Origin of the sequence: Exiguobacterium sp. s35 (assembly GCF_018617535.1) — a bacterium.
GTDB classification, from domain to species: domain Bacteria; phylum Bacillota; class Bacilli; order Exiguobacteriales; family Exiguobacteriaceae; genus Exiguobacterium; species Exiguobacterium aestuarii.
Genome location: NZ_JACSKI010000001.1, coordinates 115,226 through 172,896 on the forward strand (window position 1 = coordinate 115,226; position 57,671 = coordinate 172,896).

A 57,671-nucleotide genomic window follows, 5' to 3' on the forward strand; every position below is an offset into this window, starting at 1 on the left:
GGCTCATCAAGGATGAGTACTTTTGGATTATGCAACAAAGCACGGGCAATCCCGAGGCGTTGTTTCATCCCGAGCGAATACTGTTTCACTTTCATATCGAGCTTTCCATCGAGTCCGACGAGCGCACCAAGTGCGTTCAAATCGACTTTCTTTAAGTTCGGGATCAAGTTCATGGCATGAATCAAGTTCTCACGACCGGTCATGTACGGATAGAACGCCGGATTTTCGACGATGGCTCCGATTCGGCTGAGTGCCTCTTGGCGGTTGTTCGCGACGTCATACCCATCGACCGTCACGGTTCCATGTGTTGCAGGCATAAGGCCCGTGATGATTCGAATGGTCGTCGTCTTCCCAGCACCGTTTGGCCCGAGGAAACCGAAAATTTCACCTGGGACGACATCAAAGCTGACATTCGTCAATACCGTTGCTTTTCCCATCTTCTTATGGACATTTTGTACGGATAACATGTGGTCACCTAGCTTTCTTTTTTGAGTGATAGTGTTCTTCCTACACCCCCTTCTACGGGCTTGTTTGAAATAAGGTTTCATCTTTTTTTGAAATGTTTGAAACAAACCCGCTGAGACACAATTTATCGATAAGCAAAACTTATCGAAATAGTATGGACGAATTGTGAATTTGTAAGGGTCTTTCTAGCATGAAAGGTGTAGTATGAAGTTGAGCGTAAGAGGCAAGATTTGGTTTTGTTCACTAGGGTAAGAGAAGAGTGAACTGCTTCGGGCTACATGTTAAAATGAAAGCGTTCACAGATTGGACGTTTAGGAATGGATAAGGGGGATTTATTCAATGGGAGAGTCGTCGAATGTTCACGAGAAATCGCAAGCATTTTATGGTCCTAACTTAGGCTACATCATTGAACTGTACGAGCAATATTTGGAAGACCCGTCATCGGTCGATGAGGAGACACGTCGTTACTTCGACGAGAACGGAGCACCAGAATCATCACCGACAGAAGTACCGGTCTCGGGTCCGTCGTTTGACTTAGAGAAAGTCGTTTCGGCGACACGTCTCGTCAACGATATCCGTGCGTTCGGTCATAAGGCGGCGGATATTTATCCGTTGAAAGACCATCCGCGTGAACAGGAATTGTTCGAACTGTCTCGTTATGATTTGACAGAAGAAGATTTAAAACAAATTCCGGCCCGTCTTCTTTCGGACGATGCACCAAAACCAAATGCGAGTGCCCTTGAGTTATTCCGTCACTTGCTTGACGTCTATACAGGAACGGTTGCAATCGAACTCCGTCACTTAGATGATATGGAAGAGAAGAAGTGGATTCGCCGTCAAGTCGAACAAGGCGCATTGAAACAAACCTTCTCAAAAGAAGAAAAAATCGAATTGTTCAAACGTCTAGCTGAGACAGAACTGTTTGAATCATTCCTGCATAAAACGTATGTCGGACAGAAACGCTTCTCCATCGAAGGATTGGATGCGATGGTGCCGTTACTCGACGCCATGGTCGGGGGACTCATCTCGAGCGGATCTGAACACATCAATATCGGGATGGCACACCGTGGACGTCTGAACGTACTCGCTCACGTACTCGGCAAGCCATACGAGATGATTTTTGCGGAGTTCCAGCATGCACCGAACAAAGAATTGATTCCGTCTGAAGGGTCAATCGGCATCAACTTTGGTTGGTCAGGCGACGTGAAATATCACCTTGGACTTGATCGTAAAGTCGTCGAACAACAAAAAGAAGTACGTCTCAACTTGGCGAACAACCCGAGTCACCTTGAATTCGTCGGATCTGTCGTCGAAGGGTACACACGTGCCGCACAAGATGATCGTTCTGAAAAAGGATCGGCTGTCCAGCAGGATGATTTGGCAGCTTCAATCTTGATTCATGGAGATGCGGCGTTCCCGGGACAAGGAATTGTAGCGGAGACGCTCAACATGACGAACTTGACGGGGTATCGTACGGGTGGAACGGTTCACGTCATTGCCAACAACACCATCGGTTTCACGACGGACCCGAATGATTCACGTTCGACGCGTTACGCGAGTGATATCGCCAAAGGTTATGAGATTCCAGTCTTCCACGTGAATGCAGACGACCCGGAAGCATGTGTCGCCGTCGCAAAATTGATCAGTGAGTATCGTGCCAAGTTCCATAAAGACATCTTGGTCGATTTGATTGGGTATCGTCGTTACGGTCACAACGAAATGGACGAACCGATGAATACGAACCCGGTTCTTTATAAAGCGATCAAAGGACATCAATCTGTCCGTCACGTATATGCCGAGCAACTCGAGGCAGAAGGCGTCATGACAAAAGATGAGAAAGCACAAATCGAGCAAAAGATTGAAGAAGAACTTAAAGCAGCGCGTGACCTCGTTCCTTCTGAAGAAGAGGATGCTGACATCGTCTTGCCGGACGCGGTTTATAAAGGATTCCCGAAAGTCGATACGAGCGTGGAACTCGAACTCCTCACGCAATTGAATGAAGAGTTGCTTGACTGGCCAGAAGGATTCGGTGTTTTCCACAAACTTCAAAAAGTACTCGACCGTCGCCGTGACGCTTTTGGTGAAGGTGGGAAGATTGACTGGGGTCATGCGGAAACGCTCGCCTTCGCTTCGATTCTTTCAGACGGTACGCCGGTTCGCTTGAGCGGTCAAGATTCGGAGCGCGGAACGTTCGCCCAACGGAACATCATGTTGAACGATGTCGAGTCAGGGAAGAAGTTCTCGCCACTCCATCAGCTGTCGACGGCAAAAGCTTCGTTCTCTGTCTACAACAGCCCGCTTTCAGAAGGATCAGTTCTTGGATTTGAATACGGGTATAACGTATTCGCCCAAGACACGCTCGTATTGTGGGAAGCCCAATACGGTGACTTTGCGAACTCGGCGCAAGTCATGTTCGACCAGTTCATCTCGGCAGGTCGTGCGAAATGGGGTCAAAAATCAGGGCTTGTCATGCTCTTGCCACACGGTTACGAAGGACAAGGACCAGAGCACTCGAGTGCACGGATGGAGCGTTACTTGACGCTTGCCGGTGAGAAAAACTGGACAGTCGCAAACCTTTCATCTGCGGCACAATACTTCCATATTCTCCGTCGCCAAGCTGAGATGCTCGGCAAAGAAGAGATTCGTCCGATGATCATCATGACACCGAAGAGTCTACTTCGTCATCCGCTTGCGACGTCACCAATCGAGGCGTTCACGGAAGAGAGCTTCAAACCAATCGTTGAACAGCCAGGTCTCGGTGAGAACGCAGAGAAAGTCGAACGTCTCGTCTTCTGCACAGGGAAGATGGCGATCGACCTCGCGGAAGCGGTCGGCAAGTCAGAAGAGTCACTCGACTTCTTACACATCATCCGGGTCGAAGAAATCTATCCATTCCCGGTACGTGAGATTCGTGACGTCATCAGCCGTTATCCGAACGCACGCGAAATCGTCTGGGTACAAGAAGAACCGAAAAACATGGGAGCTTGGACATACATCGAGCCTCGTCTTGAAGCGGTCACAACGAACCGACTCGACGTTCGTTACATCGGTCGTCGCCGTCGTTCGAGCCCGGCTGAAGGAAATCCGACAGCGCATAAACAAGAACAAGCACGCATCATCCGTGAAGCACTTTCTCGCGACGTCGTCTCGAGCGGTGCAGGCACGAGCACATACCAAAAAGATCGTAAATAAGTTAAGGGGGAACTCATTGTGGTCGAAATTAAAGTACCTGAATTAGCAGAATCCATTACGGAAGGAACGGTCGCGACATGGCTCAAACAGCCAGGCGACCAAGTCGAAAAAGGGGAAGCCATCGTCGAGCTCGAGACGGATAAAGTCAATATCGAAGTCCCAGCTGACGAAGCGGGTGTGTTAGAAGAACAACTTGCCGGAGAAGGGGATACGGTTCAAGTTGGCGACGTCATCGCACGTCTCGGTTCAGGTTCTGGTGGCGGAACGGCTGTCGCGACGAAGACGAAGACAGAAAACGCGACAGAAACAAAGACAGAAGCGCCGACTGAGAAGAAAACGGAGTCTGTTGAAGAAGGCAAGAAAGTAGAGAAACGCGAAGAGCACGTTGCGAGCCCAGGTAAAGGACCAATCGCAACACCTGCTGCACGCAAGCTCGCTCGTGAGAAAGGGATCGACCTCTCAGCTGTTCAAACGAACGATCCGATGGGGCGTATCAATGTTCATGACGTTTCAAAACATGAAGACAAACCAGCTGTGAAAGAGCAAAAACCAGCTGCTGCAGCACCTGCACCACAACCAGCTCCAAGTGGGAAAGAAGAAGAGCGCATCAAGATGACACGTCGTCGTCAAACGATTGCCAACCGTCTCGTAGAAGTGCAACAGACGGCAGCAATGCTCACGACGTTTAACGAAATCGATATGTCTGCGGTCATGGCACTTCGTAAACGTCGCCAAGAGAAGTTCGTGAAAGACAATGATGTCAAACTCGGCTTCATGTCATTCTTCACGAAAGCAGCGGTCGCGGCTCTTAAGCGCATGCCTTACTTGAACGCTGAAATCCAAGGAAATGAAATCGTCTTGAAGAAGTACTACGATATCGGGATTGCCGTATCGGCGCCAGACGGTCTCGTCGTCCCTGTCGTCCGTGAAGCGGATCGTAAAAACTTTGGTGAAATCGAGAAAGACATCCTTCACCTTGCGGATAAAGCACGTAACAATAAGCTTGGTTTGAGTGACCTCACTGGTGGTACGTTCACGATCACAAACGGTGGCGTGTTCGGTTCACTTCTTTCAACACCAATCTTGAATGGACCACAAGTTGCTATCCTTGGAATGCACTCGATTCAACTCCGCCCAGTCGCAATCGACGCGGACACGATGGAAAACCGTCCGATGATGTATGTCGCACTCTCATATGACCACCGAATCGTAGATGGTCGTGAGGCTGTAACATTCCTCAAGCACATCAAAGAGATGATTGAAGATCCAGAACAATTGTTGTTCGAAGCATAAGATGTAGAGAAAGTACCCGCTCCGATATCAGGAGGCGGGTACTTTTTTGTTTAAGGTCATGACGAAAAACCTTTTATTGGGATTTTTAGTAAGGTATATATGTTATCCTTGATGGAGAGAATCACTAAAAGGGCGTGAATGGTAAATGAAATGGAAAAAATGGTTTCCTTGGATGGGACTTGTCTTAGTTATAGTAATCGTTGCTACATATGCATTCTATCAGTATTGGATGGGACCGAATCAAAGTGAGCTTGACCGGGACAATTTGACGGAAGAAGAGTATGAACGAGCGCTTGAATTGATTGCCATCATTAAAGAAGAAGACCCGCTCGGCCGACGTCAAAACGTGACGCGCCGGATTGACCCGCAGGAGACGACGGGACTCGTCTTTGACGACGCGAAAAAATTGAATAAAGGGAATCTTGTCGACGTGATGCATCTGATGACACACCAAAAGATTTTGGCAACGGAAAAAGCGGGCGCAATCCCGATGACGCATGACAATCTGAAAGAGGTCCGCGACTATTTAGAGTTGCTGCGCGATAAAAATAAAATTAAAAGCGAAGACTACCTACAACTCGGTCGAATCATCGAACGATGGGAACAAGCCATCTTTGATGAGATTGACAAAGAGCAAGATTTTCTTCTAGAGGAGATGTACGCCGTCATCGGATTCTCGAACGGACTCGCAACACGTGCAGAAGAAGAGTTGTTCATTTTAAACAACTTCGGTGAGGAATACGTGTATACGATGGACCTGGAGCCGATGCCCGAAGAGGAAGAACAGAAGGAAGACGTGAATACGGAAACCGAAGAGTAAACAAAAAGGAGTTCATGATGAACTCCTTTTTGTATGGGTGCCAGTAATCATTCAAACGACTCATGGAATGAAAGCTGTTGCTTCCCGTTCGCCTTGGACCGATATAAGGCGTCGTCCGCTCGTTCGATGGCGACATGTGGAGGTTCTGTTGGCGACCAAATCGATGCGCCGATGCTTGCCCCGACCTTCACTGAAACGAGGTCGAGCATCACAGGTTGTGAGAGCGTAGCAATAATGGATGTACCGATTTCATGAATACCCTGAATCGAACGCCCATGTCTCGGGAACATCAGGAAAAATTCGTCTCCGCTCAAGCGGACCGGATACACCTCATCAATCGTAAGTGTTCGTAGCCGCTGTGCGACTTCGACTAACAATTCATCCCCGACCGCGTGACCGTATGTATCGTTTACCGCCTTGAACCCATCGAGGTCGATATAAAAGAAAACGTACGGTTCTTTCGAAGCGTGCAATTGATTCAACTGTTCACGTAAGGCGACACGGTTAGAGAGACCGGTCAGCGCGTCACGGTTCGCAAGGAGCTCAAAGTGCACCCGTTCCGATTCTGATTCTGTGAGGGATGTGACGAGCGATTCCAGTGCGAATGCGAGGGACTCAATCTCTTCGATTCCGGATTGATGCGGGAATGTATTGGCTTTTCCTTGCTCCATGAGCGAAGCCGTTTCAGTAATTCGTTTCAACGGTCTCGTCACGACGGAAGCGAGTAACCAACCGAGGACGGCCGTCACAAGTGATGCGAAGAGACCAATCCATAGAATCCTCGTTTCTAGCGCTTCGACCGGTGCGAACGCAACGGATGCCGGTTGACGGACGACGACGCGCCAACCTAGTCCAGGATATTCATCATACCCTTCCCCAATCGACATCCCCGTCAGATAGTCCTGTCCATCCTCCCATTCTTTCACGGAAGCTCCTTCCGTAAACGACACAGGGAGTGGTTTTCCGACTAGATCGTTTGGGCCGAGGAGCACCACGTTGTCTCGTTCACTAACGACGAACAAATCCGTATCATCGACTTGTTCATGGAGCGTCCGATTGAAATGTCCGAGTACTTCTTTTCCCCATGCCCAACTCAAGTGAGTGGCAAGCACCCCTTGAAATGTCCCGTCTTGAAATAAAGGGACACTGATATCGACGAATTGGAGCGGTTCTCCCGTCGGATTCGGTAACAGTTCAGCTAATAGGACCGCCTCGTGGACGTCACCAATAAAAGGAGCTTCTTTCGCTTCGAGATACACGGGGCGCTCGGCGATGGATGCCTCTTCGAGTATGCCGTTCGTGGAAGCAACGACAGTCCCTTCCGCATCCGTGACACCCATCCAAGAGAATGCCGGAATGTTCGATTGGACTTGATCGAGCAGTCGTCGTGTCGCGTCCGGGTCCCCTAAATCGAGACCTTGCAAGAGTTGGACTTCTTGATAGCGTGACCACATATAAAAGTCGAGTTTGTCCGCCAATTGATGTGATGTTGTCGAAAGACGTTCCCCGATTTCTTGTTCGAGTGAATCAGATGCCCGATGACTGATCAGGGATGTGAGTGCAATTGTCAGTAAAAAGACGAGTGTGGCAATGCTGAGCGCCAAAATGAGTCCGAGGCGCATCGTAAAAGACTTGATCATGCGAGTAAAACCTCCTAAAGCTTGAAATGAAGACAATTATGAAAAACGAGTCGAACACATGATAGGTGAAAGAGCTTCCGCTATAATGAAAGACGAGTCGAAAAATAAATAGAGGTGAAGAAAATGAAAAAGAATCAATGGTTGGTCATCACAACCGTCGTTGCGGTCGCATTGATTGCATTGGTGTTCGTCTTGCTCAATCAAGATGAGCCGACAACGGCCGACCGAGGCGATCACGTGTCAATCGAGGGACAACCGACACTCGGAGACTCGGACGCGAAAGTATCGGTTGTCGAGTTCGGAGATTATAAATGTCCATCATGTAAACAGTGGGGCGAAACGATCTATCCGCAACTGAAAGCGGATTATCTCGACAAGGAAGATGTCAGCTTCAGCTATATTAACGTCTTGTTCCACGGACAAGAATCGATTTTGGCATCCCTCGCTTCCGAGTCGGTGTACGAGCAAGACCCTGAATCGTTCTGGAAGTTCCATAAAGCGCTCTATGACGCGCAACCGGCTTCACAACAACACGACAACGCATGGGTGACAGTCGAGAAGTTGAAAGAAATCGCAGGTGAGACGACATCGGTCGACTTGGCACAACTTGAACAAGACCTTGGCGAAAACTCGACCGTGCTCGAAAAAGTCAGTACGGACGACGGGCTTGTGAAAGAGAACGGTGTTCAATTCACACCTTCGATCATGATCAACGGTGTGATGCTCGAGGACCCGTTCGACTACGAACAAATCCAACAGTTGATCGAGCAGGATTTATAAGATGAAATCATTTTTCGAAAAATATGGATTGTATCTCTCTTGGCTCGTCGCGTTGATGGCGACACTCGGGAGTCTCTATTTCAGTGAGATTCGAGAGTTTGTGCCATGTGAGCTTTGCTGGATTCAACGCATCTTTATGTATCCGCTGACGATTATCCTAGGGATTGCCGTCTTCACGGAAGATCGGGCGGTACGAAAATATGTGTTACCGCTTACTATCATAGGCGGTATTGTTTCACTTTACCATTACTTGGTACAAAAAGTGCCAGGATTTGCTGAAATTCAGCCTTGTGCACAAGGTGTTCCGTGCAGCGGTCAATACATCAACTGGTTCGGATTCATCACGATTCCGTTCCTCGCATTGACGGCTTTCACGCTCATCACCATCCTCATGTGGAATGTCAAAAAGCGATAAGGAGTTGGAACGTGTGAAGAAATGGTGGATCGGTAGTTTGATGACGATGCTCATCGTCCTAGCAGGATGCGGACAAGAAATCGAGGACCCGCTCAACTGGGAAGTCGAATCGTTCGAATACATGAACCAAGAAGAAGAGATGGTCAGTCTCGACGATTTAAAAGGGAAAGTGTGGATGGCAGACTTCGTCTTCACAAGCTGTGAGACGGTCTGCCCGCCGATGACGTACAACATGACGAAGCTGAATGAAGCGCTCGAAGAAGAGGGCGTCGAAGACGTGCAATTCGTCTCGTTCAGTGTCGACCCGACCGTGGACACTCCGGAGAAGATGAAAGAATTCATGAGCGGTTATGACCTTGCGAAAGCGGATTGGCAATTCTTGTCGGGCTACTCACAAGACGAAATCGAAACGTTCGCGCAAGAGAACTTTAAAGCGCTCGTCCGGAAGCCTGAAGAAGGTACACAAGTCGACCATGCTACGTACTTCTATTTGGTCGACCAGGAAGGCAAAATCATCAAAGCGTATCCTGGTTTCCAAGACGTCCCGACAGAAGACATCATCAACGACATTAAAATCTTACAAAAGTCTTAACAGAAGACCTGTCCCACCAAAGCAGTGGGGCAGGTCTTTTTGAATGATGAAACCTGCTATACTTGAGGGACTAGATCGATTTTCCTTGAAAAGGAGTGAACGGGATGAAAGACGTCTTGATTCAATACATGAAACGTTTTAAGGATTTGAGTGACGACGAGTGTGAGCGGTTAGTAGCGGATGTGCCGATTGCCACGTTTCCGAAAGGGACAACTCTATTGCATCAAGGAGACGTCCCGACTAAATGCTATTTCGTACTGAGTGGTTGCATTCGTCAATATAAAGTCGACGAAGACGGGAACGAGCACACTGTCGATTTCATCACGGAAGAACAGAGTATCACCATATTGACGAAACATCATACAGATGGACGATCACCGTATTCGTTAGCGTGTATAGAGGAATGTTGTCTCGTCGTTGGAGACCTTGCGACAGAGCAGGAGCAATACGAGATGAATCCTGTCCTTGAAGCGATGACGCGTGACATGATGCAAGAAGACATGGGGACGATGCGCGATGAGTTCGCCTCGTTCATGTCGTCCACACCGGAAGAAAGGTATCAGGCCATGATGGAGAAGAGACCCGACTTGGTTCATCGGGTCCCACAGTATCAATTGGCGAGCTATCTCGGCATTACACCGGAGTCACTCAGTCGGATCAAGAAGCGGGCGACGCGTCACCTGCGGATTGTCGAGTGATATCATGTGTAGGAAGTATTCTTCCTTTCACGATCAACCATACGGCAAAGGCCAATTCGCCGACGAACATCGGGAGCATGAGAGTGAGCTCAAGTAAAGTCGTCATGCTTTCAAGCGTGGGGAATTGGTAAAGGGCATGAACAATCGTATAACTGAAACCGGCGACGACGAGTAAGATGCCAATCGTTCTTGGAATGAAATGGGTCCGCATCGCAACCCATCCGACTGCGATGAGGTGAAGACCGAACACGATCAAGCCAAGCGACCAAAAGGTTTCAAATGACGTGACCGTTTCGTACACTTGTCTAGCTGAAGCAGATGTGTGGAGAAGACGCTCGGCTTCAACGAGGCGTAAAACAGCGAAGGCGAGAATGAGCGTATAAATAAAGCGAAGTGTCCCGACGAGTAAGGCGAATGTGGCACGGAACGGTTTGAAGAAACGGTATAATCCGTAGGCGACAATCAGGTCTAGCACGACAATGATACCCCAGCCGATGATGCCGAAACGGAACAGTGTCGGATGACTAAGTAAGTGTTCATACGTCGTTATCGCCTGATTTTCAATGACGAGTGATTGGTAGACGTACCCTTGCGCGAAAAAGGCAACGAGTGCCATGAGGACGAGAGCGATCCCGGACCAAAGCGCGGCACGTCGTTGTGAACGGACAGATGAATGGTTCATGAGAAAAACTCCTTTCGAATGATCTTTTCTCCATCATAAAAGGGTGAGAGCGGGTTCACATTGACTTAAGTCAAGAGCACGGCATTTTTTTGAAAGATAAGTGAATCTGCATACTAACCGATATAAGATTTGGAAATGCACGATATAATCAATGCAACGAACTTGTAGAAAAGAGGATCTAGATGAAAAAGACGATGTTGCTCTCATTAGTCGGAATGGCGGCCGTCACCGGAACGATTCTGACGCAGTACAAACCACTCGGACGAAAACCGAAATCAATTCAATCCCCGAACCAGGTCAACGGGAAATTCCGTAATCAATATGAGACACCGATGAACTTTTCCGCAGAGGACATGGTATCGATGGCTCGTGACTATCGTGATGTGACGTCGCTTCGTAAGCCGAGTGAACGGCTACCAATCGTGCCTATCGATTTCGAGGAGAAGACGGGTTCGAGTTTCACGAGAATTTACTGGCTCGGTCATTCGGCGCTCATGGTACAAATGGACGGGAAGACGATGCTCGTCGACCCGATGTTCGGACGCAGCCCATCGCCGCTCCCATTTGCTAAAAATGAGCGTTTCAGTGAAGATTTACCGTTCGACCTCGAAGACTTGCCTGAGATTGATGTCGTCTTGTTGACGCATGACCATTACGATCACCTCGATTATGGGACAATCCTTGCGATTAAAGACAAGGTCGCCATGTTCATCGTGCCGCTAGGGGTAGGGAGTCATTTGAAACGATGGGGTGTCGGCGCAGAGCGAATCGTGGAACGAGATTGGAACGAGTCATATACGTTCGGGAATTGGACGTTTGTATGTACGCCGGCACGTCACTTCTCCGGCCGCTCGTTGACGGACCGCAACAGCACGTTATGGGCGTCATGGGTCGTCCTCGGCGAGACAGACCGGCTCTTCTTCAGCGGGGACAGCGGCTACGCGCCGCACTTTAAGATGATTGGCGAACAGTACGGACCGTTCGATTTCGCCGCACTCGAATGCGGACAATATGACGTGCGCTGGCCAGACGTCCACATGCAGCCGGAAGAGACGGCACAGGCGTTTCACGATTTACGCGCCGATCAAATGATGCCGATTCATTGGGGTGCGTTCACCCTGTCGTTCCACGATTGGTTTGACCCGGCGGAACAGATGACGTCTCTCTTACCGAAAGAAGTCGTCCTCACTCCAAAGATCGGAGAGCGCATTACGCTCGACGGTCGGAATGATACGACGACGTGGTGGCGAGAGCTTCAAGACGCAAACAAGCGATGACCGATGTCATCGCTTGTTTTTATTAAGAAGAAATCTTCTCAGTAGCGTCTTCTTCGATATGCAGTTTATGTTTACGTGTATAGACGAGGAACGCTGCGGTCATCGCAATCGAACTGATTCCGAACAAGACGACCATGAGCTGAAGTCCGATCAAATCAAGGAAGAACCCTGTCACGAGTAAGACGATTTGGAAGATGATCCGGTCGAGCATGTTACGGAATGAGAAGAAGCGCCCGTGATATTCTTTTGGCATCCGTGTCTGGAAAATCGTGACCGCCGTCGGGAAGAAGCAACCAACCGAGAAGCCGAATACGACGAACGCCGCGATCGACATGAACGGGATGTCTGCGAAATACAGCATCAGTTGCGCGACACCGATCAAAAACGAGAACGAGAATAAAATCGAGAACGCCGAGAATTTTTCGCCGATCCGTTTGATCATGAAGGCACCTGTCATGAAGGCGAGTCCTTCGGCCGTATAAATCCATCCTTTGATTGCCGTCGAATCCTGCAACTCACTGATGTTGATGACGAGCAAGTTGAATCCCCCGATAAAGAGTAACGGGATGAGCGTCATGACGAGTGTCATGAAGATGACCGGGATTGATTTGATGATTGGAAAGACATCTTTGAAGCCACTCGACGCCTTCGCATCGATCTTTTTCGCCGACGGTGTCTTCGATTCATCTAGCTTTAAGAAGAGCGTCGCAACCGCAAGCAACAGATAGGCGACGAGCGAGAGCGCATAGACGTTACGGAGCGAAATCAGTGTCAACAAGACACCGGCAATCGCCGTCCCGATGACGCGTGATAACGTCGAAACGTTCATATGGACACCGTTCAAGGCGAGAAGTTCCCGTTCCTTTACGATGAGCGGAATCGCTGCTTGTAGGGCAGGGAAGTAAAAAGCCGCCGACCCTTGTAAAATGATCAAAAAGACGACCATCCACACGACCGAATTCGTCTCGATGGCAACGAACATGAAGAGCACGCTGAGCGCTCGGACGATGCTTGAGATGAGCATGATGTTTTTCTTAGAGCCTTGGTCGGTGAGGCGTCCTGCGAGCGGACCGATGGCGACCCCGGCGAGTAAGCCGATAGCGAGAATGACCGCCTTCACAAAGTCAGAGGGGACGCGGTCTTGCATGAATTCCAAATTGCCAATGATGCCGAGCCATAAACCAAGACCGGCGACGAATTCGCCCGTCAAGATGATCCAGACGTTCCGATTTTTCCACATAGATGTAGTCCTCGATTCTTATATGCTAATCACTATTATCAAGTAGTAGGGTGGAGAATACCACAAAAAAGAAGCCGAATGTCGGCTTCTTCATCAATCAAATATCACAGTTGTCGTCGGTGCACGTCGCACCGTTCGAAAGGACTTGGATCGTCGGGTTGTTCTCAGACCAGACTTTTTCGAGCACTTGCGTGAACGCTTCCGTCGGTTGAGCACCAGACACTCCGTATTTGTTATCGAATACGAAGAACGGTACACCTGTGATGCCGAGGTCGCTTGCGCGCTTCTCTTCGGCACGAACGTCTTCCGTATACACGTCAGTCGTCAAGACGTCACGGACAGCGTCATGGTCAAGACCGACACTTGTTGCGATCTCGAGCAGGACATCGTGGTTCCCGATGTGCTTAGCATCGACGAAGTAAGCCTGAAGCAACGCTTCCGACAATTCTTTTTCTTTCCCGACCGTCTTCGCATAATGCGTCAAACGATGCGAGTCGAGTGTACCTGTGACGACCATGTTCTCAAAGTCGTAATCGAGTCCGACTTCGCGGGCTTGTGCCGCGACTTGAGCCGTCGTCCCTTTTGCCTGCTCGATCGGCATACGGTATTTCGTTGCGAGTGCCTCATAAATGGTACGTGAATCGTTCGTTGGCGCGTTCGGGTCGAGCTCGAAACTCTTGAATTCGACTTCCACTTGGTCCGCTTGTGAGAACTGTTCGAGCGCCTCTTCTAAGCGACGCTTCCCGATATAGCAAAACGGGCAGACATAATCTGACCATACTTCAATTTTCATCATGAATCCCTCCTGTCCCTAGTGTAGGAAATCTTGAATTCAAAGTACAGGAAACGGCTCACAAAAAAAGTCCCCCGATAGGAGGACTTAAAAGACATACCAAAAGACACAGACGAAGTGGGCAAAGCTTCCGAACAAGATGAACAAATGGAACACTTCATGGAATCCCCATCCCCGCCAGTTGACGAATTTTGGCTTGAACCCGTAGATGAGCCCACCAATCGTATACATGACGCCCCCGAGGACGAGCCAGAAGATGCCGGCGTTACCAATTACGTCATGGAGCGGTCCGATAAAGAAGACGGACAGCCAGCCCATCCCGATGTAGAGCGCGGTCGATAAGAAACGTGGGGCATGGAACCAGACGAGTTTGAAGACGATGCCGAACAAGGCGAGTGCGTGTACGGTACCGAAGAGGACCCAGCGTGTCGGTCCCTCGAGCGCGAGTAGCGTGAGCGGCGCGTATGTACCCGCAATCAATGCGTATATCATCGCATGGTCGATTCTCCGGAAGAAGGCGATGACGTTCGGTGAGGCGATGATGCTATGGTAAAGACCTGACGATAAGTAAAGAAAGACGAGGCTGATCCCGAATAAAATCGCAGCCATAATCGCAAGCGGCGAGCCAAGTAATGAAGCTTTGACGACCATCGCAATCAGCGCAATAAAAGCGAGTACCGCACCAGCGAGATGCGTTAGCGCGTTGATTGGTTCACGGAAAATTGAATTCATGTAAAACACTCCTTATCACATCATGTAGTATCGATAACTACATGATATACTGAAGAGGAACAAACAGCAAGGTGTACCTTTCGACAAATAAGAGTTTTCTATATACTTGAAGGTGAGGTGAGACGGATGAAAGCGAAGAATATTACTGAAACGGAAGGGACGCTCCCGAGGGACGTATTGCCGACTGTCGATTTATACATGGACCAGGTCATCCAATTGTTCGAGCAGCATTATGGGAAGATGAAGCGTGACGAGGATGAGACGATTTTGACGAAGACGATGATCAATAACTATGCCAAGGGCAAGTTGTTCCATCCTGTCAAAAATAAAAAGTATACGAATGAACATCTGATGTTACTCAGTTTGATCTATGAGATGAAAGGTCTCTTGTCGATCAATGACATCAAAGAGACGCTCCGTCCGTTGAACGAGTCGGACGAGACGTTCTCACTCGAGGACTTCTATGAAGCGTATCAAACGCAAAAAGTGAAGAATCTAGAAGCGTTTGAAGCCCAGGCTGACACGCTGTTACATGCATCGCTCGAAAAAGAGAACGGTGTGCAGCGAACGCTCGCCATTGCGTCTGCCGTGCACATGAGCCACTTGTATCAACGATTGGCCGAGCAGTTGATTGATGAGAAATGAAACAACTCCTCCAAGGGCGAATGTCCCACGGAGGAGTTGTTGTTTAATTATTGATGTACTTCTCGTATACCGCACCAAAGTCTTTTCGGTTCCACTCATGATAGTGACGTTGTAGCCAATCGAACGATTGCTCGTTCAATTCCTTGAACGTGTTCGGTACGTTCATGTCGCCTTCGCGAAGCCCGCTCAAAATCGACACCGAGTGTGTGAGCGACGTATTCGCATACTCCATCATGCGACGACCTTCCCGTTGGATTTCTTCGATCGCGAGGAGTGCCTTATACAAATCTTTCACATGCTCGATTTGCTTTTTGTTGATGTCGATCGAGTACGCTTTGTCGCCGATTGAGAATTTGACTTCGACATCGAGGTCGACCGTACCCGCCGTCTCAAACATGACGTGCTTGATTGGATAATGTGAATACGGATAACGATAGAGGACGCGCTTCGAACTGATGGCGCTCGTTCCATCGAGGTGAATCATCGACAAGTTGGTGAAACAATACTCATCTGATTTCGACTTGATCAAGAAATAAATCTTTTCATTGTCTTCGTGAAGGACGTAATCATCCGCATCCGCCTTATCGAAGTCGGACGGGTCAATCACCTCACCGATGTCGCTGAAGCCAGTCAAATCAGAAGCCAGTTTTTTGAACATGTCATTCACTCCTCAATAATGGATTTTATGCATCTCTTTCGGGTCAGAGCCGGTCCGCTCATTACGGTTGAGCGTATCGATGGCCGCCATCTCTTCTTTCGTCAACGTAAAGTCGAATACCTGTATATTCTCTTTGATTCGACTTGGTGTCACCGATTTCGGGATGACGGCGACCCCGTTTTGTAAGTGCCAGCGCAAGATCACTTGAGCCGGTGATTTGCCGTGACGGTTCGCAATCTCGACAATCGTGTCATCTTCGAGCGCTTCGCGTCCTTTCATGAGTGGACTCCACGCTTGAATTTGAATGTCATATCGTTTGCAGAAAGCAATCAATTCCTTTTGAGACAAATACGGATGGATCTCGACCTGGTTCACGGCCGGGACGATCGAGCACGACTGAATAATTTGTTCTAAATGCTCGACTTCAAAGTTCGAGACGCCGATCGCACGGACACGTCCTTCTTCATATAACTGTTCGAGTGCCTTATACGTTTCGACGAACTTCCCAAAACGGGGCATCGGCCAGTGGATGAGGAACAAGTCGACATACTCGAGACCGAGTCGGTCGAGACTATCCTGAAACGCTTGGAGCGCCTCATCGAACCCGTGGAACTCATTCCAAAGCTTCGTCGTCACAAACACTTCTTCCCGAGGAATCCCTGCTTCACGAAGCGCTTGTCCGACACTTTCTTCGTTTTGATAAATCGCAGCCGTATCAATCAAACGATAATCCGAATCAAGCGCAGCTTTGACCGTATCGACCGTCACCGCGCCGTCTTCGACCTTGTACACACCGAGCCCGAGCATCGGCATCTTGACGTTATTATTCAACGTCGTCCATTCCATAACAAATCCCTCCCTCTCGTCTCTAACGTTACCGAAATTTTGGGTGAAGGGAAAGTAAAAACTACAGACGGATGCTTTCCCCGTGCGACTTGATCACAATTTGGTCACGGTCCAGTTTTGCGGCCGCGACGAGCCGATGATAAGGCTCCTCGACCGGCTCATAAGAGAGGACGAACGTGTCCCAATGCATCGGGAAGAAGCGCTTCGCCCCGCTCTCTTTGTACATCATCCAAGCCTGTTCGGGGGTACAGTGCGCCTCTTGGAACGAGTCCGGTTGATAAGCGCCGATCGGGAAGAACGCGAGGTCAATCGGTTCACGGTCGGCGAGCCCTTTGAAAGAGTCGGTATACGCCGTGTCTCCCGCAAACAGCATCCGAATCCCTTTGTATTTGAGGAGATAGCCGTTATAGCCCATATGTTTGTCCCATGGGAAACGGTTGCCCCAATGTTTAACGGGGATGGCCCGGACATCGAGTCCGTTCGCCAAGGTCACTTTGTCATGCGGATGCAGTTCGAGCGTCTGCAGACTCGGGTATCGACGGAGCAGGCGACTCGTCCCTGGAGCGGAGACGACAATCGTCTCGCGGGTGATGAGTCGTTTTAAACTTTTATGGTCAAAGTGGTCCATATGGGCGTGACTGAGCAAGATGACGTCAACCGGTCCGATATCCTCGATGGAGAGGGCGGGAGCCGTGTGACGTTTCATGCCGATTGTCAGCGGTCCTAAATGGACACCGATTCGCTTAGAGAAGACGGGGTCCGTCAAAATTTTGAGTCCATACCAATGGATGAGGACGGTCGAATGCCCGATCCACGTCGCTTGCACATGCGTCTCATCAATGGTTGTCAGTTCTGGACGTTCCGGCCATTTAAAACGTGGGCGGGGGAGCCGTCGTTTGAATCGTGTATAAAGAAAAGTTCCGACGCTCGCCAAGACGGCACTCGGAACGAGGATGCGTCGACGCATCATGCATCACCTCACTGTTCGAATATACTGTCATCATAACGCGGGGAAGAGTGCATCGCATCCGCCTAAAGGAGTAGAAAAAATGGGAGATTGTGGGGTACACTCTTGCGAATCCGCTTTCAATTTGATACGGTGGCAGTAACTTAGGAAAGAGAGGTACACCGTGCCATGAAAAAAACACGTTCACTCCAACGATGAGACGAATCATCACTGTTCGCTTGAACAGTCACGGGTGAAGTGTGTCCATTTTTCAAGTGCGGGAAACGCTCTCTTTCCTCTTTGAACGGATTCCTTCACACCACCGCACTTTGAGCGGATGGTGTTTTTTGTTTCATCGCGTATCGGAAAAATGAGCGAGGTGAAACAGATGTTAGCAATCAAACAAGTTCGGTTCGACTATGACCGAAAACCATTATTTGAAGCGGTCTCTTTTGAGGTCGCAGCCGGAGAACGCGCTGTGTTATTCGGACTGAACGGGAGTGGGAAGACGACACTCTTCCGACTCGTAACAGGGGAATTAACACCACAAGCCGGAATGATTGACTGTCACGGTGAGGTAGGGCTCGTCCGGCAGACGATTGAATCGGAAGACATGTCACTCCTGGAGTGGGTGATGCGGAGCGATCCTGAACGGTATGCGCTCTATAAAGAAGTGTCCTCTGGTGATGAGGTGCGAGTCATGAGCTCCTATGAACAGGCGCTATCACTCGATGTGTACGCGTTAGAACAAGAGGCGACGCAAGCGTTGACCCGTCTCGGGTTGGACGGTCAACTCGACCAAAACATCAACGATTTGAGCGGGGGAGAGAAGACGCGGGCACAACTCTCGACGTTGACGATGAAGCAGGTCGACGTCGTCCTACTCGACGAGCCGACGAACCATCTGGATGTCGAGTCGATTGACTGGCTCACGAAATGGCTGAACCGATTCGACGGAACGGTGCTGATCATCTCCCACGACCGTCAACTGATGGATGATGTCGCAACGGTCATCCTCGAACTGTCGGATGGTGAAGTCACCAGATACTCGGGGAATTATACGGCGTATCGTCGTCAAAAAGAGGAAGAACGCCTGCGTGACGAGCGAGCTCATGCCCGCTACGTGAGCCGCAAGGCAGAACTGCTCGATATGATTGCCCAGTACAAAGGGTGGCACTTGAAGGCGAAAGCGACAGCCAGTGTCCGCAGTCCGGGTGCGCAAAAAGGAGCGGCCAATCTCGCCGTCAAGATGAAGGCGAGAGAACAGAAGTTAAAACAGCTCGAAGACAATCGTCCACGAAAGCCAAAAGAAGAGAAGACCATCTCCGTCCAATTTGCGGCCGATGAGCTCGAAGCGAAGACATGGCTGACGTGTGAAGAGGTGACGTTTGGTTATGACGAACCGTTCTATGAACCGATTTCCTTCTCGATTCAAAAAGGAGAGCGCCTCTCGATCATCGGACCAAACGGAAGCGGCAAGACGACGTTATTGAACGTCCTGATCGGGGAACGAGCACCGCTTTCTGGTGTGATCAAGCGGCATCCTCGTCTGAAGATTGGGTATTTCTCGCAAACGCTCGAACGTTTACCGGAGACGGGGACATTGCTCGAGGCGTTGCTCGCCCATAGTGACATCGGGGAGACGGAAGCTCGGACGCTACTTGCGCACTTCTTGTTTCGTCGGGATGAAGTGCATCGGCCCATCGACGAGGCGAGTATGGGGGAGAAGTGTCGAATCGCCTTTTTGATTCTCTATTTCTCCGACGCGCATCTGTTGGCACTCGATGAACCGACGAACTATTTAGATGTGGCGACACGGGAACAAATCGAGACGGCCTTGTCTGTTTATCCAGGTGGATTATTGCTTATCACGCACGATCGCTACTTTCATCGCTTGACCTCGAGGACGATCGAGCTCGGTAAAACGATTCGTATTCGTGAGAATATGGAGAACGATGAACCGGTCGATGTCGAGCAGATGATGCAAACGATGGACGAATTGACAAAACACGACTTGAAATTTTTTGACGAGGCAGGAAACCTCCTACCATTTGACGAAACGAGTGGAATGAATCGAATCGAGTAGGAGTGAAGAACATGAATGGAGGAAGATTGTCGCGCGCGACGACACGAAAGCGTAAACGAGTGTTCCGGGTGACGACTACGGTAGCCTTGGTCCTCGCTTTGGTCGGGATCATCGCGTTCGCGGCATTGATCGACAAAAAAGAAAAGTCTGCTTTACCGAAATCAGATGAGATTGCGACCGAGATGGTCGATTCCGAGTCGGAACAACCGAACGATACCAAAACCGAGTCCGCAGATACAATCTATATCGGGAAACCGTATACGAAAGTCTATGCAGATGACCGTGTCGCAGTCGTCTATGAGGCCGACCTCGGTGATCGTTTCGAACGTTTGGAGACGGTCAGTGGCTTCGTGAAAGTACAGTTGAATGAGCGTATGACGGGGTGGGTCACGGAAGAGAGTGTGACGACGGAAGCTCCGGCATTGTCGGACGATGACGTGATCGCCGCATGGCAACAAGTCGTCCCGAGCGCTTCGGAGACCGTCCTTGACTGGATCGGCAAAGATGTGGCGACCGTGCGCGCCGAACTTGGTAGCCCGACTGCCGTTCAGCGTGACCAAGTGAACGAATACCATTTCTATGATGGGTTCTTCTTGATGGTACGGGACCAAAAAGTGCGAGCCATCGATTGGGATCGTCAGGCAGTCGCAACACCTGACGTGACACCGACGAACGAACAAGCAACTGGGATTTGGTACGAAGGGGAGACGGTTCAGTTGAAGCTGTTCCCATACAGCGGTGTGATGCGTGTGCGTCTCGAGCACAAGTAAGACAAGACGGGAGAGGAATCTCCCGTTTTTTTTATGATGTTTCATTCAAATGAACGTTTGAATGTTTCGTAAAAATGGAATAAGATAAGAAGTAGAAGGAGGCGTCAGTTATGGGACATCATCATGATCACGACCATCACCATCATCATTCCACGAATCAACGTGCGCTGTTCCTCGCTTTTCTTTTGATTGCGACGTTCATGGTCGTCGAGGTCATCGGCGGACTTTGGACGAACAGTTTGGCACTCTTATCCGATGCGGGGCATATGCTCGGGGATGCGGCGGCTTTAGGACTCAGTTTCCTAGCTGTTCGATTCGGGGCGAAGGCGGCGACACCGAACCGTACGTTTGGATATCGACGCTTTGAAATTTTAGCGGCATTCATTAACGGGTTGACCTTACTCGTCATCTCGATCTATATCTTATTTGAGGCATATCAGCGATTGAGTGCTCCACCAGAAATTTTGAGTGGGGGAATGCTCGTGGTCGCCATCATCGGACTACTCGTCAATATCCTCGCCGCTTGGATTTTGATGCGCGGAGAAAAAGACAATTTGAACGTGAAGAGTGCGTTGCTTCATGTGTTCGGAGACTTGCTGGGGTCAGTCGGTGCCATTACGGCAGCACTTTTGATCATGTCGTTCGGATGGACGTGGGCGGACCCGGTCGCGAGTGCGTTTGTCGCTATCCTCATCTTGATTAGCGGCTATCGCGTGACGCGCGATGCGATTCACATCCTGATGGAAGGGTCACCGGAACAAATCGATGTCCGGGCGATGCAAGCAGAGATTGCCACAGTCGAAGGGGTGAAAGAGGTACACGACCTGCATGTCTGGTCAATCTCTTCGAGTGAGCATGCGGCGACGTGCCATGTGTTAATTGGAGAAGATACGGACGACCAGGCCGTGTTACGTCAAGTGACCGAACGGATTCGTAAATATGGGACGTTCGAGCGCTCGACGGTGCAAGTCGAACGTGAACGACAATGTTGCGAGGAGCGAATCATTTGGTAAGCAAAACGGACACTCACCCGAGTGTCCGTTATTTGCCGTGCACGTCAATCACCACAATCTCTGGTGGGTTGTAGATGCGAGGCACGTTAAAGCTATAATTGAATCCCCGTCCGATCACGTGGGTGAACGACTCGTGTTCATAAAGACCGCCTGCATATTTCGGGAAAAATCCTTGATCAGGGGCGAACAACCCGTTCAATAAATATGGAATCCTCACTTGTCCGCCGTGGGCATGACCGGACAAGACGAGGTCGAAAGGTAAGTCGGAATACGTGTCAACTTCCTCGGCGCGGTGGGAAAGTAATAAGTTAAACGTCTCGTCCGGATCAATGTCTTGCATTGCCGTCGCGACATCAGTTTCCCAACTCCCATAAATATTTTCGTTATATGTTCGTAACGGATCTTCTAATCCACCGATGACGAGATTGACCCCATTGATGGTGATTGGCTCCCATTCGTTTTCGAGAACGGTCACCCCGTGAGAACGAAATACATTCTTGGCATCATGACGAATGTAGTCGGCGGAGTTGTCAATCTCATGATTCCCAGTTACGAAATACATCGGCGCAATGCCGGCGAGTCCCTCGACGAGCTCGAAAGCAGGTTCAGGAGAACGATAGCGGTCGAGCAGGTCCCCCGGCAGGGCAATCAAATCTGGCTTTTGCGCACGGACTTGATCGATCAAAATCGATTGCTTATAACCGTACGAGGCACTATGTAAGTCGGAGAGAAGCACGATGCGAAGCGATTCATCCGCTGACAGCTTGTCAGACGGCACGTCGTACGTCTGAACGGTCAGCGCATTATACGTCGCCGTGAACAGCAAAATGCCGAGCGCGACAAACACGAACGTCGATTTATGTTTCTTCATCACGGCTCCCTCCCTTCATTGTGCCTCTATCTTACCCCGACACGTAGGGGGAAGCAAAAAAATCCCGCTCCTACGAGCGGGATGGATGATTATGCTGCTTTGGCTGTCAATTTCACATCGACATTGCCGCGCGTCGCTTTTGAATAAGGGCACACTTGGTGTGCTTCTTCAACGAGGCGTTCTGCTGTCGCTTGGTCGACACCTTTGATTTCGACTTCAAGCTCGACTGAAATGAAGAACCCTTCATCGTTTTGGTTCAATGTGACATGACCTGTGACGCTCGATCCGTCTGTCTTCACACGTTCTTTCCCGATGATGAGGTTGAGGGCACTACCGAAGCAAGCCGCATATCCTGCTGCGAAAAGTTGTTCCGGATTTGTCGCACCGTCGACGTGTTTCGCGCCTGGCATTGAGACGTCCATGTCGATGACGCCGTCTGTTGATTTCACATGACCTTCGCGGCCACCGATTGCAGTTGCTGATGCTGTGAATAGTGATTTCATGATTCAATTCCTCCATTTCGTTTTAAACAATTAAGTTGTGCACAATTTAAATTATAAAGCAGTCAAAAAGTTTCGCAAGTGATATGCTTGGCTAAAGAAGAGTACGGAGGATTACGTATGGAACAAACATTAAAACTCGAACACCAAATATGCTTTCAATTGTATACCGCTTCAAAAGAGCTTACCCGTTTATATCGCCCAATTTTAGAACCGTTAAACCTGACATATAGTCAGTATCTGGTCATGCTCGTCTTATGGGAAGAGGATGGCATCGATTTGCGTCAACTCGGAATGAGACTGACGCTCGACTCGGGCACATTGTCGCCGCTCGTGAAACGATTGATTCAAATCGGGTATGTCGAAAAGAGTCGTGCGACAGACGACGAGCGAAAAGTCGTCGTTCGTTTGACCGATCGTGGTAGCGCGTTGCGTGAGCAGGCAGCCGATGTGCCGTTACAAGTCAGTGGTATGCTAAATATAGACGAAGCGACATATGTCGCATACATGGGGATGCTCACCGATATCAAGGAGAGACTTCACGATTTCGGGGAGCGTCAGCGCGAGCAGTAAGGAAGGAGGAGCCATGTTTCGAAAATTGATCATCCTCTTGATGGGGATTGGATTGTATATGGCTTGGCAATATGAGATGCCGAACGTCTCTGCCCCGACGAGCATTCAAGTGGAGTCTGAGGTGGCGACGGAACGTGCGACGGATGCACCGAAGTTTACGAGCCAATATGCCGGGCATGATTGGTACCTTGTCGAACGTGGCGGAGATCGTGGCCTTGAACTCATTGAGGAGGACGGCGCCAAAAAAGGATTTTATCAGTTCGAGACAGGAAGCACGTATCGCGGTCTCGTGCTTGATGAGACGACACGTGACCAAGTCGAGGAAATCGGCTTTGAGAAAGTGACGTCTTACAACAAAGGGTTGAATCGCTACCTGATCCCGGATGATCCATCCTTTTCGGTGTTTGCGATTGATGGACAATATGTCACGCTCTTCTTCGACCAACATGACGACGACCGTTTGAAAGGAGTCTTGTCGGTTGATCGCCGAGTGGAAGAGGCGAGTGACGGTTACTACGGTGACATTTCCGCGGAAGGGACCGTCGCGAACGAACAGTTGATGCGAATCTTGATGAACTGGGACCGTGAAAAATATGACTTGAGTGCGCTCGCCGATTATCAGCCACTCTATCCGGTCGTTCGGGCGCACAGTCAGAACATGGCGGAGAACGACTTCTTCAGTCATACGGACCCGGAAGGACGCGACCCGTTTGACCGGATGGATGAAGCGGGACTGTCGTACTCGATGGCCGGAGAGAACTTGGCGATGGGGCAGATGAGCGTGTTCCATGCGCATTGGGGGCTGATGAATTCGAAGGGGCATCGTGAGAACATCATGCAACCTCGATTCAGTCATGCTGCCGTCGGACTCGCCTACAACGATGAGAACAGTCCGTTCTATACGATTAACTTTATTACCCCTAGATAAAAGGATGACTCCTTCTCGGAGCCATCCTTTTTGAGTTAGATGAGCTTTTTAACCGCATCCTCAATCTCGGCCGGTGTCGTCTGTGGCGAGAAGCGTTCGACGACGTTCCCGTCACGGTCGACTAAGAACTTCGTGAAGTTCCATTTGATCGCTTTCGAGCCAAGTAGTCCCGGTGCTTCTTTTGAGAGATACGTAAAGAGTGGGTGCGCGTCTTTTCCGTTCACATCGACTTTCGCAAACATCGGGAACGATACGCCATAGTTAAGCTGACAGAACTCCTGGATCTCTTCGTTTGAGCCCGGGTCTTGATGTCCGAACTGGTTGCATGGGAAACCAAGAATCTGGAGGCCTTGTCCTTTGTACGAGTTGTATAGCGACTCGAGACCTTCGAGCTGTGGCGTGAATCCACACTTACTTGCCGTATTGACGATGAGTAAGACGTCTCCCTTATATGTAGCTAACGGTTGTAGCTGTCCTTTCATGTCCAATGCTTCAAAATCATAGATCATGTCTATTCCCCCTTTTTCTTTAGTATACCAAGAGAGTAACGAGGTCACGACTTTGAACGCGTTGCGTGCAATCAAATTGTTATGAAATCATGATGTCGCTGTTACATATTTCGTGGTGTACAATCCGTATAATGAAACTCGTTGTAGAAAGGAACGGTGTTATGCGACTTTTAAAAAATGAATTTATATGGATCGCGCTCATTTTAATTGGATTATTCTTCTCGAGTGCGACACCTTACTCAGACCAATCGATTGTTTCGCCACTCGAGCGATTCGATTGGAGCTGGATCGAGCCGACGCTAGCGAACGTCGAGTTTGACTATGCAGGCAAAGAAGTGTCACTCGACACGTTAGGGACAGTCGGACTCATCGAGTTCTTGATGCGGAAAACGGCACATTTCGTCACATTCTTCGCTCTCGGTGCTTTGTTCGTCAAGGCGATTTCGAGAACGAACCTTCATGCCGGACTGATCCTTTTGTTTGCCTGGACGCTTGCCAATACGGTCGCCATCTTTGATGAGTATCATCAGAGTTTGACGCCGGAGCGGACGCCGTTACTGCAAGATGTCCTATTGGACAGCAGTGGGGCGATTGCAGGAGTCGTGCTGATTGGTGGCTTCTTATTACTTCGTTCAAAACGAAAACGAGGGAAACGAGCTGGGTATGTCGCATTAAGGTAGTAAAAAAATGATATAGGTTGTTATGTGAAAAGCGCTTTCTTAAAGTGCTTTTCTTATTTTAAAAACTATTTTGTGACAACGAACCAAATAAAATATTGTCTATACCCACGTTTTTTAAGGGATAAAACCTAAATTAGGTCAATGTCATACGAATGAAATATAAGTGTAAAATAACTTTTGGTTTAGATTGATATAATGAGTCACAGAGCGAATGAAATATCGCAACTTATCTTATAGAAAATACTTGAACGATTATAGATAAAAAATACACGGGAATCAGCGGAGGGAAGCACATTGGGTAACTTGAAGAAATTTGCAGCCACAGTCACTCTAGGCGCACTCTTGATCGGCGGAACGTCACCGACTTATGCAGCCTCACTTACAGAGAAGCAGAAGAAAGTACAAGAACAACGACAAAAGAATAGCAGCGAGCAGTCGAAAGCAAACTCTTCGATTCAATCACGTGAGCAAGCCATCAGCAAAGAGCAACAAGAGATCAACAAGTTAGATGCTGAACTCCAAGACGTCATCAACGATGTCGCTCAGAAAAAAGCTGAGATCCGTGCAACTGAAGAAAAAATCAAACAGCTTCAAGAGCAAATCAAAAAATACGAAGCAAAAATGAAAGCACAAGAAGAACTCATGAAAGACCGTATGGCGACGATGCAAAAGAACGGTGGCTCGTCAGTCAACTGGGCTGAGTTCATCTTCGGTTCAAAAGACTTCGGTGACTTGATCACACGTATGATCACAGCTGGTACGATCCAAGAGAACGACCAACAGATCTTCGAAGAATATGAAGCAACGAAAGAAAAACTTGCAAAAGCGCAAGCTGAATTAAAAGCAGAACGCGATTCACTCGTGAAGCAAAAAGAAGAACTTGAAAAACGCCAAAAAGAGCTCGATCAAAAAATGAAAGAGCGCGCAGCGAAAATCAAGAAACTCGAAGCTGAAAAAGTGAAATTCGAATCAAAACTCATGAGCCTACAAGAGATGGAAGATACGCTCAAAGCTCAAGAGAAAGCGATCCAAGCAGAAATCGAAGCACAACGTCGTGCTGAAGAAGAAGCACGTCGCGCAGCGGCAGAAGCAGCAGCTGCTAAGAAGCAACAAAGTGCAAGCTCAAGCAACAGTGGTTCTAGCGCTTCAGTGTCAACACCTGTAGCATCAGCACCAGCGAGCGGCGGGATGTTCCAACGTCCGGCAAGCGGTAGCCTCACACAAGGATGGGGACCAGCGAGCGGCGTAAACGGCTACACATTCCACAACGGTCTTGATATCGCTGCAGGAGTTGGTACGCCAATCTATGCAGCAGCTACTGGTACAGTCACACGAGCTGGATGGGGTGGAGCATACGGAAACCACGTCATGATCACACACGTCATCAACGGACAAGTGTGGACGACAGTATACGCACACATGAGCTCAGTCTCAGTTAAAGCAGGTCAACGCGTGTCACAAGGTCAAAACCTTGGCGGCATGGGTAGCACTGGGAACTCGACAGGTTCACACCTTCACTTCGAGATTCACCGTGGTGGTTACTCATGGTCATCATCGAGTGCAGGAAACACAGTCAACCCAGCATCATTCTTCTAATCAACACAAAGACAGTGATCGACGAACGCGTCGATCACTTTTTTGTTGTTTGATACACGATAAACGTCAGGAGTGCGGCACCAATCACACTGAGCCACAACGTGTCGATGTTCGGGTCATCGAGGATGCTCTGTCCACCGACGATTAACATATAAAGAAGGAGTGCCACGCCAAGTGCACGTAAAATAATTCGGAATCTAGCCATGAAAAATCGCCTCCACCTAATAGTATAGGGGAGGCGATTCGTTTCATCTAGCGAGTCGGACCCAAGCAGAGTCCATAATCTGTTCGTACCCGACTTCTCGATAGATTTTGTTTGATGTCGGGTTCGTCAAGTCCGTATAGAGGACACAGAACGATTTCGTCTCAAGTAATTGGCGGCTAAGGTCTGCAACGAGACTTCGTGCGTAACCTCTTCCACGTGCGTCAGGTGACGTATAGACGAAGGAGACGGTGATGCCGTTCTCGGTCGGACGTGAGCGTTTCGCACACGAGACAAGCTGTCCATCGACTTCCCAGAATACGGCGTCATCATTATTGAGCATCGTGTCGATTGCTTTCGTCACTTTTTCAGGTGGCGACGAACGAAGTCCCGACTCAGCTTCAAAGGCGCTATACCAAGTTTCGAGCTGTGCTTGGTCGGCTGTTGTCGCTTTTCGCATGTGGCCTTTCGCCATCTCGATGTCTTCCACTTCGTCGAGTCGATAAAGCCCTTGGGACATGAACATCTCACTCGTTCCAGATGTGATCTCTTGCCACGCTTTCCCGAATCGTTCGGCTTGAGCACGTTCTGAGACCACCTCGATGAACGAGATCTCGTTTTCGAGAAGGTGCGGGATGATGAAAGCGGGGAGTTTTTCCTCTTGTTCCGAGTCCACGACGATGTAATGGAGCGGATGGGGCGGTGTCACTTGAAGGATGGCGAGGAGTTTACCATTCTCTTCGACGGTAAATTGATGAAACGCCTCATAAACGCCTTGAATCACGTTATTCAATACGCCGATCATTAAGCTGTTCTTGGCTTCTTCTTTTAACAATGCGTCCATGACGCGGTCAGCGAAGTGATTCGGGTCTTTCCATTCAATCCATTCCATATGTATCTCTCCTATTCGATGTAGACAAAAACGGACAAACCTGATGGCTTGCCCGTTTATGCGTTGTACGTTATGCGATATCTTCTTGTTTCGACGCTGTGTTGTCGAGAAGTTTCGTGTTGTGTTTGAAGTAGTGGATAATTTTTGCGATGGCACCGTCACCTGTGACGTTTGTAGCTGTCCCGAAGCTATCTTGCGCCAAGTAGAGTGCGATGACCAAGCTTTGCATCGTCGCGTCGAACCCGAGAATCGAGCCGAACAATCCGAGCGATGCCATAACGGCTCCACCTGGAACACCAGGTGCTGCAATCATCGTCACACCGAGTGCGAGGATGAATGGAAGGACGATCGCGTATGACATCGGCATGCCGTTCAAGTACATGAGTGCGACACCGACCGATGTGAGTGTGATCGTCGAGCCTGACAAGTGAATCGTTGCCGAGAGCGGGATGACGAAGTTCGCGACACCCTCATCCGTGTTGTTCAATTTCGCTTGGCGAAGCGTGACTGGAATTGTCGCAGCCGATGATTGCGTCCCGATAGCTGTGAAGTAAGCCGGCATCATCGTCTTGAGCAACTTGAACGGATTCTCTTTGTTGAGACCACCTGCGATTGAGTATTGAATCATAAGCATCGTCAAATGAAGGACGATGATTGTGACGAAGACGAGTGAGAACACCGAGAGGATCTCAGCGACCTGACCAGCGTACGTCATGTTCATGAAAATTCCGGCGATGTGGAATGGGAGTAATGGAATAATGACTTTACTGATTAAGAGCTCGATGATATCGCGGAAATCCATGGCGAGGTCGAGTGACCGTTTGCTTTCAATCGCGGCAATCCCGATCCCGATGACGAAAGCTAAAATGAGTGCGGTCATGACACCGAATACCGGTGGAATCTCAAATTCCATGAACCCTTTCAATAAGGCTTCTTCTGGGTTTTCGGCTCCTTCCGTCGACCGTGACAAAATTTGAGGGAACAAGTTGCTCGTTGCAAAGTATGCGAGCGTCCCTGCGACAACTGTTGAAGCATAAGCGATGAGTGCTGTAAGTCCGACTAACTTTCCTGCTCCTTTACCAAGTTCCCCGATTCCTGGGATGATGAAAGCAAGAATGATCAGTGGGATGGCGAAGCCTAAGAACTGCCCGAAGACCGTGTTGAACGTCACAAACGTCCGAACGATCCAGTTCTGACTTTCTGGTACGATGCTCCCGAGCAGAATCCCGAAAGCGATCGCGATGATGATGCGACCTAAGAGGCCAATGCGTAATTTCAAATCAATCACCCTTTCTGTTTGTTTGAATAGTTGATATTTTCGCACATTTTACGAAATGATGCCACCATCTCTTGCAATTTTACTGAAGAAAGACGTTTGACAACTTCATAGAAGGGTAATAGAAAATGTTGTACATATCAAGGGAAGGGGCTTCTCCTTTTCCTAATATAAAAACGATGTTATGATTAATGCTGACAGACGTAAAGGAGGGGTGCGCGTGCAGTTACAACGAACAACGATTCACATTGCGGGTCAAGACTATACGATCGTGAGCGAAGAACCCGCTGATCATGTGAGGGAAGTAGGCTTTTTGGTCGACAGTAAGATCCGCGAGATTCGTGAACAATCCCCTCATTTAGATGCTCGTCAGGCAGCGGTCTTGGCTGCGATTCAAATCGCGAGCGACCACGTCAAAACTAAACGAAATATGGGAGAATAAATCAATCCATGGTTACGCTACTTATACTGTTTTTCTTGTTTATTGGAATCGTCAACGGCTTCCGTCGTGGCGCGATTCTACAGCTCGGCCATTGGGTCGCGCTCATCATCAGTTTTCTCGTCGCCAACACGTACTATAAAGATTTAGCCGAAGCGTTCAAGCTCTGGATCCCGTATCCGTCTCAGCTTGATGGAACGCTCCCTGGCGGCGTCTTGGACCTCAACTCGCTTTCAGGGATTGAGATGACGTTTTACAATGTCTTTTGGTTCGTCGTCTTGTTCCTCATCACGAAACTTGTCTTGCATCTCATCTTGGCGATGCTCGACTTCTTGACAGACTTGCCGATTTTGCGCCAATTAAAAGGGTTGATTGGAGCAGTCCTCGGATTCTTCGAGGCGTATGTCATCACATTCTTCATCCTTTGGGTGATTGCGTTCGTGCCGATGGCAGGCGTTCAAAATGCTGTCGACAATTCGTCGCTTGCGACATTTATCATTCAAGACACGCCATATCTATCAGATTGGTTTTCAAATAAGATGTTGTGACACGACAGGCCGGAATGCAAGCTAGTGCTTGTATCTCGGTCTTTTCTGTGTGAAGAGGGGGAAGCATATGAATAAAGTAGAAGCGATGATGTTGCTCGAGAAGATTGCGCAATATATGGAAATCAAAGGGGAGAACCCGTTTAAAATCAATGCGTTCCGTAAGGCCGCAACGGCTCTAGAGAATACGGACCTCGAACTCGAGGACATCGACGACTTGACGTCCATCTCAGGGATTGGCAAAGGGACGGCGGCCGTCCTTGAAGAGTATCGCGATACAGGTCGCAGTGAGGTGCTCGAAGCGTTGCAAGAAGAAATCCCGTTCGGTTTGATGAAGCTCTTGAAAATTCAAGGGCTCGGCGGGAAGAAACTCGCCAAACTCCGTGAAGTCGGGGTCGTCGACTTAGAGTCCCTCATTCGTGTGCTTGAAGACGGGACGGCGGCATCGCTCCCGGGATTCGGGGCGAAGAGTGTCGAGAAGCTACTCGCCGCAGCGAAGAACCTCGAGTCGCGTCCGGAACGATTGGCATATGCGGTCATGCGACCGATTGTCGAAGAGATTAACGATGTGTTGGAAAAGGAAGAACTCGTCTTGCGTCATTCAGTCGGGGGAAGCTTCCGTCGAGCAGAAGAGACATGTAAAGACCTCGACTTTATCATTGCGACCGAGGAGCCGATTGCCCTTCGAGAGAAGTTGCTCGCCTTGCCGTTCATCAATGAAGTGATCGCGGCAGGGGAGACGAAAGTATCGCTCGTCCTCGAACGTGAGGAAATGGTGTCGGTCGACTTCCGTATGGTCGAACCGGGCGCATTCGCCGCGACACTCCATCATTTCACAGGCTCAAAAGACCATAACGTCCGCATGCGCCAACTCGCGAAAGCGAAAGGGGAGTCGATTTCGGAGTACGGAGTCGAAACGGCAGACGGGCTGTGGCAACCGGAAACGGAAGAAGAACTGTTCGAACGGTACGGACTCCCGTTCATCCCACCTGAACTTCGGGAAGGGCACGCCGAGTTCGAGCACGACTTATCGAAACTCGTCACGCTTGAGGACATCAAGGCAGACGCGCATATGCACACGGTCTGGTCGGACGGGAAGTTGACCGTCGATGAAATCGTCGTGGCGATGAAAGGGCGCGGCTATGAGTGGATGGCCATCACCGACCACGGGAAGTATTTGACGTTCGTCAACGGCTTGACGGAGGAGCGACTCGAGGCACAAGGTGAGGAGATCCGCGAAGCCGCGAAGACACATGAGATGAACGTGTTGCGTGGTGTCGAGATGGATATCCGTCCTGACGGGACGCTCGACTATGAGCCAGAATTTTTAGAGACGCTTGACTATGTCGTCGCCTCGATCCATTCGAAGATGGACCAATCCGTCGACGAGATCATGGCACGTCTCGAGAACGCCTGCCGTTCACCATACGTCAACGTGATCGCGCATCCGACGGGACGACTCATCGGTCGTCGCGACGGTTATCCGATTGACGAAGACAAGTTGATCGCCCTCGCGAAAGAGACGGGGACGGCGCTCGAATTGAACGCGAACCCGAATCGCCTCGATTTGACGGCATCGACGCTGAAGAAGGCGAAGGCGGCGGGCGTCAAAGTAATGATCAACACCGACACACACCACCCAGACATGATGGAAGATATGGCACTCGGCGTGTTACACGCACGGAAAGCCTATCTCGAACCATCGGATATTATTAACTGCTTCTCGTTTGAAGACGCCAAGGCGTTCTTCGCGGCGAAGCGATAGAAAGGAACATGCTAGATGGACCACGCGTTACGCGTATTAGAATATGAAAAATTGCGCCAACAGCTTGCCGGACACGCGTCGAGCTCGCTCGGGAAAGATTTGGCGCTCAAGATGCAACCCGACTACTCGTACGACCGGGTACTCTCGAATTTGAATGTGACGAAAGAGGCGACCGAGGTCGTGCGTCTCCGTGACCGTCTGCCGCTCGGTGGGCTCACAGACGTCCGCGCGGAAGTGAAGCGGGCCGCCATCGGCTCGGTCCTCTCGACGAGCGAACTGCTCGCCGTCGCGGCTGTCATGTATGGTGGGCGTCAAGTGAAGAACTTCTTCGAGAAGCTGCACGAGGACAACGAAGAGATTCGGATCCCACGTCTGGATGAGTATGCGGACAAGTTGACGAAGCTCATCGAAGTCGAACAGTCGATTCGTCATGCGATTGATGACCAAGGGACGGTCCAAGACTCGGCGAGCTCACAACTTCGGGGACTTCGGACACAGCTCCGAAGCTATGAAGGCAGTGTCCGTTCACGAATCGACAACATCCTCCGCAACAACGCGAAGATGCTCTCGGATGCCATCGTCACGATTCGAAACGACCGCTATGTCGTTCCGGTCAAACAAGAGTATCGCCAGGCGTTCGGCGGGATTGTCCATGACCAGTCGGCTTCTGGTCAGACGCTCTTCATCGAGCCGCAAGCGATTGTCTCGATCAATAACGAGATTCAAGAAGTTCGCTTGAAGGAACGCGCCGAGATCGATCGGATTTTGAGCGCGCTCTCGAACGAAGTCGGTGGGGTTCATGATGCGATCATGACGAACCTCGACGTATTGGCCGAACTCGACTTCATCTTTGCGAAAGTCGCCTACGGGCAAGAGATGAAAGCGACCGAACCGAAGTTGAACGACAACCGTGAGATCAAGTTGAAACAAGCACGTCACCCGTTCATCCCGAAAGATGAGGTCGTGCCGATCACGGTCGAGCTCGGGGAAGACTATACGTCGCTCGTCATCACCGGACCGAACACCGGCGGAAAGACGGTCACGTTGAAGACGATTGGACTCCTACAGTTGATGGTGCAGTCAGGTCTCTACGTGCCGGCAGAATTCGGAACAGAGCTCTCTGTGTTTGACGCCGTCTATGCCGATATCGGCGATGAGCAATCGATTGAACAGAGTCTCTCGACGTTCAGCTCGCATATGACGAACATCGTCGGCATGCTCGACAAGATCGACTTCATGTCACTCGTCCTCTTCGATGAGCTCGGTGCCGGGACGGACCCGCAAGAAGGGGCCGCCCTCGCCATCGCGATTCTCGATGAAGTGAAACGTCGCGGGGCACGTGTCGCTGCGACGACGCACTACTCGGAATTGAAGGCATACGCCTATAACCGTGAAGGCGTCATGAACGCCTCGATGGAGTTTGATATCGAATCGCTCAGCCCGACGTACCGCCTCTTGATCGGTGTGCCGGGTCGCTCGAACGCTTTCGAGATCAGCCGTCGTCTCGGATTGTCCGAGCAAGTCATCGACAAGGCACGTAGCCACGTCGGTAGTGACGCCGAGTCGGTCGAATCAATGATCAACGAGCTCGAAGCGGCGAAACAACGCGCCGAACAGCTCGAGCAAGAACTTCTCGTCAAACGCCATGACTTCGAAGAAGAACAGGCAGCGCTTGAAGCGAAGATGACCGAATTCGAACGCGAGCGCGACAACTTGTACAGCGCGGCCGAGGCGAAAGCCGAGAAGGCCGTCGAACAGGCGAAGCGTCAGGCGAACGAAGTCATCGACCGCTTGAAGAAGCTTCGGGAGCAGGGCATCGTCAAAGAGCATGAGATTATCGCAGCGAAGAAAGAGCTCGAGTCGGCCAAACCGACGCTTCAAGACAAAAAGATCCAAAAAGTGAAACAAAAAGCCCAGCAGAAACGTACGTTCAGTAAGGGCGAAGAAGTGAAAGTGACGACGTTCAACCAAAAAGGCTACATCGTGAAACAAATCAACGACAATGAGTACAACGTTCAAGTCGGCATCATGAAAGTGAACGTCAAAGCGGACGACCTTCAGAAGATTGGTCCATCGAAAGAGAAGCCGCTTCAATCGAAAGGAAGTTCGCTCAAACGTCAGAGTTCGACGAAGTCCGAGCTCGACCTCCGCGGCGTCCGTGTCGAAGAGGGGCTCATGCGTTTAGATAAGTATATCGATGAAGCACTCGTGTCAGGCTATGACAACGTCCGTATCATCCATGGTTTAGGTACAGGAGCGATGCGTCAGGCGACACAAGAATTTTTAAAAGGACATCGTCACGTGAAGAGTCAACGCCCAGGAGGAATGGGTGAAGGTGGACTCGGTGTCACGGTCGTCGAACTGAAGTAAGGGGAGTCGGGGAATGGGTACGATTACGTTTGCCGTCATGCTGGAATCGTTTGGCCTCTATTCGATGGCGGGACTGATGATTATCGTCGGTCTTGCCATCTTCGAGGTGACGACGCCATACAGCAACTGGCGCGAGATTCAAAAAGGAAATATCGCCGTCGCTTTGGCGACAGGTGGGAAGATTGTCGGTCTCGCCAACATCTTTCGTGTGGTCGAGAGCTATCATGATAGCACGATCGACATCTTCGTCGGTGGAGGATTTGGCTTCATCTTGCTCCTCGCGACCTACTGGTTGTTTGAATTTTTGACACCGACGCTGAAGGTGAACGACGAGATTCAAAAAGGAAATATCGCCGTCGGGTTGTTGGCATTCTTGCTGTCGATCGGGGTCTCCCTCGTCGTCGGCGCGGCATTGGTGAGGTGAAGACATGGTATACGAACGATTGGCAAAAATCTTGTTCATCGGGGCCGGGCTGTTCTTAGTGGCAGCGGCGCTGTGGTATATCTTTTATTGAGGAGAGCGGCGTCCACGGACGTCGCTTTCCCTCAATAAATATATTATATATAAGCTATTTTACATAGATATATAAACTAAATGAAAGTGAGTTGAAAGAGAACATATGAATAAAAATAATTATAAAGAAGAGGAGTTAAATCTCTCATTGATGGAGAGGGCTTCCAACTATAGGAACATACATTTAGCATATCTAAGAACTAAAAATAATTTTATGAATTTAGAACTTAAAAATCATTTTGAAATTGAAAATTTTGAAAAAAACATTCCTGAAATATATGATGATATTAGAAATATACTTTTAAAAAACAAAAATCATGAATTTAAACCTTTAGAAATTTTACAAAAACCTAAAAAAAAGAAAAAAGGCATATGGGATAAGAGACCGATAGCTAGAATATACTTTTTTGATGCGGTAGTTATTCAATCTATTATTAATATTTTGTCCGAAGAATTGAGATTTATGTTACCGATTTCAAATTTTGGTTACAGATTAAACTCTTATGACTCACAAAATATGTATCAATATTGGAAAGATGGTTATTCACAATTTGTTAATAAGGAGATTGAAATATCCAACAATAAGAGATTTGAGTATGTAATAGAATTAGATATAAAAAATTTTTATCCAAGTATTGATCGAGATTTGCTTTTAGATGATATTAAAAGTGTTTTGGTGATAAAAGAAGAAGACAATGTATTTATAGATTGGATAGAAATCATACTAAACTTAAAAGCTTTTACAGTTGAAGGGGAAGCATATATTCCGGATGGATTACCTCAAGGACCTCTTTATTCGCCATTGTTTGCATTGTTTTACATTAGAGATTATTCAGAATCAATAACTAATACTAGTGCCAGTGCTGCATGTTTTAGTTATGTAGATGATATTAAAGTGTATTGTGAAACCAAAGAAGAAGCAAAAAATATAGAAGTTAAATTTTCTCAATATTTAAAAGAAAGAAGATTAGAAATCAATAAAGAAAAATCATCTATAAAGCAAATAAATACGAATAAAAAGAATGAAATAAAATTAATGAGTAAAGCTTCTAATTTAGATAGAGCACTTAGAGATGAACTGATCATTTCATCTAAAGATAAAGATGAAATGAAGGAAAAATTGAATAACTTAAAAAAAGAAATTAGAGAACAGCATATCGGGTCTGACGAAAGTGAAAGTAAGATAGAAGAACGGTTAAAGCGATTTGTAGACTATAGGCTTATAAAGTTATTAGATAATGACTTCAAAAATTGGTTCGAGGAATTAACTTTACATACTTCAATAGATAATTTAGATTCAAATTTTGTTGCTATGTGGCATGCTCTGTATTTGAGCGCTTCAACACGCAAACAAAAATTAATATTTATTGATAGGCTACTAAATTTACAAACTCAAGATAATTTTGAAGAAATAAATTATGTTGAATATATAATTCAAACATATCTATTAAAGTGGTCACCTCATGAAATGAAAATTTCAATAAAAAAAATTAATAAGATATTAGATATTGGATTGAGCCAAAAATCTTTAGTCATGAAGAAAGCGTTATTAAAAAATATTCATAGCGATTGGATTCCATATGTAAATAATTATATTGAATCTATTTTCCCATATGCGGATGAAGAGCTAAAAAACTTATTAAGTAAATACTCTCATAATACTGATTTTCAAATAAATAATAATCGTAAAAGACTAATAGTCGATGAAGAATCAGTAATTCATTTTACTAGCGACTCGTTTAACATAAAAGAAGATTATTTGGCTTCGGAAAAAATAAAAAATATTAACTATACGCTTCTTGAGCAAAAAGAAAAATTTTTGGCTTGCTCTATAGATAATTCATTCCAAAATATTTCTGAAATTAATCTAAGCGATTTAGAAATTCAAAAGCTACTATTCAACCTTGTGAAGTGGCTTGATACTCAATTTAACTTTACAGATGAACGTATCCCTTGTAGTGTATTTCATCCGGATTATATTTATATAAAAGAGGATTTAATACAAATTATTGGAAACCCATTACATAAGGAGGATATCTATTATTATCATTCTCCAGATCATTTATGGAAAAAAGCATTAATTGAATTAATACAAACTCTTTATAAAATAAAATTCAGTGAAGGTATAGATATTTTCAATGAATTTAAGTCCATTAGTTTGTGGAAGTATAGAGTTATAAAAAGAATTCAGCACAAAAATTTCACAATTAAGGATTTTATTAGTTTTGTATTGTCGATGACATCGGTAGAAGATCAACTAGTACCGATTAGCTTTGAACAAATTAGTCTCAATAAAATATTTAATCACTATATCAAAGACTTTGAGTCATTCGATAAACTATTATTGATAAGTAATTTTGTAGAGAACAGCTGGAAAAATGGAGCTAAAGAATGTAATTTCTATACACTACATAATCACGAGCATGCTAGATATTTGATTAAAAATATCCATGAAATCATTATGAATTCTGATTTTTCGATTTATTTAAACTCTAAAGAGGCATTTAGATTGTTCGCAGCTTGTTATTTGCACGATATTGGTATGCTTAGTGCGCCAGATAATGATATGTTGAATGATACAAACAGAAAAGATGTAGCAAGTATGTACTCAAATGTATCAAATATTTTAACAAAAGCAACTTCAAGAACGAGATCTAAAAATAAAGAGTTAAAACTCCCATACATTTATGATATACATTCAGAAGTTGAAAAGATTCGAGAAGGAATTGTGAGAGATGAGCACCCGAACGTCTCGGAAAAAGAACTTGTCACCGATTATCCAAATTTGCCATTGACAGTTGCAGAAAGAAGAGACATAGGTTTGATAAGTTCTGCTCATGGAGCATATAAATCAGAAATAAATAATTTAAGTGAACTATTACATGATGAGAATCATCCCATCCAATTGAAATTACTATCTTTGTTACTAAGGTTGGCAGACCTATCAGATGTTTCTAAAGACAGAGTGAGAAAAGAAATTATCGAGAGAAATTACGATAGAATGGAGGATGAGTCTATATTTCATTGGATAAAACATCTAAGTGTCGATCATTTTAATATTGAAATGGAACGTCCTAAACACTCAACTGAACCATTACTTATAAAATTGAGCATTACTCATAATTATCTTCCGACTGGAAATATCCCAAAAACTACACTCAATAAAATATGTGGAACAGAATGTAAATTTGTATTAAGCGATAACGGCTTAGAAGGAGAAACTTTAGAGGGCTTTTATGAGGAAGGGAAAAAAAGTATTAAGGAAAAGGGATGTGACTTCAAATATTTTGAAGATAACACTTGTAATTTGACTTGTGCTTTTGTAAATAAGTCATACAATTGGTTTTATGCAGAAATTGTATATCTTAACATGTATTTAAGTAAGAAAAATATTAATGTACAATTTGATTTAAATATAATGCAAAGCGAACATGCTAATAAAGATTTTTATTATATATTTAATAGAAATGAAAAACATACGGCACAGGAATTTATGCATAATTACTTTAGTTGATGATAAAAAATATGTATTAGTATATCAAGTTTGGTTAACCAATTTTTTTAAAGTCGCAGAAGTTCAATATAAACTAATGCGATTAAAACAAAGGAGCGTCATCCCGAGAAGGGATGACGCTCCTTTGTTTCGATTACGGTACATCAATCTTGACGGTATACACTTTCGGCATGGCATCACTCGAAGCGAACAAGACGAGTGTCTTCTCATTCTCTGGAACGAGGAAGACTAAATCAATTTCGGATTTCTCGCCTGGCTTGTAACGGAAGCCACCTTGGAACGCTTTCTTATTGTGGTTGACCATGTCGACGGGGCTGTATTCCGTCCCATCTGGCGAGTACATGCGGAATCCGTTCGGACGATAGTCCGCATAGCCACCATAGCCCTTATCTTTGTCATACAACGTAAGTGGTAGACTGACGAATCGCTTCCCAGCTTCCGGTTCCGTCCCATCAGGTGAAGCAAAGACGGGCTGTCCAACTTGGAACTCACGTTTCTTCATTTGTGGATCTCCGATAAACGTTTGGAACGTACCGAGGTTCATGATTTTTTGAAGATCATCTTCTTTTGTTGTGGTGGCTTTTGCTTCTTTCGGTTTATCTGCTTTTAAATCAGCCTGTTTCGCACCCGTCGTCTGTGCGGTCGGGGTTGGGGTCGCTTTTGTCTCTTCCGTGACCGGCTTGACTTCTGGTGATGTGAAGACGAACAAGCTGATGATTCCGACGACGAGTGCCGTCGCCGTTGTCCCGAGGACGAAGCGGAAGCGTTTTTCGACTTGTTTTTGGTTGACGACATGACCACCGATCGCTTCAGCCGGCGTGATGCGAACTGCACGCTCAGCAGGAAGCAATGCACCTAAGACACCTGTCACGACCGGAATGAGGATTGTCGCAAACAAGAACGGTAGCTCTGACGTCGGGAACTGTTGATACATGATCGTGACGATGATGATGGTGAAGGTCACACTGAGTAGTCCTGCGAAGAAGCCAGTCAACGCACCTTCCGTCAAGACGAGACGACGGATGGACGTATTCTGCCAACCGAGCGCTTTCAAGACGGCGAGTTGTGGTTTTCGTTCAGAGACGTTTTGCCACATGATCTCGGTTGTCGTCAGCATCGCGATTAGTAAGGCGACCCCCATGGCGACGTAGTGCATCGTCCCGACTTCGAGTGCCACGAACTCCCCAATCCAGGTCGTATACAAGACACCTTGGAGGCGGAACGTGACGAACAAGAAGAAGCCGAACAGACTCGTCGGTAAGGCGATGGCGAGAATCGACAACAACGTCCGTGGCCAATACGTCACGAGTTGGTTCAAGCTCATGCCGACGCTCGAGCGAGAGCGGCCGAGACGTCGGCCCTTTGAGACTTCACCTGACTGCATCGTCTCATATGGCTTGATGCGACGGACGAGTCGAATCGGGATGAGTGTCCCGAGCCAGTAAATCAAAAGTCCGGCGAGTCCAATCAAGAGGATACGGGTGATCGATGTCGAGCCTGCGGCCGTCCAAAGGAACGTCCCGAGAATCATCCACGAGATGAGCGCGACCATTGACCCGAGGATTGTGGCTTCTAAGAATAACAGTTTCGAAAGCTGACTCGGTCGCCAACCGAGCGACAAGAGGATGGCGAACTCTTTCTTCCGTGCGTACAACATGATGATGTTCGAGCTGAACACATACAGCATCGCGACGAGGATAACGCTCGCGACGACACCGGAGAAGCCGAGCTTCGCTTCTTGGAAAATCGTGATCGACGACCCGATTTTAATCCATGGCTGCTGAATCCAACCGAGCGAACTTTCTCCTTTTAAACCAGGGAGATAGGTGACGGCGTATTGTGGAGACGAACCGAGCGTGACGTCCGTGATGAGACCGGTCTTATCCTCGATCTCCTTGGCGACCGCTTGGAGCTTCGCTTCACTTTCTTCGTTCAAGACTTCCACGCCCTTTACGTTGACGCGAATGGCCGAGATGGCCTTGTCACCGGCGATGGCGAACGCTGCATCGAGTGTCGTCAACATTGACGGTGGTTTCGTCAAGAAGCTATACGGGTTGTTCGTCGGTTTGACGGTCGTCGGTGGGTTGACCGGCTCGTCTTTCGAGTTCATGACCCATTCGGCGCTTGCCGGGAAATACGTCTCCATCGGAAGTTCCGTCAACGGATCTTTCGACAGCTTTAGTTTCGATGGGTCGAATAAGCCGATGTAGTTATATTTCACTTTCGGCACTTCGTTGAGGTCTTCCGCGTATAAATTGGACTTACGATACATACTTTCTTGCCCATACTTCACTTCACCCTCAGCGAGGAACGGTTTGATTTGATACGAGTACGGCCACCGTTTCGGGAACGGGCTCGTCACGCCTTCATAGACGAGTGGAGATGCCTTCTCGGAAAGCCAAGTGTAGTCAACCGTGACACGAGGGTCTTGCGGCTGTGGTGTTCCTTCTAAAATGTGTTTCGTGATATTGTCGTGCATTTGTTGTGCTGTAAAGTCGTATGAGGCGACTTTCGTACCTTTCAAGCTATCTAGATACTCTCCTTTCCCTTTCTCGAGATAGGTTTTGATAAAGGCTTCTTGGTCGCTCGTATCGGCATCGACTTCTTCGATGGTGTAGTTAATCGAGGCATCGACATAGTCTTTTGTACTCATCAAAATTGGAATGGTCGTGATGTCTTCGTCGTAAGGCTCTGGAACGTCCTCTTCATTGAAGTAACGACTGAACGATGTCGTTTGTACGGCATCGTCTAACCCGACGAGTTTCGCTTCGGCGACCGGGTCAATCCCCGCGAGCATGACATCACTTCCGTAACTGAGTGGGAATTCTTCATATAGGGCGGTTGGTCCGATGCCGATGTGTGTAGAATCGCCGTTCGGCATCCAGCCGACCCAAAAGTAGGCTTTCAGGTCTTGAAAGTCATTAATTTTTTCAATGCCCGTATCGATGAGCGTATTCATCTTAAGGCGATAAAGTCCTGCTTTATCAAACGTATGCGTTTGTGTGAACGAGCTCGAATAAGTCGACCCAATCATGGCGATTGGAGCTGCGACATCGATGTCGGCAATCTGTTGAATCGTCTCGTATTGTTCTCGCGTGATCCCGCCTTCGAGTCCGCTCATATAATTCGGCTCGAGCAGGTTCAAGTCCTCGGTCACGCTTCGGCTGCCTTCCGGACGGACGACGATGTGATAAGACGAGTCCCAACGCTTTTGCAGCTCGTTGACGACCGTCCCGTTATTCGCCTGAGTCACACCGAGAAGATAGCTGAGCCCGGTACTGACGATGAGCATCCCGACCATGAGCAGGATGAACCGTTCTTTATTCCGCCACCATGAATTCCAAATGAACTTAAGCATGATGGACGTCGCTCATGGCGACGACCTGCCCGTCGCGCATCTCAATTTTTCGGTTGGCCCGGTCGGCGAGTTCCGGGTCATGGGTGACGAAGAGGACGCCACATCCGTTCTCCCGATTCAAGCGGATCAACAGGTCAAAGATGACGTCACCCGTGTGTGTATCGAGGTTCCCCGTCGGCTCATCGGCGAGGAGCCATTTCGGACGGTGGATGAGGGCGCGAGCGACGGCGACACGCTGTTGCTGACCACCTGACAGTTGGGATGGTAACGAATCAACTTTGTCGCTGAGACCGACTTCTTTCAACAGTTCGAGCGCACGTTCGTGGACGTCGTAATCGACTTTTCGTCCGAAGAGCGGGGACATGACGTTCTCAAGCGCCGTCAGTGTCGGGATGAGATGGAACTGTTGGAAGATGAAGCCGATGTTCTCGAAGCGGAAGTCCGCGAGCTGTTTTGCAGAGAGCGTCGAGATCGGTTCGTCGTTGAAGAGCAACGTGCCCTCTGTCGGACGGTCGAGTGTACCAATCAGACTGAGGAGGGTGGACTTCCCAGACCCCGATGGTCCGATGATGGAGATGAAATCCCCGTGCTCGAAGCGGAGGTTGATGTCTTGCAAGGCGACCGTTTTGACGTCACCCGTATCAAACCGTTTTGTTAAGTGTTCGCATGTGAAGTGATGAGCCATACCGTAAATTCTCTCCTTTACCTAATGTTTAGTGAAAATATGTAAGAGTGCGTAATATTCTGACTATTTTCAGATTAGAGGAAAAACATTCCAATGTATAGCTGTATTTTTTTCGAATGGGGAACGGGTATAGAGAAGTGAGGAGGAGAGAACATGAAATCATTCGAAATCGAATTTCATTTAATCAATGAAGAAGTACTGACGTATATGGTGGAAGCTGATACACGATATGAGGCATTGGAGTCGATTTACCAATCGTTTCGGCATGCGAGCGATGGATTCGTACAATTTAAGAACGAGTTGATTGTGATGTTGGATCATGTGGCGTATGTGAAGGCGTTTGAGGTGGTGGAGTGAAAATAAGTAATCGTTAACCAAAATATTGAATTAAATACGCTTGTGTATTGTGGTACTTTTTATACAGTATCTATTACAATTAATATGATAAATTGTTATCAGTTGCTATTGAACTAAGAGTTGATACAGTCAAGGAGGAACGTAAAATGTTGGATTTAAAACAATATGTAAAAAAAGAAGGGAAAATTAAAGTCGAACCTTCAAATGATATTTTTAAAGAATTAGGTAATAATAACTATGATTTTATCGAATTAATATCAGAGCTAATCGATAATTCCATTGCTGCAAAAGTAGAAGATGAACTTCTGAAAGTTGAAATTGAAATTGGGATTTCCGATAATTCTCAGGAAAGCTATTTAGTTATAAAGGATAATGGAATGGGTATAAAAACAGAAAATTTAGGTAGAGCTATTACCCCGGCCGGCTACTCAGGTGGAAAAACTTTAAATGAACATGGACTTGGAATGAAACAAGCAGTTGCATCTCTAGGTACATTAAAGTATTTATTAACTCGCTCAATAGATGAAAGTTACACAAATCACATAAGTGAGTTCGCTTTTGGTGAGGTTTCATTATTTCAAATTGACTACGATTGGGAGCATGGTACTGAAATATGTGTAACAGGGTTGAATGGAATCGTTCCTACAAAACAACAAAAATATACAATGTATGTAGTACCTTACTTAGGTGCAAAATATAGAAGATTCTTGAAATCTGATAATCCCAAAATGAGATTATCAGTAAAGTTGTTTGATATGGACCAGATAGATGAAAAAGGAAACCCTACAGAAATTCAGTCCTGGAAAGTAAGGGAAGTTAAACAAATTTATTTTCATCCAAATAAGAGAGTGAATCAACCAATTCTGCATAACAAAGAGTTCAAAGGAAAGGGGTGGAAAGCCAAGTTCACTTTTGGATATGCCCCAAACGATTTAGAGTATGATGAATTAGGTTTAGAAGTGCCAAAAGCATATTTTCCATATGCGGTTTCCATAAAGAAACAGGGGTTTGATATAATTTCACACGATAGAGTAATTAACTTCTCCCAATTTCATGAACTAGATTTCATAAATATTCCACATAATAATTACAACTATGTAAGAGGTGAGATTGACTTATATCATGGATTTAGTACATCAACAACAAAGAACTTTATTATTAAAGATGAAAATTTTGAAGATTTACTCACTCAAATTAAAGTTTATCTAGAAGAAAAAGGTTTGTTAGAAAGAAAAAATGATCCTGAGGAGTTACCTGAAAAGCTACTAAGGGATAGGCTCGCAAGAAATTTTAAAAGCAGAGCGATAGATCCAAAAAAAGATGTAAAAACAGAATATACTATTCAAGGACTCGCCGGCGCTATTGATGTATTGGCTGATGGAGAAGCATGGGAATTGAAGAAAGGACAGGCTGCGGGATTGGATGTATACCAATTGTTTGCTTATATGGACATGGGCAATATAAATAAAGGCTACTTAGTCGCTAGAAGTTTTTCAACTGGAGCGCAATCAGCAGCGGATTTTATAAAGAAGAACCATTTAAAAGAAATTATACCAGTCAAATTAGATGAATTCCCAATCTTATATGCCCCAGATGCTGATGAAAGAAAGAAATATTTTAGGTAAAACCATAGCCCTCTAAACTAATGATTATCCCAATTGCTAAATTTGAAAGGATGAGGACTATTGACTAAATACAACAAACTTATCCGGAATCGTATTCCTGAAATCATTCATGAATCAGGAAAAGTCCCAATTGTAAAGCAACTAAGCCAAGCCGAACACTTTGAACAAGCGCGCTTGAAACTTTATGAAGAAATCAAAGAGTATGAAGAGACAAATATTGATGAAGAGTCGCTGGAAGAGTTAGCTGACATTTTGGAATTGGTCTATACACTTGGGAACATGCATGGAGCAGACTTTGATGAACTGAATCAGATTCGTGAAGAGAAACGTAAAAAACGCGGCGGATTTGAGAAGGGACTATTTTTAGAAGAGGTTCTGGATCATGAGTGACTTACGACTCCATACGAGCAACCTTGGCACTCCTTTACAAGAACACATAGACGCGGCGACTGAAATTTATATGGTCGTCGCGTTTGCTCAAGTGTCGGGAGTGAAAGAATTATCCGCTTCGTTAAGAAAAGCGGGTGAACGCGGTGCACAAATCAGAATCTTGGTGGGGGACTACCTGTATCTCACCAACCCTGATGCACTGGATATGCTTCTAAAAATCCCGAACATCGAGCTCAGACTATACCGCTCAAAGGGAAGGTCGTTCCATCCAAAGGCATATTTATTCCGCACGTGCAATAGCGGTACATTTTTTGTCGGTTCCTCGAACTTGTCGCATAGTGCACTAAATCATGGAGTGGAATGGAATGTTGAAATTCCTTCGAGTGTATCAGAGGAAGTGTTTGAAGAGTCAGTCGCTGCGTTCCATGAATTATTTTATAGTGAATATGCGCAAATGATGAATCCAATCTCGTTACAGCCTTATCGCGAAGAGTATGAAGCGCGAAAAGATCGAATGAAGGAATTGGAGGTCGCTGAACACTCCCCCGTTTACATAGAAGATGATTCGATTACACCGACATCTGTCCAAGACGCAGCGTTATTGGCACTCCGGGAAACGATGGCTGAAGGTCGGAAAAAGGCGATGCTCGTATTGGCGACCGGATTAGGAAAGACGTATTTAAGTGCATTTTTTGCTCGTCAATTCAAACGTGTCCTTTTCGTCGCGCATCAAAAAGAACTTTTGTTACAAGCAGAAATGTCATTCCTCAACGTGGCGACCGACTGGAAGACCGGATTATTACTCGGAGGTGAATCACGAAATCAGGAAACTGCTGACGTCGTGTTTGCCTCGATTCAAACATTAGCTTCAAAACAAAGAATGGAACAATATGATCCAAAGCAATTCGATTTAATTATTGTGGATGAGTTCCATCATTCGGCGGCTCCATCTTACCGTCGTGTGCTAGATTATTTTCAACCGAAATTCCTACTTGGTTTGACTGCTACGCCTGACCGCTTAGACGGGGGAGACGTATATGCACTTTGTGATGATAACGTTGCTTTCCAGATGCACTTTACGGAAGCGATTGAGGAATCGTTTTTAACCCCGTTTCATTATGTAGGAATATACGATGAAATCGACTATTCTCAAATTCGACTAATTAATGGACGTCGTTATGATCAAGAGGAATTATTAGCAGAGCAGTTAAAAGAAAGTGTTGCCGATAAGATTTATAAGGCGTGGGCAGAACATCATCAATCGAGAGCGCTCGGTTTTTGTTCATCCGTTATACAAGCTGAATATTTGGCAGATTATTTCAGGAGACAAGGTGTGCAGGCGGTAGCACTTCATAGTCAGACCGAGTATGATCGTACCGAAGTGATTGCTCAGTTAAAGCGTGGACAATTGGACATTATTTTTGCAGTGAATCTATTTAATGAAGGTGTCGATATTCCTGAAATTGATACGCTATTGTTCTGTCGTCCGACAGAATCATTGACAGTGTTTACTCAGCAAATCGGGCGAGGACTACGTCTATCAAAAGGAAAGACACATTGTACGATTATCGATTTGATTGGGAACTATAAAAACATTGATAAGAAACTGGCGTTATTGACGACAGGCGGTTCAGATTCACTGAAGAAGGTTCCAACATCAAATAACTTACCTACTTCGTGTACAATCGAATTTGATTTAGAGACTGTCGATTTTTTGAAGAAAATGATGACTCGTTCTTCGACACGACATCAATTATTAGAACGAAATTATTTCATAGTGAAGGAAGAACTAGGGAGACGACCGACCTACCTAGAACTAATCCAACGAGGCGAATATTCATTGGAAGCTTATCAATCCGAAAGGAAGCACTTTGGTGGCTTCTTCGGCTTTATAAAGAAAATCGGTGAATTGACAGTTAGTGAGTTAAAGGTTTTTGAAAATATGTATCCACTTTTGTATGAAGTGGAGGATACAAAAATGACAACAAGTTATAAGATGGTTGTATTGTCCGTCATGTTAGAGCGGGGAGCACAAATGTGGTACACTCCTTTGAAAGCATCTGATGCAGCTTATCCGTTTTATGATTACTTGACGAGCGTACCTTATCGCCAACAGATTGATGGAAAGACAAAAGACTTTCAGCAACCTTTCCATCAACAAAAAATTGAAAAGTTGCTGTTGCGCATGCCATTCGATAAAATTGCCAAAGGACCGTTTTATGTAGAAGGTGAAAGCCTACATATCGAATTCAATGAAGAGCTCCGCAATCCGATTGTTTATGAATGGGTGAACCAGATTGTAGAAGTTCGGTTACATTACTACTTCAGTCGGAAAGCACAACGAGCATACGATTGATTGATTCAGTTATATCGAAAATGTAGAAAGGTGGGGTAATGTGAAACGCCTATTACTACGCAAAATCCAATTCGCCCTCCAACACCATGGTGGGACGGCATCTTTACAAGACATTTATGCGTATGTCGAAAAGTCATACTATCAACTTGAGCTCGATCGCTATAAAGATTGGAAAGGGCACGTCAATAAACAGATTCGTGCGCATTCCAGTGATTCAGCGAGCTTTACTGGGAAAGAAGACCTCTTTTATTCCACAGGAAATAAAGGCATTTGGGGCCTCAGACAATCCAATACCTAACGAAAGCGGGACCAATTTCACTTGGTTCCGCTTTCAATGTTTACAAAACATCACACCCTATTGTCACACAATGTTCATTCCTGTACACTTCGATATTGTGTGCTAAAAATTATGTTAGGGGTTAGTCAATGGAACTTGTACAGCAATTATCTCAAATGCAACTTATCAACCAATTCTGGTTGCTTATGGCCTTCATCATTCCGATGGTCATTTTATCTCGTATGGTCGTGGCTGGGACGCGCTTCTCGCCGATCCTCGTCATCGTCATCTTCGGTCTCGGTCTCGGATTCGGTATGGTCGAGCTCGGTATCGCGACACCGGGTCTTCCTGAATTCCCGCTCGTCGACTTCTTGTCACGGACAACGATCATCGCGTTAGTCGTTTCGTTCTTCGTCGGTGGACAGGAACTTCGTAAGATCTTAAGCAAACAAGAGCTCGACATGGAGGACATCGTCGTTCCTGCAAAAGAGGAGATGTTCCTCGGGACAGGACGTACGCAGTTCATCTTCATCCTCCGTTCGTTCTTCTTGCTCGTCGGTTTGGAAGGGTTCTTCCGTATGGCAATCGAGCCAGGTACGGCAGAAGGGATTGCGCTTTACTACCCAATCCTCGCACTTCTCGGTCTCGCTGTGTCGTTCTTACTCATCGACCATAAAGCACAGATTCAGGACAAGAAAGTATACATGCAAAAAGGTGTCATCGAGACAGTCCTCTTGCTTGTTATCTTGTTCGTCTCGTTCTTGATTGCGACAGCAGTTCAGCCGATCATCGCACTTCCGCAAATCTTCTTCGCGATGTTGATTTCGTCAGCACTCGGTGCCATCTTCCATAACTGGACGTATGGACCGACTGTCCGCGCGCTTCTCTTCGCAGGGATTCCGGTCGTCTTGGCTGCCAACTTCATGGTTGGTGGTTCACGAATCGGTGACGCGTTCGCCATCGAAGGCATGAACTCGATTCTCGTGTACGGTTTCTTCGGTCAGTTGTTCTGGATGTTCGGTGGAATCGCACTCATCATGTGGTTCGCTCGTACGGGTCACATCCGTAACCTCGCGCCAGGTATGGCAGGATCGCTTTCGCACAGTGGTCTCACAGGTGCGTGTACGGCTGGGGACTTCGGTCAAGTGGCGGCGAAACGTGCGCCAATCATGATCAACATCCCGTTCTTCGGACACATCTTCGTTTTCTCAATCCTCGCAGTCAGTGCCGACAACGGCGCGCTCTGGATTTGGCCGACAGCCATCATCGTCTTGATCGGTCTCGCGCTCACGGCGCTCGCGTTGAAAAACTTACGTGCGGCAAACGGGGAAGACTTCAAAGAAGTCAAAGCCCTTATGCAGTTCTCGTTCGGATGGCAGATGATGGCCGTCTTCGGTGGTCTCGTCATCTTGACGTTCAGCACGATTGCATTTGATTACACGACGATGGCACAATCGTCAGCAATCTCGCACTTCGGCTTGTTCGCAGCGGTCCAAGGCGGTATGTTCGGGACGGAAGCATCGCTTCTCATCCCGCTCATCTTCTCGATGCCGTTCCTCGTGCACCCGATCGTCTTCTACATGTTCGGGAAAGCACTCGATAACAATGGCGAAATGCCACGTGTGCCGGTATATGCGATGGCGCTCGTCGGTGTCGTCGGTGTATCTGCAGCGATTTTCGTTTTATAATACGATTCCGCTCCGACTTCGGTCAGGGCGGTTTTTTGTTGAATATAGTAAATTTATTTTCCCTTTAAGTTATTTGTACTACCCCGAACCTTATTGTATGAAGTACACTACTAGAAGGAAATTAATTTATAGAAGAGGTAGGAATACATTGAGTAAGAAAGAGGAAAGTACCAAAAAGACTTTTATAAAATTTATTCTGTGGCTTCTGGCAATGTATATTGCTTTTTTCACTACTTTATTAGATGATATTTCGCAGCAAATCGAAAAGATTGATGGGGAAGAGTCCTTAAAAGTAGAGGAACCAATCGAAACGACTTCGGTTCCGATTGTTCCTCCCGCACCTTCAGTTCCTAAGAAAAAGGCACCAGAACCTTGCAAAAAAATTATTAAAGGAAATATTAGTAGCTCAGGAGAAAAAATCTATCATGCTCCTGGTGGGGATTTTTATGATATCACTGTGGCTGAAGAGGTATTCTGTACTTCTGCAGAAGCAAGTGCTGCAGGGTACCGAAAGTCTAAAAGATAAGTTTAAAGCGACCTTTTTAATAAGGTCGTTTTATTTTTTGGTAAGTTATTAAATAAAATGTATTCTTCACTCAATCATATATGAGATGCCATTCTAGAAGGCTTTTGAACAGGTATTTTGAATTTTATTCAACAGATAATAAATACATAAATTGTCTCAATAACAGAATAAGCCCAAAAAACTTAGATTTTTATATCTAAGTTTTTTGGGCTTATTCGAACGCTTTTTCTGTCATCACATAACCATCGAGATCAACGTCAAGATAGCAAGCCCACCTTGTGTCAGGATAATCTTCTTGTCACTTGTGATACTGCCATATAGGGCAACGAGTATGATATAAGTCAGCATCATGGTGACAATCTCGAACGGATTGGGGGAGACGTATAGCCCGTATAAGAGCCCGACCCCGATCAATCCGTTATACACCCCTTGATTTTTGAACAAAACCGACACCGAGTCTCTCGTCAGCTCGTCTTTCGACATGCGGAAGACACGTGACGTCGAGGAAGAGGCCGTCGCAATCGTTTCTAAATAGAAGATATAGAAGAATTCGATGGCGACGAGTGTCCCGAGCACAAGGGTGAGCGTCGACATATTAGTTGACCGCTGCTACTTGCACGACCGGTTTCGCAGACACATAGTTCGCGACGTTTTGTGCAAAGTTGATGAGGACCGGGTTTTGGTTATGCTGCTCGAGAGCGGCTTGGTCTTCCCAGTTCTCGATCATGACGAAACGGTTCTCGACAGATGTTGACTCGTATAGGTCATATCCGACACAGCCTGCTTCTTGTTTTGATGAGTCGATCAAGACTTGGATGTCACGCAAGAAGTTCTCGCGTTGTGAAGCTTGGATATCGAATGTGGCGTTGACTAAGATCATGGTTGATTCCTCCGATTGTGTGGTGAATTATTTGAACGATGTGACCGTTTGAGCGTCAAGACGAACTGATTCGTAACCTTCTTCTGCAGCTTTCCCGACAGACAAGATCATGACAGGAACGTAACGGTCTTTGTCGAGACCGAACGCTTCAGCGAGTTGGTCTTTCTCGAAACCACCGATTGGGTTCGTGTCATAGCCGTGTGCACGTGCTGTGAGCATGAATTGCATCGCTGCGAGACTCGCATCGATTTTCACGATGTCATTCATCTCTTGTTTCGAGAGGTTTTTGTAGTAAGGGATGATTGCGCCGAGCTGTTGATCACGAACTTCTTGTGGCATTTTGCCTTCTGCGACCGCTTGATCGTAGATTTGTTCGCCGTACTCGTAGCACTCCATGTCTCCGAAGATGAGGAGCATCGCAGAAGATGAATCGTTTTGACGTGTGTTGAAGCGGATGAGCGGCTTGAGCGTCTCTTTCGCTTCTGGGCTTTCAACGACGACGAAGCGCCATGGTTGCATGTTGACCGATGATGGAGCAGTCGTTGCTTCCTGAATCATCTCGAGCATCTCTTCTTGTGAGATTTTCACGTTCTCGTCATAGACACGGATTGATTTACGACCGAACATGACGTCTTTGAACGTGTTGTTTTCGAATGTAGTTGCCATTGGTGAATTCCTTCTTTCTCTGTTTAGGTGTGACTGTTCAATTTTTGAAGCAGTCCGGATAAGTGTTGAATCTCTTCAGCGGACAAGGCTTGTAAGACGAGGTGGTTGGCCCGTTCGTCTCGTTCGCAGTGCCCGAGGTCTTGCTCTGCTTTCTCTGTCACACGGACGAACATCTCGCGATGGTTCTCCGCGTTCCGCTCTCTGACGACATACCCTTTTTCTTCAAGGATCTTTAAATGTCGGGTGATGGCGGCATTGTCGATTTTCATCTCTTCTTTAATCACGCGTTGCGAACAAACGCCTCGTTCTTTGACGACTTGTAGCATCTCGTAGCGGGTCAGGCTGAAGCCCGTTTCCCGTTCGAATGACGATGCGACGTTTTGTTCCGCTAACTTGATTTGGTAAAGTAATCGGCTGATTTCACGTAGGTCCATTGCGTCCCACCTTTCTCAATTGACTTATCAATCGTTGACTTGTCAAACGATACAACGTTTCGGATTGCGTGTAAAGTCAAACGCTCAAAAAAAGACGACACCGAAATTACCGTGTCGTCTCGTCTTCGATGGGAGTGCCATCAAAATGATATTCTGTCATGAACGTCGTCTCGTCGAATCCGTAAAGACGGTCGTAGGCGTTCAAATCCTCAATCGTCCGCACGTCGAGGAATGAAGGGTCGATGTCAGACGCTTCGCGCGTAAACATCATGTACCGTTCCGTATAGTCGTCATTGCCACCCGGCTTCCCGTCGAACGAGAAATGGATCGAGTAGACGTCAGGCTCGATGTCACGCATGACGTCGAGAATCCGTTGTTTCTGTTCGTCCGTGTTGTTCCAGTCTTCATGAAACATGATCGAGACGTCGAGATACGTTTCCGGACTCGTTTCATAGATAGACGTCGGGGTCGGGGTGACGTTGGCTTGTGTTTCATCGGACACACCAATCGGCACCTCCGCACGGACGGTCTCTTCCTCTTTTAGGATTCCTTCCGACACGAGCCGTTCGTGAATTGTCCGCTCCGCCTCGCGTTCCCAATACGTCTCTAGCACATTGTCGTGGATGGAGCCGTCACCGTACGTCTCGAGAAAATAAGTGCCGGCGAATGGTTCTTTCGTCAATGTCACTTCCCCGACATAACCGCCCATCTTCCAATCCCGTGACAGTTCGATGTCGGGTTGTTCCTGATACGTTTCTTTTACATAAATACTATATGCATCTCGTGCCTCGGATTTTTCAATCGTCGTATATACGACGATTCCACCAGCGAGAAGCCCGCCGACAACGCCTGCCATGATTCGTTTTTTCATCATTTCGTCACCTCTTTCCCAATGTACCTTATAAGTCGAGGGGAAACCTCGGTCCAAAGTCTTATTCAAATCATTTCCATTTCCCTGTAAACTGAAAGTGCCCTCGAAATACTATTGCAATTACGTGTACTAATACATATAATACACTTAAAGAGTGACATTGACTATGAGAGGGTGTGACCCATGTTATACAAAATCGATATGAAAAGTTCAGAACCGCTATACGAACAAATCGTCAATCAAACGAAAGAGCTCGTCATCCGCGGCATTTTGCGACCGGGAGACAAGGTCATGTCTGTACGCGAACTTGCCACCGACCTCGTCATCAATCCGAATACGGTCAGTAAGGCGTATCAGGAGTTGGAACGACTCGGCCTCCTCGAGATGCGACGCGGGCGCGGGACGTTCGTCTCCGAAGACTGGGTAGATGATGATGCATCAAGAGAACCGGTCATCGCATCAATCAAGAAGATCGCGATTGATTGCCATTATGCGAATGTGCCGTTAGAAGAAGCCATCGACGTATTGCGGACCGAATATGAGAAAGTAGGGGAAGCCAATGCTGAAAGTTGAGCAGCTAAGTAAACAAATCGACCGCCAGACGATTTTGGACGGAATTGACTTTACCGTCGAATCAGGAGAAATCGTTGCGCTCGTCGGGCGTAACGGTGCCGGCAAGACGACGCTTCTCCGGACGATGGTCGGAATCATCCGCCCAGACCAGGGAGACGTGTTATATGGAACGAAAAGTATCTTTAAAGACGCAGGATTGAAGCGGGACGTCATCTTCGTACCGGATTCGGCAGATGCGCTCAAACACTATACAGTGAACGAAGCGACGGACTTGTACGAGTCAATCTATCCATCGTTCAATCGTTCCGCCTTCCGTGAAACATTGACGCGTTACAACATCGACAACAAAAAGATTCGCCAGCTTTCAAAAGGACAGAAGGCGCTCGTCACGTTATCACTCGCCTTCGCCGTCCAAGCGAAATACTACCTGCTTGATGAACCGACGGACGGTTTGGACGTCGTCGCCAAGTCAGACGTGTTGAAACTGATGATCGCCCAGGTCGAGAAGCGGAACTGCTCGATCATCGTCTCGAGCCACCAGTTGCACGAACTCGAACGAATCGCCGACCGCATCATCATGATCGAGAAAGGGCGCGTCAAAGCAATCATGTCGCTCGAAGAGGCGCGTGCCCTCAGCATCAAGTGGCAAGTCGTCTTCAACGATCATGTCCCGGTCGAGTTGCTCGAACGAAAAGATATTGAAATCATTAGTGTGACAGGGCGTGTCGTGCTGTTCATGGCGAAAGAACGGACGGACGAGCTCGAGGCGTTCATCGATTCATACAATCCGATGCTCATCGAAGAGATTCCAATGTCTCTCGAAGACGTATTCCGTATCCAGTTAGGAGGAGAAGCCCATGCCGTCTAAAGTGTTGTTGAAGAAAGATTGGAAACAAGTGTCGCTGCTTTGGATCTTGCTCGTCTTCTTAGGAATCGTCGCTTTCACGGTGCCGGTATGGACGGATATGTATGCGTACGAACAACAGATTCTTGAAATTAAACAAAACCCGAGCGACTTCCCAGATATCGTGACAGGTGATGTGAACGAGATGGTGCCGGAAGACTTCTTCGGGGATGGATCTGGATACGGATACCTCGGAGGTCTGAACGGACTCATTCCGTCAGGCGGTGTCATTTTCTTGTTTGTCATCTTCGGTGCCCTCATGGCGTCCGTGTTGATCGGAAGTGAACGCAATAGCCAAATGTCCGATTTCACGATGTCGTTACCGTACACGCGTACCCAGCTATACATATCGAAATGGGTGCTCGGTGCGACAGGAATTGTAACATCGACCTTGATTGGTGGGACGTTGATGTTCCTCATCATCCGCTTCTCCGATTACTCCTTCTTGATGGAAGGAAAAGAGTTCAAGGTGATCGCGATGATTCTATTCTTGATGCTATCCGGAATTTCATTTTTCTCGCTCTCGTTATGGATGGGATCATTTGGCGGAGAGTCCATCTCACAAGTCATCTGGACGTTTGTCGCGCTCGTCTTTCCGATGGGGATTTTACTCCTCGTCCAAGGTTCACTCTACGCCTTCTTCCCAGATCGACTCTTCTCGTTCGTTGATGAAGCGTTCGAGAGTATCCCGATGCGAATTTTGTCACCGCTAAACAATATTTTCAATGTCGATATGTATTCGGTGTATACCGATCAATCGGTGTGGAATGACTTTATCACGTACGCCCCAATCCTTGCGATCGCGAACATCGCGCTCACATTCGGTCTCGGATTGTGGATGTTCAAGGAAGCACCGCAAGAGAACAACGGACGCTTCTTCATGTTCTCGAGCTGGTTGTGGCTCATCCATATCGTCATCGTCATTTGCTTCGCGATGTTAGGTGGCGTATTGTTCTCGGTCATCTCGTACCCGCAAAACATGATCTTGTATGTGATTGGATTTGTGATTGCGGCCTTCCTGGCTCACTTACTCGCCAAACGCTTGCTCTACCGCTTCAACTTGAAACTCAAATCGTAAGGAGGGACATCTATGAAACGCTTCTGTCTGTTGCTCGTTCTCGCCATCTCACTAGTAGGTTGCACGAATCCGGAACCGAACGCCTTTGAATATAGAGGTTCGAAAGTCGGGGACAATGCCGCCATCGTCGGGATTGCCGGGAGCTTGCCGCTACACGAATGTTATCGCTCGGTCGAGTTGCAGACGAAGAAGCGTCCTTATGGGTTGACCGTCCGTTATGAAGATCCAGAAATGGAGCGAGCGGAGCAAGAGCGTCTTGCGATTCGGAATGCGGCTACTTATTTCACGCTCATTCCGAATGCGGAGATCGTTCGCTTCGCTTTCCCGAACCGAACGTATGCCTTCTCTCGGCCAGAGATGGAGGCGTGGTTCGGAACGGATTTCTCGAACATCCGTCACGAAAATGAGTTACAACAATTAATGAATCAGAAGTTGGAACAGCTGGATTCGAACAATTCCTATTTTAGGCGGGTATGACAGCGATTGGATGACAAATCCAATCGCTTTTTTGATATTTTCTGAAAATTATCGGGTAAAGGGTAGATGAAAGCGTTTTCTTAGCATTATAATAGAGTTAACTGAATGAGTATTCATTTCCAAGGAGGAACAGCGATGAACAAACCGTGGTTACAAGATTATCCAGAAGGTATGCCCCAGTCGATTGATTACGAGGTAAAGCCGCTCTATGAGGCATTGTCTCGCGCAGCAAAGGATTATCCGAATCGTACGGCCGTCTCCTTTATCGGGAAAGAGTGGACATTCGCGGAGATCGATGATGCCGCACGTCGACTCGCCACGATGCTCCAAGCGAAAGGACTTGAAAAAGGGGACCGCGTCAGCCTCATGCTTCCGAACTGTCCTCAATACGTCATCTCGTTCTATGCCGTGCTCTATGCAGGAGGGACCGTCGTCCAGACGAACCCGCTCTATACGGAACGGGAGCTTGATAACCTCATCACGGATGCGGGCGTCAAAATTGTCATCACCCTCGACTTGCTCTATCCGAAAACGCTTCGTGTTAGTGAGAAGACGGAGATTCAGACCGTGATTACGACGAGTATCGCCGATTACTTACCGTTCCCGAAAAACAAGCTGTATCCGATCAAAGTGAAACGTGAGAACAATATCGTGATCGATACGACCGGCTCGACACCGTTTAAAGACTACAAAGACTTTAATCCGGTCACACCGCTCGACATCGACCCAAAAGAAGACGTCGCGGTTCTTCAATATACAGGGGGAACGACGGGACTTCCGAAAGGCGTCATGTTGACCCACTTTAACTTGACGGCGAATGCGGATCAAATCACGAACTTATTCTATAAGTATAATCGCGGGGACGAGAAGCGCGTCTTGTGTGTCGTTCCGTTCTTCCACGTCTACGGGATGTCGTGCTGTCTGAACTTCGGTGTCACGAACGGGTATGAGCTCGTCCTCGTGCCGCGTTTCGAAGTGACGGATGTCCTGAAGACGATTCAGAAGAAAAAGCCGCATTTCTTCCCGGGTGCTCCGACGATGTACGTCGGGATCTTGAACGACCCGAAACTGAAAAAGTACGACTTGTCATCGATTGAAGCGTGTATTTCTGGTTCGGCACCGCTTCCAATTGAGGTACAAGAGGAGTTCGAGAAGATCACTGGTGGTCGCATCGTCGAAGGATATGGATTGTCTGAGACGTCGCCGGTTACGCATGCGAACTTCTTATGGGATAAACGGATTGTCGGCTCAATCGGTGCGCCGCTGTCGGATACTTCTGCTAAAATAGTAAAAGTAGACGGAGAGACGGAAGCCGACATCGGGGAGATCGGTGAAATCATGCTGAGCGGTCCACAAGTCATGAAAGGCTATTGGCAAAAACCGGAGGAGACGGCAGCCGTCTTGAAAGATGGATGGCTCGCGACGGGTGACCTCGGTTATATGGGTGAGGATGGATTCTTCTATATTGTCGACCGGAAGAAAGATATGATCATCGCTGGTGGATTCAACGTCTATCCACGTGAAATCGAAGAAGTTCTCTACGAACATCCGGCCGTCAAGGAAGCGGTCTGTATCGGTGTTCCTGACCCGTATCGTGGTGAGACGGTCAAAGCGTTCATCGTCCTTCGTGACGGGTCGAGCGTGACCGAAGAAGAGCTCGACAAGCATTGTCGTGAGAAGCTCGCGGCTTATAAAGTGCCGAAGCTGTACGAGTTCCGTGACGAGTTGCCGAAGACGTTCGTCGGTAAGATTTTACGCCGTGTCCTCGT

The 57,671-nt window shown here is 47.4% G+C and carries 56 protein-coding genes (2 of these 56 running past the window's edge); 34 read left to right on the forward strand and 22 right to left on the reverse strand.

The features are described 5' to 3' along the window. Positions 1–467, reverse strand: partial view of an ABC transporter ATP-binding protein gene (locus KNO75_RS00620; RefSeq protein ID WP_214696054.1) — the 5' portion only. The gene continues 466 nt to the left of window position 1, outside the view; the window shows 467 of its 933 coding nt (coding positions 1–467); the start codon lies at positions 465–467; the stop codon falls past the left edge of the window. Positions 468–804: 337 nt separating this feature from the next. Here KNO75_RS00620 and KNO75_RS00625 point away from each other — a divergent pair, with 337 nt between their 5' ends. The 3 genes from KNO75_RS00625 (at position 805) to KNO75_RS00635 (ending at position 5,770) form a co-directional block, all read left to right on the forward strand. Next, positions 805–3,657 carry a 2-oxoglutarate dehydrogenase E1 component gene (locus KNO75_RS00625; protein WP_214819278.1) on the forward strand — a complete coding sequence of 951 codons (2,853 nt, stop codon included), beginning with the start codon at positions 805–807 and terminating at the stop codon, positions 3,655–3,657. Positions 3,658–3,675: 18 nt separating this feature from the next. Continuing rightward, positions 3,676–4,950: a 2-oxoglutarate dehydrogenase complex dihydrolipoyllysine-residue succinyltransferase gene (gene odhB, locus KNO75_RS00630; protein ID WP_214819280.1), complete on the forward strand. Its 1,275-nt coding sequence runs from the start codon at positions 3,676–3,678 to the stop codon at positions 4,948–4,950. Between the two features lie 145 nt (positions 4,951–5,095). Continuing rightward, on the forward strand, positions 5,096–5,770 hold the full coding sequence (locus tag KNO75_RS00635) for a DUF6241 domain-containing protein (RefSeq protein ID WP_214819282.1): 675 nt from the start codon (positions 5,096–5,098) through the stop codon (positions 5,768–5,770). Between the two features lie 47 nt (positions 5,771–5,817). On the opposite strand, the gene KNO75_RS00640 is transcribed toward KNO75_RS00635, so the two are convergent. Then, positions 5,818–7,410 (reverse strand): diguanylate cyclase domain-containing protein, encoded by a 1,593-nt coding sequence (locus KNO75_RS00640; protein WP_214819284.1) that lies wholly within the window; start codon positions 7,408–7,410, stop codon positions 5,818–5,820. A 123-nt stretch (positions 7,411–7,533) separates the two neighbouring features. Between KNO75_RS00640 and KNO75_RS00645 the strand changes: the two genes are divergently transcribed. The 4 genes from KNO75_RS00645 to KNO75_RS00660 all read left to right on the forward strand — a co-directional run bounded on the left by KNO75_RS00645 (position 7,534) and on the right by KNO75_RS00660 (position 9,895). Continuing rightward, a complete protein-coding gene (locus tag KNO75_RS00645) occupies positions 7,534–8,190 on the forward strand; it encodes a DsbA family protein (RefSeq protein ID WP_214819287.1) in 657 nt (218 codons plus the stop codon). Between the two features lies 1 nt (position 8,191). After that, positions 8,192–8,605 (forward strand): disulfide oxidoreductase, encoded by a 414-nt coding sequence (locus tag KNO75_RS00650; protein WP_214819289.1) that lies wholly within the window; start codon positions 8,192–8,194, stop codon positions 8,603–8,605. Between the two features lie 4 nt (positions 8,606–8,609). After that, a complete protein-coding gene (locus tag KNO75_RS00655; protein ID WP_483297993.1) occupies positions 8,610–9,197 on the forward strand; it encodes an SCO family protein in 588 nt (195 codons plus the stop codon). Between the two features lie 104 nt (positions 9,198–9,301). Then, entirely contained in the window at positions 9,302–9,895 is a 594-nt protein-coding gene (locus tag KNO75_RS00660; RefSeq protein WP_214819291.1) for a Crp/Fnr family transcriptional regulator, read from the forward strand. On the opposite strand, the gene KNO75_RS00665 is transcribed toward KNO75_RS00660, so the two are convergent. Then, positions 9,855–10,577 (reverse strand): DUF4386 domain-containing protein, encoded by a 723-nt coding sequence (locus KNO75_RS00665; RefSeq protein WP_214819293.1) that lies wholly within the window; start codon positions 10,575–10,577, stop codon positions 9,855–9,857. The two genes, KNO75_RS00660 and KNO75_RS00665, sit on opposite strands and share 41 nt — an antisense overlap. Positions 10,578–10,759: 182 nt before the next feature. On the opposite strand from KNO75_RS00665, the gene KNO75_RS00670 reads away from it, so the two are divergent. Continuing rightward, entirely contained in the window at positions 10,760–11,854 is a 1,095-nt protein-coding gene (locus tag KNO75_RS00670; RefSeq protein ID WP_214819295.1) for an MBL fold metallo-hydrolase, read from the forward strand. Between the two features lie 22 nt (positions 11,855–11,876). Here KNO75_RS00670 and KNO75_RS00675 read toward each other — a convergent pair whose 3' ends face one another. The 3 genes from KNO75_RS00675 to trhA form a co-directional block, all read right to left on the reverse strand. Next, complete coding sequence (locus KNO75_RS00675) at positions 11,877–13,094, reverse strand: MFS transporter (RefSeq protein WP_214819297.1); 1,218 nt, start codon at positions 13,092–13,094, stop codon at positions 11,877–11,879. A 97-nt stretch (positions 13,095–13,191) separates the two neighbouring features. Continuing rightward, positions 13,192–13,887, reverse strand: a complete 696-nt coding sequence (locus tag KNO75_RS00680) for a DsbA family oxidoreductase (protein ID WP_214819299.1) — start codon at positions 13,885–13,887, stop codon at positions 13,192–13,194. Between the two features lie 87 nt (positions 13,888–13,974). Continuing rightward, entirely contained in the window at positions 13,975–14,619 is a 645-nt protein-coding gene (gene trhA / locus KNO75_RS00685) for a PAQR family membrane homeostasis protein TrhA (RefSeq protein ID WP_074032708.1), read from the reverse strand. Between the two features lie 126 nt (positions 14,620–14,745). Here trhA and KNO75_RS00690 point away from each other — a divergent pair, with 126 nt between their 5' ends. Further along, the gene (locus KNO75_RS00690) at positions 14,746–15,264 is read left to right on the forward strand and encodes a DUF1836 domain-containing protein (RefSeq protein ID WP_214819301.1); all 519 of its coding nucleotides are present in this window, start codon (positions 14,746–14,748) and stop codon (positions 15,262–15,264) included. 43 nt (positions 15,265–15,307) lie between these two features. Here the strand turns inward: KNO75_RS00690 and KNO75_RS00695 are convergent, their stop codons facing one another. From KNO75_RS00695 to KNO75_RS00705, 3 genes are all read right to left on the reverse strand, one after another. Continuing rightward, on the reverse strand, positions 15,308–15,922 hold the full coding sequence (locus KNO75_RS00695; RefSeq protein WP_214747806.1) for a PH domain-containing protein: 615 nt from the start codon (positions 15,920–15,922) through the stop codon (positions 15,308–15,310). A 12-nt stretch (positions 15,923–15,934) separates the two neighbouring features. Then, positions 15,935–16,768 (reverse strand): aldo/keto reductase, encoded by an 834-nt coding sequence (locus KNO75_RS00700; RefSeq protein WP_214819303.1) that lies wholly within the window; start codon positions 16,766–16,768, stop codon positions 15,935–15,937. A gap of 61 nt (positions 16,769–16,829) precedes the next feature. Continuing rightward, positions 16,830–17,735: an MBL fold metallo-hydrolase gene (locus KNO75_RS00705; protein ID WP_251126013.1), complete on the reverse strand. Its 906-nt coding sequence runs from the start codon at positions 17,733–17,735 to the stop codon at positions 16,830–16,832. Positions 17,736–18,102: 367 nt separating this feature from the next. On the opposite strand from KNO75_RS00705, the gene abc-f reads away from it, so the two are divergent. The 3 genes from abc-f (at position 18,103) to KNO75_RS00720 (ending at position 21,583) form a co-directional block, all read left to right on the forward strand. After that, entirely contained in the window at positions 18,103–19,800 is a 1,698-nt protein-coding gene (gene abc-f, locus KNO75_RS00710; protein WP_214819307.1) for a ribosomal protection-like ABC-F family protein, read from the forward strand. A gap of 11 nt (positions 19,801–19,811) precedes the next feature. Beyond that, the gene (locus KNO75_RS00715) at positions 19,812–20,570 is read left to right on the forward strand and encodes a hypothetical protein (protein ID WP_214819309.1); all 759 of its coding nucleotides are present in this window, start codon (positions 19,812–19,814) and stop codon (positions 20,568–20,570) included. 110 nt (positions 20,571–20,680) lie between these two features. Further along, entirely contained in the window at positions 20,681–21,583 is a 903-nt protein-coding gene (locus KNO75_RS00720) for a cation diffusion facilitator family transporter (RefSeq protein WP_214819311.1), read from the forward strand. A gap of 28 nt (positions 21,584–21,611) precedes the next feature. On the opposite strand, the gene KNO75_RS00725 is transcribed toward KNO75_RS00720, so the two are convergent. After that, the gene (locus KNO75_RS00725; protein ID WP_214819313.1) at positions 21,612–22,454 is read right to left on the reverse strand and encodes a metallophosphoesterase; all 843 of its coding nucleotides are present in this window, start codon (positions 22,452–22,454) and stop codon (positions 21,612–21,614) included. Between the two features lie 89 nt (positions 22,455–22,543). Continuing rightward, positions 22,544–22,957 (reverse strand): organic hydroperoxide resistance protein, encoded by a 414-nt coding sequence (locus KNO75_RS00730; RefSeq protein ID WP_074032719.1) that lies wholly within the window; start codon positions 22,955–22,957, stop codon positions 22,544–22,546. Positions 22,958–23,074: 117 nt separating this feature from the next. Between KNO75_RS00730 and KNO75_RS00735 the strand changes: the two genes are divergently transcribed. Together KNO75_RS00735 and KNO75_RS00740 are read left to right on the forward strand one after the other, a co-directional pair. Continuing rightward, a complete protein-coding gene (locus tag KNO75_RS00735) occupies positions 23,075–23,527 on the forward strand; it encodes a MarR family winged helix-turn-helix transcriptional regulator (protein ID WP_214819315.1) in 453 nt (150 codons plus the stop codon). 13 nt (positions 23,528–23,540) lie between these two features. Further along, positions 23,541–24,455 carry a CAP domain-containing protein gene (locus tag KNO75_RS00740; protein WP_214819317.1) on the forward strand — a complete coding sequence of 305 codons (915 nt, stop codon included), beginning with the start codon at positions 23,541–23,543 and terminating at the stop codon, positions 24,453–24,455. A gap of 35 nt (positions 24,456–24,490) precedes the next feature. Here KNO75_RS00740 and KNO75_RS00745 read toward each other — a convergent pair whose 3' ends face one another. Next, positions 24,491–24,964, reverse strand: coding sequence for a glutathione peroxidase (locus tag KNO75_RS00745; RefSeq protein ID WP_214695149.1), 474 nt, complete (start codon positions 24,962–24,964; stop codon positions 24,491–24,493). 161 nt (positions 24,965–25,125) lie between these two features. Between KNO75_RS00745 and KNO75_RS00750 the strand changes: the two genes are divergently transcribed. Together KNO75_RS00750 and KNO75_RS00755 are read left to right on the forward strand one after the other, a co-directional pair. Next, positions 25,126–25,644, forward strand: a complete 519-nt coding sequence (locus tag KNO75_RS00750; RefSeq protein ID WP_214819319.1) for a VanZ family protein — start codon at positions 25,126–25,128, stop codon at positions 25,642–25,644. A 294-nt stretch (positions 25,645–25,938) separates the two neighbouring features. Continuing rightward, positions 25,939–27,240 carry a murein hydrolase activator EnvC family protein gene (locus KNO75_RS00755; RefSeq protein WP_214819321.1) on the forward strand — a complete coding sequence of 434 codons (1,302 nt, stop codon included), beginning with the start codon at positions 25,939–25,941 and terminating at the stop codon, positions 27,238–27,240. A 34-nt stretch (positions 27,241–27,274) separates the two neighbouring features. Here KNO75_RS00755 and KNO75_RS00760 read toward each other — a convergent pair whose 3' ends face one another. The 3 genes from KNO75_RS00760 to KNO75_RS00770 form a co-directional block, all read right to left on the reverse strand. Continuing rightward, on the reverse strand, positions 27,275–27,445 hold the full coding sequence (locus tag KNO75_RS00760; protein WP_214819323.1) for a hypothetical protein: 171 nt from the start codon (positions 27,443–27,445) through the stop codon (positions 27,275–27,277). Between the two features lie 43 nt (positions 27,446–27,488). Continuing rightward, positions 27,489–28,334, reverse strand: coding sequence for a GNAT family N-acetyltransferase (locus KNO75_RS00765; RefSeq protein ID WP_214819325.1), 846 nt, complete (start codon positions 28,332–28,334; stop codon positions 27,489–27,491). A 70-nt stretch (positions 28,335–28,404) separates the two neighbouring features. Then, the gene (locus tag KNO75_RS00770; protein ID WP_224860322.1) at positions 28,405–29,613 is read right to left on the reverse strand and encodes a dicarboxylate/amino acid:cation symporter; all 1,209 of its coding nucleotides are present in this window, start codon (positions 29,611–29,613) and stop codon (positions 28,405–28,407) included. A 217-nt stretch (positions 29,614–29,830) separates the two neighbouring features. Here KNO75_RS00770 and zapA point away from each other — a divergent pair, with 217 nt between their 5' ends. From zapA to KNO75_RS00800, 6 genes are all read left to right on the forward strand, one after another. Then, the gene (zapA, locus tag KNO75_RS00775; protein WP_015881047.1) at positions 29,831–30,052 is read left to right on the forward strand and encodes a cell division protein ZapA; all 222 of its coding nucleotides are present in this window, start codon (positions 29,831–29,833) and stop codon (positions 30,050–30,052) included. A gap of 8 nt (positions 30,053–30,060) precedes the next feature. Further along, complete coding sequence (locus KNO75_RS00780) at positions 30,061–30,597, forward strand: CvpA family protein (protein ID WP_074032727.1); 537 nt, start codon at positions 30,061–30,063, stop codon at positions 30,595–30,597. 67 nt (positions 30,598–30,664) lie between these two features. Then, on the forward strand, positions 30,665–32,359 hold the full coding sequence (polX, locus tag KNO75_RS00785; protein ID WP_214819327.1) for a DNA polymerase/3'-5' exonuclease PolX: 1,695 nt from the start codon (positions 30,665–30,667) through the stop codon (positions 32,357–32,359). A 15-nt stretch (positions 32,360–32,374) separates the two neighbouring features. Beyond that, the gene (locus KNO75_RS00790; protein WP_214819329.1) at positions 32,375–34,729 is read left to right on the forward strand and encodes an endonuclease MutS2; all 2,355 of its coding nucleotides are present in this window, start codon (positions 32,375–32,377) and stop codon (positions 34,727–34,729) included. A 13-nt stretch (positions 34,730–34,742) separates the two neighbouring features. Beyond that, positions 34,743–35,153, forward strand: a complete 411-nt coding sequence (locus tag KNO75_RS00795) for a DUF350 domain-containing protein (protein ID WP_214760452.1) — start codon at positions 34,743–34,745, stop codon at positions 35,151–35,153. Between the two features lie 196 nt (positions 35,154–35,349). Beyond that, positions 35,350–38,757 carry an RNA-directed DNA polymerase gene (locus KNO75_RS00800; protein ID WP_214819331.1) on the forward strand — a complete coding sequence of 1,136 codons (3,408 nt, stop codon included), beginning with the start codon at positions 35,350–35,352 and terminating at the stop codon, positions 38,755–38,757. A 133-nt stretch (positions 38,758–38,890) separates the two neighbouring features. Here the strand turns inward: KNO75_RS00800 and KNO75_RS00805 are convergent, their stop codons facing one another. Continuing rightward, positions 38,891–42,115 carry an ABC transporter permease gene (locus KNO75_RS00805; protein WP_214819333.1) on the reverse strand — a complete coding sequence of 1,075 codons (3,225 nt, stop codon included), beginning with the start codon at positions 42,113–42,115 and terminating at the stop codon, positions 38,891–38,893. Then, positions 42,108–42,800, reverse strand: a complete 693-nt coding sequence (locus KNO75_RS00810) for an ABC transporter ATP-binding protein (protein ID WP_214819336.1) — start codon at positions 42,798–42,800, stop codon at positions 42,108–42,110. The genes KNO75_RS00805 and KNO75_RS00810 overlap by 8 nt, the downstream gene beginning before the upstream one ends. 153 nt (positions 42,801–42,953) lie before the next feature. On the opposite strand from KNO75_RS00810, the gene KNO75_RS00815 reads away from it, so the two are divergent. The 7 genes from KNO75_RS00815 to KNO75_RS15160 all read left to right on the forward strand — a co-directional run bounded on the left by KNO75_RS00815 (position 42,954) and on the right by KNO75_RS15160 (position 50,019). Next, a complete protein-coding gene (locus KNO75_RS00815) occupies positions 42,954–43,157 on the forward strand; it encodes a hypothetical protein (protein WP_214819338.1) in 204 nt (67 codons plus the stop codon). 146 nt (positions 43,158–43,303) lie between these two features. Beyond that, complete coding sequence (locus tag KNO75_RS00820; RefSeq protein ID WP_214819340.1) at positions 43,304–44,782, forward strand: ATP-binding protein; 1,479 nt, start codon at positions 43,304–43,306, stop codon at positions 44,780–44,782. Between the two features lie 60 nt (positions 44,783–44,842). Next, entirely contained in the window at positions 44,843–45,172 is a 330-nt protein-coding gene (locus tag KNO75_RS00825; RefSeq protein ID WP_214819342.1) for a nucleoside triphosphate pyrophosphohydrolase, read from the forward strand. Further along, complete coding sequence (locus tag KNO75_RS00830) at positions 45,165–47,528, forward strand: DEAD/DEAH box helicase family protein (protein WP_214819344.1); 2,364 nt, start codon at positions 45,165–45,167, stop codon at positions 47,526–47,528. Before KNO75_RS00825 ends, KNO75_RS00830 begins: the two co-directional genes overlap by 8 nt. Positions 47,529–47,568: 40 nt before the next feature. Continuing rightward, positions 47,569–47,826, forward strand: a complete 258-nt coding sequence (locus KNO75_RS00835; RefSeq protein ID WP_214760466.1) for a hypothetical protein — start codon at positions 47,569–47,571, stop codon at positions 47,824–47,826. A 128-nt stretch (positions 47,827–47,954) separates the two neighbouring features. After that, on the forward strand, positions 47,955–49,493 hold the full coding sequence (locus tag KNO75_RS00840; protein ID WP_214747869.1) for a hypothetical protein: 1,539 nt from the start codon (positions 47,955–47,957) through the stop codon (positions 49,491–49,493). Between the two features lie 148 nt (positions 49,494–49,641). After that, positions 49,642–50,019 (forward strand): sunset domain-containing protein, encoded by a 378-nt coding sequence (locus tag KNO75_RS15160; protein ID WP_483297995.1) that lies wholly within the window; start codon positions 49,642–49,644, stop codon positions 50,017–50,019. Between the two features lie 234 nt (positions 50,020–50,253). Here the strand turns inward: KNO75_RS15160 and KNO75_RS00850 are convergent, their stop codons facing one another. The 5 genes from KNO75_RS00850 to KNO75_RS00870 all read right to left on the reverse strand — a co-directional run bounded on the left by KNO75_RS00850 (position 50,254) and on the right by KNO75_RS00870 (position 52,870). Further along, positions 50,254–50,613 (reverse strand): DUF1304 domain-containing protein, encoded by a 360-nt coding sequence (locus tag KNO75_RS00850; RefSeq protein ID WP_214789472.1) that lies wholly within the window; start codon positions 50,611–50,613, stop codon positions 50,254–50,256. A 1-nt stretch (position 50,614) separates the two neighbouring features. Next, positions 50,615–50,899 (reverse strand): putative quinol monooxygenase, encoded by a 285-nt coding sequence (locus KNO75_RS00855; RefSeq protein ID WP_026826548.1) that lies wholly within the window; start codon positions 50,897–50,899, stop codon positions 50,615–50,617. A 27-nt stretch (positions 50,900–50,926) separates the two neighbouring features. Then, the gene (locus KNO75_RS00860) at positions 50,927–51,565 is read right to left on the reverse strand and encodes a nitroreductase family protein (RefSeq protein ID WP_214794389.1); all 639 of its coding nucleotides are present in this window, start codon (positions 51,563–51,565) and stop codon (positions 50,927–50,929) included. A gap of 23 nt (positions 51,566–51,588) precedes the next feature. Next, a complete protein-coding gene (locus KNO75_RS00865; protein WP_214819346.1) occupies positions 51,589–51,999 on the reverse strand; it encodes a MarR family winged helix-turn-helix transcriptional regulator in 411 nt (136 codons plus the stop codon). Between the two features lie 106 nt (positions 52,000–52,105). Continuing rightward, positions 52,106–52,870 (reverse strand): hypothetical protein, encoded by a 765-nt coding sequence (locus KNO75_RS00870; RefSeq protein ID WP_251126014.1) that lies wholly within the window; start codon positions 52,868–52,870, stop codon positions 52,106–52,108. Between the two features lie 183 nt (positions 52,871–53,053). On the opposite strand from KNO75_RS00870, the gene KNO75_RS00875 reads away from it, so the two are divergent. The 5 genes from KNO75_RS00875 to KNO75_RS00895 all read left to right on the forward strand — a co-directional run. Next, on the forward strand, positions 53,054–53,443 hold the full coding sequence (locus tag KNO75_RS00875) for a GntR family transcriptional regulator (RefSeq protein ID WP_074032742.1): 390 nt from the start codon (positions 53,054–53,056) through the stop codon (positions 53,441–53,443). After that, complete coding sequence (locus tag KNO75_RS00880; RefSeq protein WP_214819349.1) at positions 53,430–54,311, forward strand: ABC transporter ATP-binding protein; 882 nt, start codon at positions 53,430–53,432, stop codon at positions 54,309–54,311. Before KNO75_RS00875 ends, KNO75_RS00880 begins: the two co-directional genes overlap by 14 nt. Continuing rightward, positions 54,301–55,425: an ABC transporter permease subunit gene (locus tag KNO75_RS00885; RefSeq protein WP_214819350.1), complete on the forward strand. Its 1,125-nt coding sequence runs from the start codon at positions 54,301–54,303 to the stop codon at positions 55,423–55,425. Before KNO75_RS00880 ends, KNO75_RS00885 begins: the two co-directional genes overlap by 11 nt. A 12-nt stretch (positions 55,426–55,437) precedes the next feature. Next, a complete protein-coding gene (locus KNO75_RS00890) occupies positions 55,438–55,902 on the forward strand; it encodes a DUF4825 domain-containing protein (RefSeq protein ID WP_214819352.1) in 465 nt (154 codons plus the stop codon). Between the two features lie 135 nt (positions 55,903–56,037). Beyond that, positions 56,038–57,671, forward strand: partial view of an AMP-binding protein gene (locus KNO75_RS00895; RefSeq protein ID WP_214819354.1) — the 5' portion only. 40 nt of this gene lie beyond the right edge of the window; 1,634 of the gene's 1,674 nt are visible here — the first part of the coding sequence; the start codon lies at positions 56,038–56,040; the stop codon falls past the right edge of the window.

Excerpts from the sequence above, each read along its gene's own strand:
- KNO75_RS00790 (WP_214819329.1), top strand. The coding sequence starts at position 32,375 with ATGGACCACGCGTTACGCGTATTAGAATATGAAAAATTGCGCCAACAG.
- KNO75_RS00700 (WP_214819303.1), bottom strand. The coding sequence starts at position 16,768 with ATGGAATGGACGACGTTGAATAATAACGTCAAGATGCCGATGCTCGGG.
- KNO75_RS00850 (WP_214789472.1), bottom strand. The coding sequence starts at position 50,613 with ATGTCGACGCTCACCCTTGTGCTCGGGACACTCGTCGCCATCGAATTC.
- KNO75_RS00640 (WP_214819284.1), bottom strand. The coding sequence starts at position 7,410 with ATGATCAAGTCTTTTACGATGCGCCTCGGACTCATTTTGGCGCTCAGC.
- KNO75_RS00720 (WP_214819311.1), top strand. The coding sequence starts at position 20,681 with ATGGGACATCATCATGATCACGACCATCACCATCATCATTCCACGAAT.
- KNO75_RS00860 (WP_214794389.1), bottom strand. The coding sequence starts at position 51,565 with ATGGCAACTACATTCGAAAACAACACGTTCAAAGACGTCATGTTCGGT.
- KNO75_RS00645 (WP_214819287.1), top strand. The coding sequence starts at position 7,534 with ATGAAAAAGAATCAATGGTTGGTCATCACAACCGTCGTTGCGGTCGCA.
- polX (WP_214819327.1), top strand. The coding sequence starts at position 30,665 with ATGAATAAAGTAGAAGCGATGATGTTGCTCGAGAAGATTGCGCAATAT.
- KNO75_RS00890 (WP_214819352.1), top strand. The coding sequence starts at position 55,438 with ATGAAACGCTTCTGTCTGTTGCTCGTTCTCGCCATCTCACTAGTAGGT.
- KNO75_RS00715 (WP_214819309.1), top strand. The coding sequence starts at position 19,812 with ATGAATGGAGGAAGATTGTCGCGCGCGACGACACGAAAGCGTAAACGA.
- KNO75_RS00750 (WP_214819319.1), top strand. The coding sequence starts at position 25,126 with ATGCGACTTTTAAAAAATGAATTTATATGGATCGCGCTCATTTTAATT.
- KNO75_RS00675 (WP_214819297.1), bottom strand. The coding sequence starts at position 13,094 with ATGTGGAAAAATCGGAACGTCTGGATCATCTTGACGGGCGAATTCGTC.
- KNO75_RS00745 (WP_214695149.1), bottom strand. The coding sequence starts at position 24,964 with ATGATCTATGATTTTGAAGCATTGGACATGAAAGGACAGCTACAACCG.
- KNO75_RS00740 (WP_214819317.1), top strand. The coding sequence starts at position 23,541 with ATGTTTCGAAAATTGATCATCCTCTTGATGGGGATTGGATTGTATATG.
- KNO75_RS00795 (WP_214760452.1), top strand. The coding sequence starts at position 34,743 with ATGGGTACGATTACGTTTGCCGTCATGCTGGAATCGTTTGGCCTCTAT.
- KNO75_RS00695 (WP_214747806.1), bottom strand. The coding sequence starts at position 15,922 with ATGTTCAAAAAACTGGCTTCTGATTTGACTGGCTTCAGCGACATCGGT.
- KNO75_RS00730 (WP_074032719.1), bottom strand. The coding sequence starts at position 22,957 with ATGAAATCACTATTCACAGCATCAGCAACTGCAATCGGTGGCCGCGAA.
- KNO75_RS00735 (WP_214819315.1), top strand. The coding sequence starts at position 23,075 with ATGGAACAAACATTAAAACTCGAACACCAAATATGCTTTCAATTGTAT.
- KNO75_RS00725 (WP_214819313.1), bottom strand. The coding sequence starts at position 22,454 with ATGAAGAAACATAAATCGACGTTCGTGTTTGTCGCGCTCGGCATTTTG.
- KNO75_RS00810 (WP_214819336.1), bottom strand. The coding sequence starts at position 42,800 with ATGGCTCATCACTTCACATGCGAACACTTAACAAAACGGTTTGATACG.
- KNO75_RS00880 (WP_214819349.1), top strand. The coding sequence starts at position 53,430 with ATGCTGAAAGTTGAGCAGCTAAGTAAACAAATCGACCGCCAGACGATT.
- KNO75_RS00800 (WP_214819331.1), top strand. The coding sequence starts at position 35,350 with ATGAATAAAAATAATTATAAAGAAGAGGAGTTAAATCTCTCATTGATG.
- KNO75_RS00815 (WP_214819338.1), top strand. The coding sequence starts at position 42,954 with ATGAAATCATTCGAAATCGAATTTCATTTAATCAATGAAGAAGTACTG.
- KNO75_RS00885 (WP_214819350.1), top strand. The coding sequence starts at position 54,301 with ATGCCGTCTAAAGTGTTGTTGAAGAAAGATTGGAAACAAGTGTCGCTG.
- abc-f (WP_214819307.1), top strand. The coding sequence starts at position 18,103 with ATGTTAGCAATCAAACAAGTTCGGTTCGACTATGACCGAAAACCATTA.
- KNO75_RS00680 (WP_214819299.1), bottom strand. The coding sequence starts at position 13,887 with ATGAAAATTGAAGTATGGTCAGATTATGTCTGCCCGTTTTGCTATATC.
- trhA (WP_074032708.1), bottom strand. The coding sequence starts at position 14,619 with ATGAATTCAATTTTCCGTGAACCAATCAACGCGCTAACGCATCTCGCT.
- KNO75_RS00865 (WP_214819346.1), bottom strand. The coding sequence starts at position 51,999 with ATGGACCTACGTGAAATCAGCCGATTACTTTACCAAATCAAGTTAGCG.
- KNO75_RS00830 (WP_214819344.1), top strand. The coding sequence starts at position 45,165 with ATGAGTGACTTACGACTCCATACGAGCAACCTTGGCACTCCTTTACAA.
- KNO75_RS00805 (WP_214819333.1), bottom strand. The coding sequence starts at position 42,115 with ATGCTTAAGTTCATTTGGAATTCATGGTGGCGGAATAAAGAACGGTTC.
- KNO75_RS00820 (WP_214819340.1), top strand. The coding sequence starts at position 43,304 with ATGTTGGATTTAAAACAATATGTAAAAAAAGAAGGGAAAATTAAAGTC.
- KNO75_RS00625 (WP_214819278.1), top strand. The coding sequence starts at position 805 with ATGGGAGAGTCGTCGAATGTTCACGAGAAATCGCAAGCATTTTATGGT.
- KNO75_RS00660 (WP_214819291.1), top strand. The coding sequence starts at position 9,302 with ATGAAAGACGTCTTGATTCAATACATGAAACGTTTTAAGGATTTGAGT.
- KNO75_RS00855 (WP_026826548.1), bottom strand. The coding sequence starts at position 50,899 with ATGATCTTAGTCAACGCCACATTCGATATCCAAGCTTCACAACGCGAG.
- KNO75_RS00690 (WP_214819301.1), top strand. The coding sequence starts at position 14,746 with ATGAAAGCGAAGAATATTACTGAAACGGAAGGGACGCTCCCGAGGGAC.
- KNO75_RS00705 (WP_251126013.1), bottom strand. The coding sequence starts at position 17,735 with ATGCGTCGACGCATCCTCGTTCCGAGTGCCGTCTTGGCGAGCGTCGGA.
- KNO75_RS00870 (WP_251126014.1), bottom strand. The coding sequence starts at position 52,870 with ATGAAAAAACGAATCATGGCAGGCGTTGTCGGCGGGCTTCTCGCTGGT.
- KNO75_RS00875 (WP_074032742.1), top strand. The coding sequence starts at position 53,054 with ATGTTATACAAAATCGATATGAAAAGTTCAGAACCGCTATACGAACAA.
- KNO75_RS00780 (WP_074032727.1), top strand. The coding sequence starts at position 30,061 with ATGGTTACGCTACTTATACTGTTTTTCTTGTTTATTGGAATCGTCAAC.
- KNO75_RS00670 (WP_214819295.1), top strand. The coding sequence starts at position 10,760 with ATGAAAAAGACGATGTTGCTCTCATTAGTCGGAATGGCGGCCGTCACC.
- KNO75_RS00665 (WP_214819293.1), bottom strand. The coding sequence starts at position 10,577 with ATGAACCATTCATCTGTCCGTTCACAACGACGTGCCGCGCTTTGGTCC.
- KNO75_RS00760 (WP_214819323.1), bottom strand. The coding sequence starts at position 27,445 with ATGGCTAGATTCCGAATTATTTTACGTGCACTTGGCGTGGCACTCCTT.
- KNO75_RS00635 (WP_214819282.1), top strand. The coding sequence starts at position 5,096 with ATGAAATGGAAAAAATGGTTTCCTTGGATGGGACTTGTCTTAGTTATA.
- KNO75_RS00840 (WP_214747869.1), top strand. The coding sequence starts at position 47,955 with ATGGAACTTGTACAGCAATTATCTCAAATGCAACTTATCAACCAATTC.
- KNO75_RS00650 (WP_214819289.1), top strand. The coding sequence starts at position 8,192 with ATGAAATCATTTTTCGAAAAATATGGATTGTATCTCTCTTGGCTCGTC.
- KNO75_RS00765 (WP_214819325.1), bottom strand. The coding sequence starts at position 28,334 with ATGGAATGGATTGAATGGAAAGACCCGAATCACTTCGCTGACCGCGTC.